We start from the raw sequence: 55873 nt of genomic DNA on the forward strand, positions 1-55873 counted from the left end.
ACGGCCCTCGGTGTTGACCCAGGTCGCGTCCTTCTCGGTGTAGGCGGCGCCTGGCAGGATCACATCGGCGCGGCCGGCCGCGGCCTCGCCATGGTGGCCCTGGTAGATGACAAAGGCGCCGTCCGGAATGCGCTTCGGCTCGGCGCCGAGCAGCCACAACACGTCCAGCCCCTCGGCGCTGCCGCCGGTGAAGCCGAGGTCGAGCGCCGCCACCTCGCCGCCGAACAAATGCAGCAGGTTGAAGCCGTGCCAATCCGCCTGCAGCATGTTGTTCTCGGCGGCGATCTTCCACGCCGCCGCCAGCACGGCCTGGCCATCCGCCCGCGCCAGCGCGCCGCGGCCGAGGATCAGCATCGGCTTCTTCGCCGCGCGCAGCACCTCGTTGAAGCGGTGGTTGCCTTCGGCCAGGCTGCGCAGGGTGATCCCGCCCTCGCCCAGCCAGTCATGGCCATAGGTCAGGTCAAGGCCGCGCGGGCCGACGAGGCCGATCGGGAAGTGTCCCGCCACCACGCGCTTGCGGATCCGTGCATTCAGCACCGGCGCCTCGGTCCGCGGGTTGCTGCCAATGATCAGCAGCGCATCCGCCTCCTCGATGCCGGCGATGCCGGTATTGAAGGTGTAGAAATCGCGGCGCGAGGCATCGATCGCCGCGCCATCGGTGCGGCATTCGAGGTTGCGGCTGCCGAGCGCACCCATCAGGTCACGCAGTGCGACGATCGCCTCGGCGTCCGCCAGCGGACCGGCGACGGCGCCGATCCGCTCGCCCGGCACGCCCTTCATGCGCGCGGCGACGGCAGCGAAGGCCTCGCCCCAGCTTACCGGCTGCAGCCTGCCGTCCTTGCGCAGCCAGGGGCGGTCAAGGCGCCGGCGCTTCAGCCCGTCGAAGGAAAAACGGCCGCGGTCGGCCATCCATTCCTCGTTCACGTCGTCATTGGTGCGCGGCAACATGCGCAGCACCTCGCCGGCGCGGGCGTCGATGCGGATGTTGGTCCCTACCGCATCCACTACATCGATGCTGTCGGTCTTGCGCAGCTCCCAGGGCCGCGAGACGAAGGCGTAGGGGCGCGAGGTGAGCGCGCCAACCGGGCAGATGTCGATCAGGTTGCCGGACAGCTCGGTGGTCAGCGCCTTCTCGACATAGGTGGTGATCTCCATGTTCTCGCCGCGGTTGGTCGCGCCGAGTTCCGGCACACCCGCCACTTCGGTGGCGAAGCGGACGCAGCGGGTGCACTGGATGCACCGCGTCATGATCGGCTTCACCAACGGGCCAAGGTACTTGTCCTTCACAGCCCGCTTCTCTTCCTTGTAGCGGCTGTGGTCCAGGCCGTAGGCCATGGCTTGGTCCTGCAGGTCGCACTCGCCGCCCTGATCGCAGATCGGGCAATCCAGTGGGTGATTGATCAGCAGGAATTCCATCACGCCACGGCGGCCGTTGCGGACCATCGGGCTATCGGTGAAGACCTTCATGCCATCGGCAACCGGATAGGCGCAGGAGGCGATGGGCTTCGGCGCCTTCTCGACCTCAACCAAGCACATGCGGCAATTGCCGGCGACACTGAGGCGTTCGTGGTAGCAGAAGCGCGGGATCTCCTTGCCCGCGGCTTCGCATGCCTGCAGGACGGAGACGCCGTTCGGCACCTCCACCTCGATGCCGTCAACCGTGACCTTCGCCATTGCGGCTTACTCCGCCGCCATCGGCAGCGTGGGCTCAGGCGAGCCCTTCGCGGCCTTGTAGGCAGCAATGCGTTCTTCCATCATCGGCCGGAAATGCCGGATCAGCCCCTGCACCGGCCAGACGCCACCATCGGCCAGGGCGCAGATGGTATGGCCCTCGATCTGCCGCGTCACCTGCTCCAGCACGTCGATCTCCGCCACCTCGGCGCGACCTTCGACCATCCGGTCCATCATCCGCTTCACCCAGCCCATCCCCTCGCGGCAGGGGGTGCACTGGCCGCAGCTCTCATGCTTGTAGAAGGTCGAGAGCCGGGCAATGGCCTTGATAAGGTCGGTCGACTTGTCCATCACGATCACACCGGCCGTGCCGAGGCCGGTCTTGTGCTCACGCAGCGCGTCGAAATCCATCAGCACGTCATCGCAGATGGATTTCGGGATCATCGGCGTCGAGGAGCCACCCGGGATCACCGCCAGAAGGTTGTCCCAGCCGCCGCGCACTCCGCCGGCGTGCTTCTCAATGAGCTCGCGCAGTGGAATGCTCATCTCCTCCTCGACATTGCAGGGCTTGTTCACATGGCCCTGAATGCAGAAGATCTTGGTGCCGCTGTTCTTCGGCCGACCGAAGCCGGCGAACCATCCTGCGCCGCGACGCAGGATGGTCGGCACAACCGCGATGGTCTCGACATTATTCACCGTCGAGGGGCAGCCGTAGAGGCCGACCGCCGCCGGAAAGGGCGGCTTCAGCCGCGGCATGCCCTTCTTGCCCTCGAGACTTTCGATCAGCGCCGTCTCTTCGCCGCAGATATAAGCGCCGGCGCCGCGGTGGACGTAGAGGTCGAAGTCCCAGCCACTGCCGCAGGCATTCGGGCCAAGCAGCCCCGCCGCATAGGCCTCGTCGATCGCCGCCTGCAGCACCAGGTGCTCGTTGTAATACTCGCCGCGAACATAGATGTAGCCGGCATGCGCACCCATCGCGACGCCGGCGATCAGGCAGCCCTCGACCAGCGTGTGCGGGTCATGCCGCAGGATGTCGCGGTCCTTGCAGGTGCCCGGCTCCGACTCATCGGCGTTGACCACCAGGTAGTGCGGCCGGTCGCTCGCCTGCTTCGGCATGAAGGACCACTTCAGGCCAGTCGGGAAGCCTGCACCGCCGCGGCCGCGCAGGCCGGAGTTCTTGACCTCCTCGATGATCCAGTCGCGTCCCTTGGCGATCAGCGCACCGGTGCCGTCCCAATGGCCGCGCCGGCGCGCCGCGGGCAGCCGCCAGTCGTGCAGCCCGTAAAGGTTGGTGAAGATGCGGTCCTTGTCGGTCAGCGCCATCTCACTCTCCCGGCACGTCTGTCAGCGCGAGGGGGCCGCCCACCGGAGCGCTGGCCTGACGCCCGATGACCGACCCCGGCGCCGGCCGCTCGCCGCGCTTCAGCGCCTCGATCAGCTTCACCGTGCTCTCGTAGTCCATGTCCTCGTAGTAGTCGTCATCCACCTGCAGGATCGGCGCATTCACGCAGCCGCCGAGGCACTCCACCTCGGTCATGGTGAACAGCCCATCGGCGCTGGTCTGGCCAAAGCCCGGTACATGCCCGGCGTCCTTGCAGGCGCGCGTCACATCATCCGAGCCGCGCAGCCAGCAGGGCGTGGTGCCGCAGACCTGGAGGTGGAACTTGCCGATCGGCTTCATGTTGAACATGAAGTAGAAGGTCGCCACCTCATAGACCCGGATCGGCGGCATTCCCAGCCGCTCGGCCACCGCATCCATGCCCTTGTTCGGCACCCAGGCGCTGCCGGTCTGCCGCTTCATCTGCCGCTGCACGACATAGAGCAGCGGGATCACCGCGCTGGCCTGCTTGCCCGGCGGGTATCGCTTCACGATGGTCTCGATCGCCGCCTGGCTGTCGGCGTCGAAGGCGAAGCTCTCGGGCTGCTCGAAGCCCTCAGGGGTCGCAGGCACGCTCACCGGTCGATCTCCCCGAAGACGATGTCGAGCGAACCGATGATCGCCACGGCATCGGCCAGCATATGGCCCTTGGACAGCACTTCCATGGCTTGCAGATGCGCGAAGCCCGGCGCGCGGATCTTGCAACGGTAGGGCCGGTTGGTCCCGTCGGCCACCATATAGACGCCGAACTCGCCCTTCGGCGCCTCGGTCACCGTGTAGGTCGCGCCTTCGGGCACATGATAACCCTCGGTGAAGAGCTTGAAGTGATGGATCAGCGCCTCCATCGAGCGCTTCATCTCGCCCCGCTTCGGCGGCGCGATCTTGTTGTCCTGGATCTTGACCGGCCCCGGCTTCAGCCGCGCCAGGCACTGCTCGACGATGCGAAGCGACTGCCGCATCTCCTGCATCCGCACCAGGTAGCGGTCGTAGCAGTCGCCGTGCCGGCCGACCGGGATGTCGAAGTCGAGATCGCCATAGATCTCATAGGGCTGGGACCTGCGCAGGTCCCAGGGCACGCCGCTGGCGCGGAGGCAGGGACCGGAGAAACCCCATTCCATTGCCTGCTCGGCGGTCATCACGCCGATGTCCACGGTGCGCTGCTTGAAGATGCGGTTCTCGGTCAGCAGCCCCTCAAGATCCTCGAGGAACTTCGGGAACTGCCGGCACCAGCCGGCGATCCGCTCCGGCAGCGCGGCCGGCAGGTCCTTCGCCACGCCGCCAGCGCGGAAGTAATTCACGTGGTAGTGGCTGCCGCCTGCTGCCTCGTAGAATTCCAGCAGGTGCTCGCGCTGCTCGAAACCCCAGAGTGCCGGGGTGATGGCACCGCAGTCGAGCGCATAGGTGGTGACGTTCAACAGGTGGTTCAGGATGCGGGTCAGTTCCGCGAACATGGTGCGGATCACCCGCGCCCGCTCCGGCACCTGGTCCTCGATCCGCAGCAGCCGCTCCACCGCGAGCACGAAGGTGTGCTCCATGCACATCGGGCTGACGTAATCCAGGCGATCCATATAGGGCATCGCCTGGAGATAGGTCTTGTATTCGATCAGCTTCTCGGTGCCGCGGTGCAGCAGGCCGATATGCGGATCGGCGCGCTCCACAACCTCGCCCTTCATCTCCAGGATGAGGCGCAGCACGCCATGCGCCGCCGGGTGCTGCGGACCGAAGTTGATGGTGTGGCTGTCCACCTCGACAGTGCGCGTCGCCTGCTCCGCGCCGGTCGCCGAGGCCACCGCTTTCGGGTCGGCAGCAGCCGCAAGCGGCCCCGCCTCGGACGCCATGGCCGAACTGCCGCTCATGGCTTCGCCTCCTCCGGCTTCGGCGCCTCGATGCGGTTAAGGTGCACCTTCTCGTCGCCCGGCAGAGTGGTCAGCCCCTCCCAAGGGCTCAGGAAGTCGAAGTTGCGGAAGTCCTGGGTGAGCTTCACCGGCTCGTAAACCACCTGCTTGCGCTCCTCGTCGTAGCGCACCTCGACATAGCCGGTCAGCGGGAAGTCCTTGCGCAGCGGGTGCCCTTCGAAGCCGTAGTCGGTCAGCAGCCGGCGCAGGTCGGTCAGGCCCTCGAAGACAATGCCGTACATGTCCCAAGCCTCGCGCTCATACCAGGTGGCGCAGGGCCAGATGCTTGCGACGCTCGGCACCGGAGTCGCCGCATCGGTCGCCACGATCACCCGGATGCGCTGGTTCAGCGCCAGGCTGAGCAGGTTGTAGACCACCTCGAAGCGCAGCGGCTTCTCCGGCCAGTCGGTGCCGCAGATGTCCATGCATTGCTCGAAGGCGAAGCGCGGGTCGTCACGCAGCAGCAGCATCGCATCCAGCAGCGATTCGCGCGGCAGGCGCAGCACCAGCTCGGCGCCGCGCTCGATCTCGGCCTTGCCCTGCGGCAGCGCCGCAGTGACAGCCCCCATGAGGGATTGGATATCAGCCACGCAGGATGGTCCCCGTCCGGCGGATCTTCTTCTGCAACTGCATGATGCCGTAGACCAGCCCCTCGGCGGTCGGCGGGCAGCCGGGCACATAGACATCCACCGGCACGATGCGGTCGCAGCCCCGCACCACGCTGTAGGAGTAGTGATAATAGCCGCCGCCATTGGCGCAGCTGCCCATGCTGATGACCCAGCGCGGCTCCGACATCTGGTCGTAGACTTTGCGCAGCGCGGGGGCCATCTTGTTGGTCAGCGTGCCGGCGACGATCATCACATCCGACTGCCGCGGCGAGCCACGCGGGATGATGCCGAGCCGGTCGAGGTCGTAGCGCGCCATATAGGCGTGGATCATCGGCACCGCGCAGCAGGCCAGGCCGAAGGTCATCGGCCAGAGGCTGCCGGTGCGGGCCCAGTTCACCACCTTGTCGATGTTGGCGACGACGAAGCCCTTGTCCTCGACCTCGCCGGTGATGCCCTTGATCACCGCATCCTGCGCCGGACCCGGCGGCAGATGCTCGCGGTTCCAGAGGATTGTATCCGTGTTTCCGCTCATGGGTATCTCCGGTCGGACGGCCGCGCCGTCACTCCCAGTCCAGGGCGCCCTTGCGCCACTCATAGATGAAGCCGACGGTCAGCACGCCCAGGAAGGCGATCATCGAGAGGAAGCCAAACCAGCCGATCCCGCCCAGCGCCACCGCCCAAGGAAACAGGAAGGCCACTTCCAGGTCGAAGATGATGAACAGGATCGCCACCAGGTAGAACCGCACGTCGAAGCGCCGGCGGGTGTCGTCGAACGGCTCAAAGCCACATTCATAGGCCGAGAGCTTCTCCGCATAAGGCTTCTGCCGGGCCACCAGCAGGCTGCCTCCCACCATGGCAATGGCGATGCCGCCGGCGATGCCGAGGAAGACCAGGATCGGGAAATATTCGGCCAGCAGCGGCTGGGTCATTGGTGCTCCGCCCTTGGTGGCGCCTTGGAGCCTTGGGGTTCCGCGGCGGGTGCTCCACGGTCCATGCCGCAGCGCAGCGCGGGCGGACATTAGCCGCGCTCCGCGCACTCCGCCATAGGGGGAAGAGCGCCTTTCTCAAGGCTCGGACGGCGATTTCGTACTGGAGCGACACAGGCTCAGGGGATCGGCCAAGAGGCCCTTCCCCTCAAGCGGGGATTGCATCCTCCGTTCTGAACTGCCGCGTGGCGCGAGTGACGGGGCTCGAACCCGCGACCTCCGGCGTGACAGGCCGGCGCTCTAACCAACTGAGCTACACCCGCCCGCGGCAGGAGGCGGGAAATACGGCTCGGAGGCGGCGGTGTCAACCGCGTTCCAGCAAGGATTTCGATGGTGGCGGGGCATGGGCGCTGAGGGATTCGAACCCCCGGCATCTTCGGTGTAAACGAAGCGCTCTACCGCTGAGCTAAGCGCCCATGGGGCCGCCAGAATGCCTCAATGGCGGCACAAAAGAAAAGGCCAGCGTCACCGCCAGCCCCTTCGTCACTTCCCTTGCGGGATCCTCCGGGGCCGGCGCGGGCCGACGCCCGCGCCGTGCATCAGTTCACGGCGTCCTTCAGGCCCTTGCCCGCCTTGAAGCGCACAGTGGTTGTCGCCGGGATCTTGATCTCCTCACCGGTGCGCGGATTGCGGCCCTTGCCGGCCTTGCGCTTGCTGGTGCTGAAGGTGCCGAAGCCGACGAGGCGCACGTCCTGTTTCTTCTTGAGGGATTTGGTGATCGCCTCGAACACCGCGTCCAGCACCTCGCCAGCCTTGGCTTTGGGCAGATCACCCGTTTCGGCGATGATCGCCACCAGATCCTGCTTGTTCGCCATGCAAGTTCCCCCTTCCCTGAGGACGCCAAATCACCCGCCCGGACGATTCCAGGCCAGAAACCGGCGGGGACTGTAGGGGGTGGGATTCTTTCGCGTCAATCACGCGATACCCGATTCGCGGCCGTTATCCGCGGTTTTCTGCGGGTTCTGGCGGTGTGGACACGCTCACGGACGGGGTTTGCGCCCCGTCCGTGAGAGTTGTCAGTGCGGCAGCGCCGGCTTGGTGGCGTCGCCGTCGGTGGCACGCGCCGGAGCCTCGGGCGGCTCCTGCCACTCGATCGCCTCGGGCTTGCGGACCAGGGCGCTGGCGATGACCTCGTCCACATGGGAGACGGGGATGATGGTCAACCCCTTCTTCACATTGGCAGGGATCTCGGCCAGGTCCTTCTCATTGTCCTTCGGGATGAAGACCGTGGTGGTGCCGCTGCGCAGCGCCGCCAGCAGCTTCTCCTTCAACCCGCCGATCGGCAGCACGCGACCGCGCAGCGTGATCTCGCCCGTCATCGCCACATCCTTGCGCACCGGAATTCCGGTGAGCACGGAGACGATGCTGGTCGCCATGGCGATACCCGCGCTCGGCCCATCCTTCGGCGTTGCACCTTCCGGCACATGCACATGGATGTCGCGCCGTTCGAACAGCGTTGGCTTGAGGCCGAAGCTGGTTGCCCGCGACCGCACATAGGACATCGCCGCAGAGACGCTTTCCTGCATGACGTCGCCAAGCTTGCCGGTGGTCTGCACCTTGCCCTTGCCGGGCACCGTCACGCTTTCGATCGTCAGGATCTCGCCGCCGACCTCGGTCCAGGCGAGGCCGGTGACCACGCCCACCATGTCCTCCGCCTCGGCCTCGCCGTAACGGAACTTCCGCACGCCGGCGAATTTGTCGAGGTTCTTGGCAGTAATCGCGACCTTCTTCGCCTTCTTCGAGACGATTTCGCGCACCGCCTTGCGGGCGAGGCCGCCGATCTCGCGCTCCAGGCTGCGGACGCCGGCTTCGCGCGTGTAGTAGCGCACCAGGTCGCGCAGCGCCTCCTCGGAGACCGACCACTCGCCTTCCTTCAGTCCATTGGCTTCGGATTGCTTGGCGATCAGGTGGCGGCGGGCGATCTCGACCTTCTCATCCTCGGTGTAGCCGGGGATGCGGATGATCTCCATGCGGTCCATCAGCGGCTGCGGCATGCGCAGGCTGTTGGCGGTCGTCACGAACATCACATCCGACAGGTCGTAGTCGACCTCCAGGTAGTGGTCGGCGAAGGTCCCGTTCTGCTCCGGGTCCAGCACCTCCAGCAGCGCCGAGGAGGGATCGCCGCGCCAGTCGGCGCCGAGCTTGTCGATCTCGTCCAGCAGGAACAGAGGATTGCTGGTCTTCGCCTTCTTCATCCCCTGGATGACCTTGCCGGGCATGGAGCCGATATAGGTCCGCCGGTGGCCGCGCACTTCCGCCTCGTCCCGCACGCCGCCAAGCGACATGCGCACGAAGTTACGGCCGGTGGCCTTGGCGATCGACTTGCCGAGCGAGGTCTTGCCGACGCCGGGCGGGCCGACGAGGCAGAGGATCGGCCCCTTGATCTTCGGCGAGCGCGACTGCACCGCCAGATACTCGATGATCCGCTCCTTGACCTTCTCCAGGCCGAAGTGGTCGGCATCGAGCACCTTCTCGGCCTCGACGATGTCGTTGCGGACCTTGCTGCGCTTCTTCCACGGGATGGAGAGCATCCAGTCGAGGTAGTTGCGCACCACCGTCGATTCGGCGCTCATCGGCGACATGCTGCGGAGCTTCTTCAGCTCGGCCATCGCCTTCTCGCGGGCTTCCTTCGAGAGCTTGGTCGCCTTGATGCGGGCCTCAAGCTCGGCGGCCTCGTCCTTGCCGTCCTCGCCCTCGCCCAGCTCCTTCTGGATCGCCTTCAGCTGCTCATTCAGGTAGTACTCGCGCTGCGTCTTCTCCATCTGCCGCTTGACGCGGCTGCGGATACGCTTCTCCACCTGCAGGACGCCGATCTCGGATTCCATATGGGCGAACACGCGCTCAAGCCGGGCGGAGGTGCCGGGGGTCTCCAGCAGCTCCTGCTTCTCCGGAATCTTCAGCGAGAGATGCGCGGCAACGGTATCGGCCAGCTTGGTCGGATCGTCGATCTGGTTGATCGAGACCAGCACCTCCGGCGCGATCTTCTTGTTGAGCTTGATGTACTGCTCGAACTGGCCGACCACGGTGCGTGCCAGCGCCTCGGTCTCCGGGGCCTCGGCCGCCGGCTCCTCGATGTCGGTGGCATAGGCCTCGAAATGCGTCTGCACTTCCTTGAAGCCGACGATACTGGCACGGCGGCCGCCCTCGACCAGCACCTTCACGGTGCCATCCGGCAGCTTCAGCAATTGCAACACGGTGGAGACGGTGCCGACCTGGTACAGGTCGTCGGCGCCGGGGTCGTCCTGCGCGGCGTTCTTCTGCGCCACCAGCAGGATCTGCTTGTCCTCGCGCATCACCGCTTCCAGCGCGCGAACGGATTTCTCACGCCCGACGAAAAGCGGCACGATCATGTGCGGGAAGACAACAATATCGCGAAGCGGCAGGACGGGGAACAATTCGCCGCGGAGAGTTTCGGGCTTATCCGCCATTGTGGACCTCACTGAGGGACAGTCGACGTGGAGAACGCCCTAACGCGGCACGTTCCCGCGCGTCACGGGAATGCAGTTCAGATGGGCCGCGCGACGATCTCCAACAAGCCCTTGAAAGCCGGGCGACACGCCAGGGTGCCGCCCGGTGGCCAAGGGCCGGACGGGTATCAGGCCGAACTCTGCTCGGCCGCTCGCTCGCCGTAGATGAACAGCGGCGTGGCGCGGCCCTCGGCCACCTCACGATTCACCACCACCTCATCCACGTCGTCGAGACCCGGCAGGTCGAACATGGTGGAGAGCAGGATCGCCTCCATGATCGAGCGCAGCCCGCGCGCGCCGGTTTTGCGCTGAATGGCGCGGGTGGCGACGGAGCGCATGGCGTCCTCGGTGAAGGTGAGCTTGGTCCCCTCCATCTCGAACAGCCGCTGGTACTGCTTGACCAGTGCGTTCTTCGGCTTGGTCAGGATCTCGACCAGCGCCTTCTCGTCCAGGTCCTCGAGAGTCGCGACCACCGGCAGGCGGCCGATGAACTCTGGGATCAGACCGAATTTCAGCAGATCCTCAGGCTCCACCTCGCGCAGGATGGCCCCGGCGCGGCGGTCGTCCGGCGACCGCACCTCCGCGCCGAAGCCGATGCCACTGCCCTTGCCACGGGCACCGATGATCCGCTCCAGGCCCGCGAAGGCGCCGCCGCAGATGAACAGGATGTTCGAGGTGTCGACCTGGAGGAACTCCTGCTGCGGATGCTTCCGTCCGCCCTGCGGCGGAACGGAGGCGACCGTGCCCTCCATGATCTTCAGCAGCGCCTGCTGGACGCCCTCGCCGCTCACGTCGCGGGTGATGGAGGGGTTGTCCGACTTGCGGCTGATCTTGTCGACCTCGTCGATGTAGACGATGCCGCGCTGCGCCCGTTCCACATTGTAGTCGGCCGCCTGCAGCAGCTTGAGGATGATATTCTCGACATCCTCGCCGACATAGCCGGCCTCGGTCAGCGTGGTCGCATCGGCCATGGTGAAGGGCACGTCGAGGATGCGTGCAAGCGTCTGCGCCAGCAGCGTCTTGCCGCTGCCGGTCGGGCCGAGCAGCAGGATGTTCGACTTGGCGATCTCGACGTCGTTGTTCTTGGCACCATGCGCCAGCCGCTTGTAGTGGTTGTGCACGGCGACCGAGAGAACCTTCTTCGCATGGTCCTGGCCGATGACGTAATCATCGAGGACCTTGCAGATCTCCTTCGGCGTCGGCACCCCGTCGCGCGACTTCACGAGGTGCGTCTTGTGCTCCTCGCGGATGATGTCCATGCACAGCTCGACGCATTCGTCGCAGATGAACACGGTGGGTCCGGCGATGAGCTTGCGGACCTCGTGCTGCGACTTACCGCAGAACGAGCAGTAGAGGGTGTTCTTGGAATCGCCGGACTTGCTCATGGGCACTCCGCCTGAATGGGGTGGCCGGACCCGCCCGCGATGCATGCGGGCGCAACCTTGGCCCCCGCCCCCCGCAGCCAAGGGGGGACGCTCGGATCAACTGTAGCCCCCCTGTCATCAGGGGGAAAGCATTGCGCGATAGCGGACGCGGACTGAAACAATCCAGCCCTGCCGGGCGCGGGGAACCGGGCCGCCGTCGCGACGTGGTGAGACGGCCGGATCAGCTGCGTGCCGCCTCGGCCCCCGGAGCCACCGGCCGCTGCTCGACCACCTGGTCGACCAGGCCGAAGTCGCGGGCCTCCTCGGCAGACATATAGCTGTCGCGCTCCAGCTTCGCCTCAATGGCGGCAAGCGGCTGGCCGGTGTGCTTCACATAGATCTCGTTCAGCCGCTGCCGCAGCTTCAGGATCTCGCGCGCCTGGATCTCGATGTCCGTCGCCTGGCCCTGGGCGCCACCCGAGGGCTGGTGGACCATGATCCGGCTGTTCGGCAGGGCGAAGCGCTTGTCCTTGGCCCCGGCGGTCAACAGCAGGGAGCCCATGGAGGCCGCCTGGCCAATGCAGACCGTGCTGACCGGCGAACGAATATACTGCATGGTATCGTACATCGCCAGACCGGCAGAGACGACGCCGCCCGGGCTGTTGATGTAGAAGGCGATGTCCTTGTTCGGGTTCTCGCTTTCCAGGAACAGCAACTGGGCGCAGATCAGCGACGACACCTGGTCGAAGACCGGGCCGGTCAGGAAGATGATCCGTTCCTTGAGCAGGCGCGAATAGATGTCGAAGGCCCGCTCGCCGCGGGCCGTCTGCTCGACGACCATCGGGACCAGGGTGTTGTTGTAGACTTCGACCGGATCACGGTCCCGCATGGTAGTGCCTTTCACTCCTGGGAACCGGCCGCTTGCCGGCCCCGATGGCCTTCCCCGGACATCCAGGCCGCCGACGGCAGCCCGATCTGCCCCACAGCATGTCCTGAACTTGTCCCAGGAGTCTTAATGTGGGGCCCCGGCAGCACCACCGGAAGCCCCCCCGATCGGCGGAGGCGGTGGCGCTGGCCCGGCCGGTCTCAGGCCGCCGTGGCGGCCGTCAGCTCCTCCGGGGTGACCACACGCTCGGTCACCTGGGCGAGCTCCAGCATGAAATCCACCACCTTCTCCTCGAAGATCGGCGAACGCAGATTCTCGGCCGATTGTGGATTCTTGCGGAAGAACTCCATCACCTGCTGCTCCTGGCCCGGGTAGCGCGCGGCTTCCTGGCGCATGGCGCGGGCCAGTTCATCGGCGGAGACGGTAATGTTGTTGGTCCGGCCGATTTCCGAGAGCATCAGGCCGAGCCGGATGCGGCGCTCGGCGATGCCGCGGTACTCGGCCTTCAGCGCCGTCTCATCCTTGCCCTTGTCGTCCTCGTCCAGCCGGCCGGCCTTGAGATCGGCCTCGATCCGTTGCCATATCTGGCTGAATTCGGCCTCGACCATGCCCTCAGGCACCGGGAAGCTGGCCTGGGCGGCCAGCCCATCCAGCAGAGCCCGCTTCACCTTCAGCCGGGACAGGTTGTCGTATTCGCCCTGCAGCTGACCACGCACCGCTTCCTTCAGCTTCTCCAGATTCTCGAAGCCGAGGGTGGCGGCGAAGGCATCGTCGATCGCCGGCAGCACCGAGCGCTTCAGCGCCTTGGCGGTTACCTCGAAGGTCGCTGCCTTGCCCGCCAGCGCCTTGGAGCCGTATTCGGCCGGGAAGGTCACCGAAATGGTTCGGGCCTCGCCCGGCGCCATGCCCTCGAGCTGCTCGGTGAAGCCGGGGATGAAGCCGGTGCCGTTGACCTCGATCGGCGCATCCGTGGCGGTGCCGCCGGGGAAGGGCTCGCCCGGACCCGCCTCCGCGCCGGCTTCGGTCAGGCTCGCATCGGCAATTCGCAAGGTGAAGTCGAAGGGGCCGCTGGTGGCGAAGACCAGCCCACCCGTGACGACGGCCGTCTCCTCGCTGGCGAGCACACCTTCCGCCGCGGCAGCAACCGGCTCGGCACCCGCCCCGCGCAGGGCTGCCACCTGGTTGGGCCCGGCAAAGATGTTGAGCGACGCGCCACCTTCGCTGCCACCACGCAGCCGCAGGGCCAACTGGCCGACTGCATCCAGGGCGCCGCCCACCAGCGCAAGCTTCGCCGACACCGCCCAGGACGAGCCGGGCTTTGCGGCGACTACCTTTGTTCCATCGAAATTCAGCGCCTGATTGGCCAGGGCGGCATCGCCATGGAAGCGGATGTCGACGTGGGATTCACCACGGCCCACCACCTCGGTGGCGGCCTTCATCTGCGGGGTCCAGTGCTCCGGAAGAGCGCTCTCGCCCGCCCCCTGGGCAGCGGCGCCGGCCGGGTTGCGCAGCTGGTTGGCCGGGCCGCCGGCCAGCCGGCCCACGAAGTCGCAGATCAGCACGTCGCCGGTGACAGCCGGCCGCACCTCGGCCACATCCTCCAGGCTGCGGTTGCGGCTGGCGATCTGCTCCAGCGTCTTGGCAACCTGCTCCTCGGTCGGCTCGGCCTTCAGCCGTTCCACCGCGATGGCGCTGAAGTCCGGCAGCGGGATCTCCGGCAGCACCTCGACATCGATCTTGAATTCCAGATCGGCGTCGGGGGCGAAATTCACCAGCTCGATCTTCGGCTGCAGCGCCGGGCGCAGGCCGCGGTCGGTCACCACCTGGTCGGTCGCCTTGTTGACCGACTGCTCCAGCACTTCGCCCAGTACCGCCTGGCCGTAGCGCTGCTGCACCACCTTGGCCGGCACCTTGCCGGGGCGGAAGCCGGGCAGGCGAAGGTCGCGGCCGAGCTGGGCCAGCCGCTTGTCGCGTTCCGCAGCGATGTCGCCCGCGGGCACAACCACCGTATAGCCCCGCTTGAGACCCTCGTTCGCGACCTCGGTCACCTGCATCGTCGTTCCACCCAATCAGAAATAGGGACTGAGGCCGCGGTGGTGCGGGCGGAGGGATTTGAACCCCCACGGCTTGCGCCACTGGAACCTAAATCCAGCGTGTCTGCCAGTTCCACCACGCCCGCCCAGCCAGTCCACGGCAAGCAAGAGGGGCCGTGTAGCCTAGCGGCGCGCGGTTTGAAAGCGGCGGCCTGCCGAACCGGAATTGCCGGACGACCCGCCCCCTGCCGGGCGCCTACCCCAGCAGCGCCTGGGCGCAGGCGTCCAGGATCGCGTCCACATCCAGCCCATACTCCCGGTAGAGATCGGGAATATCCCCCGCCTGGCCGAAATGATCGACCCCGAGCGGCACCACCCGCTGCCCGCGCACCGCGCCGAGCCAGGCATGTGCCGCCGGATGGCCGTCCAGCACCGTTACCAGCGCCGCGCCGGGCGCCAGCGGGGCGAGCAGGGTCTCGATATGGCTTGGCGCACGGAAGCCCTGTCTGTCTCCTTGGCGGGCCTTCCGCCGCGCGGCCAGCCATTCGGCGTGCAGCCGGTCGGCCGAGGTGATGGCCAGCAGCCCGGCGCCGGGCTCCTCCGCCCGGAGTTCCTCGAAGGCGGCCATGGCCTCGGGTGCCACCGGCCCCTGGTAGGCGATGGCGATGCGCGCCCCGGGCGCCGGCGGCACCAGCCAATGCCCGCCGGCGATCACCGCCGCCGGGTCCAGCCGGCGCTCCGGCTGCTCCAGCCCGCGGGTCGAGAGGCGCAGCCAGACCGCGCTGCCCTCCGGCTTCTGCATGTGCTCGAAGCCCCAGCGCATCAGGATCGACAACTCGTCGGCGAAGGCCGGCTCGAAGCTCGCCAGCCGGTCCTGGGCGATGCCGATCAGCGGGGTGTTGACCGACTGGTGCTGCCCGCCCTCCGGCGCCAGGGTCAGGCCGGAGGGGGTGCTGACCAGCATGAAGCGCGCATCCTGGTAGCAGGCATAGATCAGCGCATCGAGGCCGCGGTTGACGAAGGGGTCGTAGACCGTGCCCACCGGAAGCAGCCGCGCGCCATAAAGATCATGCGCCAGGCCGAGCGCCGAGAGCAGCAGGAACAGGTTCTGCTCGGCGATGCCGAGCTCGATGTGCTGGCCCTCCGGCGACATGCCCCAGCGCTGGGCCGAGGCCAGCTTGGCGTCGCGGAACACGTCGTTCTTCAGGTGCCGGTCGAAGACGCCGCGGCGGTTCACCCAGGGGCCGAGATTGGTCGAGACGGCGACGTCCGGGCTGGTGGTGACGATGCGCCGGGCGATCGCCGCCGCCTCCCCCTGCCCCCGGCCCAGCTCCGCCAGCACCTCGCCGAAGGCCGCCTGGGTGGAGAGCTTACGCCCGGCCGGCACCCGCGGCTGCGGGAAGCCTGCCGGCACCGGCACCATCGGGGCATTCAGCCGCCGCCCTTCCGGCGCCAGCGTCCGCGCGAAGGGAACGCTGTCGAGAAAGCCCTGCAGCGCCGCCTCCGGCGAGTCCAGCCCTTCGAAGCGGTCCCATTCATGTCCGTCGCGGATGCCCATCTCCTGCTTGAAGATGGCCATCTGCTCCTTGCTCATCAGCCCGGAGTGGTTGTCCTTGTGACCGGCGAAGGGCAGGCCCATGCCCTTGATGGTATAGGCGATGAAGCAGGTCGGCTGGTCGCCGGCGGCGTCCTGGGCGCGGAAGGCCTCCAGCAGGGTCGCCACGTCATGGCCGCCGAGGTTGGTCATCAGCGCCCCCAGCTCCTCATCGGAGAGCGGATCGATAATGGCGCGGATCCCCTCCACCCGGCCGAGGTCGGTCAGCAGCGCCGCCCGCCAGGCCGCGCCGCCCTGGAAGGTCAGGGCGGAATAGAGGCTGTTCGGGCAGTCGTCGATCCAGCGGCGGAGTTCCTCGCCGCCCTCGCGGGCGAAGGCGGCCTGCAGCCGGCGGCCGTATTTCAGGGTGACGACGTTCCACCCCATGTCGCGGAACAGGCCTTCGATCCGGCCGAACAGGCGGTCCTGCACCACGCTGTCCAGGCTCTGGCGGTTGTAGTCGACCACCCACCAGACGTTGCGGATGTCGTGCTTCCAGCCCTCCAGCAGGGCCTCGTAGATATTGCCCTCGTCCAGCTCGGCGTCGCCGACGATGGCGATGTGCCGGCCGGCGGGAATCGCCTCACGTCCCAGCCCGTGCAGCCGGACGTAATCCTGCACCAGGCTGCCGAAGCTGGTCAGGGCGACGCCAAGACCGACCGAGCCGGTGGAGAAATCCACCTCCGCCCCATCCTTCACCCGGCTTGGATAGGGCTGGATGCCGCCGAACTGACGCAGCGTCTCCAGCTTCTCCCGGCTCTGCCGGCCGAACAGCCAGTTCACCGCATGGAACACCGGCCCGGCATGGGGCTTCACCGCCAACCGGTCCTCCGGTTTCAGGATTTCGAAGTAGAGTGCCGCCATGATCGAGATGACCGAGGCGCAGGAGGCCTGATGCCCGCCGACCTTCAATCCGTCACGGTTCGGCCGCACATGATTGGCGTGGTGGATCATCCATGCCGAGAGCCAGAGCAGCTTGCGCTCCAGCGCACGCAGCAGGCGCAGCCGCTCTGGCTCCGACTCGCGCTCGGCCTGCACCACATTGGACACGCCGGACGTCAGGACGTTCAATTCGGCCCCTCCCGCAACTTTGAGCTTGAGCATCTGGCCCCGGCACCAGCCCCGCGGCAAGGGCCACGGCGGTAAAGCGTGCCGGCTCCTGGCTGACTCGTACCACCGTGGGTTGCGACGGCAGGGCTCGCCCGGTACAGGCAAGGGATGCGCTGCCGCTTGCTTCGGCCGACAACAGATGATTGATCGCAACCGCATATTGCCGGTGCGGCACCGCGCCAGCGACAGGCTTGTCTCATTTCGGTCATGGAGCGCGGAATGAGTGAGTCACCCGCTCCAGCCCGCGGGGTCTGGCGATGCCGATAGACAAGGCGCTGTTCAGCCGCCTGACCCTGCTGCTGATCGGCATCGGCTTCGCCGCCCTGCTGGCCGCTGGCGCCGGACTGGTCTGGCAGGTCGAAACCACCCGCAACTACGCCAGCGCCGTCTCCTCCGCCCAGGAAGTCCGCGTCACCACCTTGCGCGCGCTGTCCCTGCTGCAGGATGCGGAGATCGGTCAGCGCGGCTTCCTCCTCACCGGGGAGGAAAGCTACCTGGCACCGTACCACGCCGCGGTCGAGGCGCTGCCGCAGGCCATGGCCCGGCTTGCCAAGCTGGTCCTGGAGGATGGCGGCCGGCCCGGGCCGATCGCCGAGTTGCGCGAGCTGGCCACGGCGAAGCTCGCCGAACTGGCCAGGACCATCGCATTGCAGCGGGCGGGGGAGCGCGACCAGGCGCTCGCCATCACGCGCTCGGCCGATGGCAGGTCCAGCATGGACACGCTGCGGGAGATGGTCGCCGGCGTGGAGGCCCGCAGCGCCATGCGGCTTGCGGCCCGCTCCGCCGGACTTGAGGCGAATGGCCGCGCCCTGCTGATCGGGGCCGCGCTGGCCTTCGTGCTGATGCTGGCCGTCACCGTCGGCTCCGCCATCCTGGCGGTGCGCTACACGCGTGAGCTGGAGCAGGCCCAGGCGGAGGTCACCGCGGCCAATGCCGGGCTGGAGGCACGGGTTGCCGAGCGCACCGCGGCGCTGGCCGCGGTGAACGAGGAGGTGCAGCGCTTCGCCTACATCGTCTCGCACGACCTGCGGGCGCCGCTGGTCAACGTCATGGGCTTCACCGCCGAGCTGGAGGCCGCGGTCGCCCCACTCAGCGCACTGCTCGCCGCCGCCGAGGCCGAGGCGCCCGGACTGGTGACGGCGGAAGCCCGGGCGGCGGTGGCCGAGGACCTGCCCGAGGCGATCGGCTTCATCCGCTCCTCCACCGAGCGCATGGACCGGCTGATCAACGCCATCCTGCGGCTGTCGCGCGAGGGCCGCCGCGCGCTGCGGCCGGAGCCGGTGGCGCTCGACCGGCTGTTCGAGGGCATCGCCGCCTCGCTGCGTCACCAGCTCGACGCCGCCGGCGCCAGCCTTGAGATCGCGCCGGGCCTGCCGACGATCCGCAGCGATCGGCTGGCACTGGAACAGCTGTTCGGCAATTTGATCGACAATGCGGTGAAATACCTCGATCCGGCACGCCCCGGCCGGATCACAATCCTGGCCCGGCGCCTGGCTGGCCGGGTGCGGATCGAGGTGGCGGACAATGGCCGCGGCATCGACCCGCGCGACCATGCCCGGGTGTTCGAGCTGTTCCGACGCTCCGGCCGGCAGGACCAGCCGGGCGAGGGCATCGGCCTCGCCCATGTCCGCGCCCTGGCCCGCAGGCTGGGCGGCGAGGTCACGCTGGAGTCGGCGCCGGGTGCCGGCTCCCGCTTCCAGGTAATCCTGCCGCTGGAGCCGCCCCCCATGCCAACCCCCTCCCCCGAGGAGTCCCCCCGATGAACGCCGCCGCCCATGCCGTGACCATCGTCATGATCGAGGATGACGAGGGCCATGCCAGGCTGATCGAGAAGAACCTGCAACGTGCCGGCGTCTACAACGAGGTCCGCCACTTCACCGACGGCACCTCGGCGCTCGAATACCTCATCGGCAAAAACCGGCCGGAACATCGGCCGACGCTGGTGCTGCTCGACCTCAACCTGCCGGACATGAGCGGATTTGACATATTGGTGAAGCTGAAGGCGGACCCGCAGCTGCGTCCCGCTCCGGTCATCGTGCTGACCACGACGGATGACGAGCGCGAAGTGCGGCGCTGCTACGAGCTGGGATGCAATGTCTACATCACCAAGCCGGTGAACTACGACACCTTCGCCCAGGCGGTGCGCCAGCTCGGCCTGTTCCTGGCCGTGATCCAGGTGCCGCCGCCGCCATGATTTCGGCACCATGCCTCTGGCATGATCGCGCTGGCATGATGCGCTTTGTGCCCCCCTTGGCAATTCAGCCCTGGCAGATGACCTTGATATCATGACTACGACACGGTGATGCCGGCACCATGACCGCGCGCCGCATTCTCTATATCGACGACGAGCCCGGTCTGTGCCGGCTGGTGCAGCGCGACCTGGAACGCCATGGCTATGTGGTGGAGACTGCGCCGGACGGCACCACCGGGCTGGCGATGGCCGCCGCTGGCGGCTTTGCCGCGATCTGCCTCGACCACTACATGCCCGGCCAGGACGGGTTGGAGACGCTGGCCGGGCTGCGCGCCCTGCCCTGCCCGCCGCCGGTCATCTACGTCACCGGCTCCGACGAGGGCCGCATCGCCGTGGCGGCGCTGCGGGCCGGCGCCGCCGACTACGTCATCAAGGAGGTTGGCGAGGAATTCCTGCTGCTGCTGCGCTCGGCGATCGAGGTGGCGATCGAGCGAGCCGCGCTGGTCGAGGCCCGCTCGCAGGCCGAGGCGGCGGTGCGCGACGCCCGCGACCGGGCGGAGGAACTGGCGAGCCAGCGGGCGGTGCTGCTGCGGGAGGTCAACCACCGGGTCGCCAACAGCCTGCAGCTCATCGGCTCCCTTGCCCGGCTGCAGGAAGGCGCGGTTTCCGATCCGGCCGCACGTAACGCGCTGGCCGCGATGCGCAACCGCATCGCCGCGGTCGCCCAGGTGCACCGCCGGCTCTACACCTCGGATGACGTGCACAGCGTCGCGCTGCACGAGTACCTGGCCGGGCTGCTGGACGAGATCGGCCGCTCGGTCGGCGGCCGCACGATTGCGCTGGACGCGGAGCCGCTGGAGGTGCCGACGGACCGCGCCGTCTCGCTCGGCGTCATTGTCTCGGAGCTGGTGACCAATGCGCTGAAATACGCCTATCCCGATGCGACAGAGGGCCCGATCCGGGTCCGCCTGCGGGCCGAGGCAGGCGGCGGGGTGCTGGCGGTGCAGGATGAGGGGATCGGCTCCGCCGCGGGGGAGCCAGGCGGCACCGGACTTGGCCGCCGCATTGTCGAGGCGCTATCGGCGAGCGTCGGCGGCGAGGTCGAGCATCAGGCCGGACCGGGCGGCACCAGCGTCAGCATCCGCTTCGCGCTGGGCTGAACGGGGCCTTCGCGGCGTGGCGCGTAGCCAAGGGTTGTGGAGCAAGCCGCCCGGTGATCGAGGGGGCCATTGATCGGTTACGGCCAACGGTCGTCGATATCGGAGTGCCTGCCCACACCGCTACGCGTCCTGGCGTCCTTCCGCGGCAAAGCCGCGGAAGGCGTGCCGAAGCGCCGATTGGGAGGGATCATGGCCTCCCGCAACACTGCGAAGCGGTGCTGCGGAGAGTTCTCAGGCCCGCGCCAGCTTGCGGATCGCGCTGGCCGCCGCGCGCTTGCCCTCGCCGACATAGGCTTCGTGGTATTCCTCGATCCGTGCCGGGTCATACAGGTAGTTCACCATCAGCCCGGCGCTCTCGCGCAACCCCTTCTCCGAGACATCGCCGCGCCAGTTGATCCGCTCGACCCGGGCGCCATTCGAGAGGTGGAAATGCGCCACCGGGTCGCGCGCCCGCTTCGGGTCGCGCGGCGAAGCTTCATTCACCAGGTAGTTGGCACAGAGCCGCACCAGCACCGGCTCCAGCGCCTTGGCGACGGCTTCCTCACGCGGCCAGGACCGCCGGGCGAGCACCCGCGCCAGGGTCTGCGCCGGCGCTTCGGCCAATGCCGGGGCGGTGGCCGCGCCGCCCTCAGCCGGGGCCGCCAAGGGGGCCGGCAAGGCGGTGAGCGGCGGCGCCACCTCGCGCAGCGCCTTGGCCTCCTCCTCGGTCAGTGCCGGCGGCGCCGTATCCCCTGCCGCCAGCCGGGCGGAGAGCCAGCGGCTGAAGCCAGGGATGGGCGAGAGGGTGGCGAATTGCTTGATGCCGCGCAGCTCCGCCCCGAGCAGCGACACCACCCGCTTGATGAGGAAATTGCCGAAGCTGATGCCGTCCAGCCCGCGCTGGCAGTTGTTGATGGAGTAGAAGATGGCGGTATCGGCCTGGGTGGGGTCGAGCACCGGCGCCTTCTCGTCCAGCAGCCGCTGCACGCTCTCGGCCAGTCCCTTCACCAGCGCGACCTCGACGAAGATGAGCGGCTCGGCCGGCATCCGGGGATGGAAGAAGGCATAGCAGCGACGATCGCTGTCGAGCCGGTTCTTCAGGTCGCGCCAGGTGCGGATGCGGTGCACCACCTCGTAGCTGACCAGCTTCTCCAGCAGCGCGGCGGGAGAGTTCCAGTCGATCCGACGAAGCTCGAGGAAGCCGACGTCGAACCAGCTCGCCAGCAGCGACTTGAGATCGTTTTCCAGCGCCTGCAGCATGGCGTCCTGGTCCATCACCCGCAGCAATTCCTCGCGCAGGTCGACCAGGAATTTCATGCCGTCCGGGATGGTGGTGAACTGGGTCAGCAGCCGGACCCGCGGCGGCTCCAGCGCGCGGCGCAGCCGGGCCTTGGCGGTGGCCCGCGCAACTGGGTCAGCGCTCGCCTGCACCCGCTCGATCGCCTGGGCCAGCGCCGCCTCATCGGAGTCGAAACCGGCAAGCGTGCGGAGGAAATCGACGCGGCCTTCGGCGCCGAGGGTCAGGTAGGTCTGCGCCAGCCTCGCGGCGCGGCTACGGGCGGAGACCTCACCGCCGCGGCCGGCAAGGCAGGCGCGCATCTGCGCCTCGATCCCGTCATCCTCGGCGCCGACCACCCGCTCGGCCATGTCGCGCCACAGGCTGGTGACGCGGCGGAGGGCCCGGTCGAACAAGCCAGCCTGTTCAAGCACCTCGGACATTCAGCAATACTCCTGGCCGGTCCGCATCCATTCGAACGCGCGAAACATTGAGAAATCTAGCGCGATTTTGGGAGCGGCGTCACGCCTCGCCTGCTGCGCGCAATGCGGCTGGCAACAGAGTGATCAGATCGGCGGCGACCAGCCCGGGGCCATGACGGAAAGCCGCCTCGCCATGCAGCCAGGTGGCGGCGCAGGCGGCCTCGAAGGGAGCCATGCCCTGTCCGAGCAGCGCCGCGATGATGCCTGCCAGCACGTCGCCGGTGCCGCCGGTGGCCAGCCAGGGCGGTGCATGGGCGTTGATGGCCAGCCTGCCGTCGGGTGCGGCGATGGTGGTGTCGGCGCCCTTCAGCAGCACCACCGCGCCGGTGCGGGCGGCGGCGGCGCGGACGGCGGCGGGGCGGTCGGGGCCGGGCTCGCCGAACACCTTGGCGAATTCGCCGGCATGTGGGGTGAGCACGGCTGCGCCGGCCAGCGCGGCTGGCACGCCGGCGCAGGCGACCAGAGCACCGGCATCGGCCACCACCTGCCGCCCGGCGTCGATCACCAGGCGCAGCGCGGCGCGAGTGGCAGGCTCGGGCGGCAGGCCGGGGCCGAGCAGCCAGATCCGGCGCCGCGCATCCTCCAGCAACGCCGCGAGGCTTGCCTCGGAGACGATGGTCCCAGGGTCGCCGGCCCGGTAGAGCGCGGCGCTGGCCGCATCCGGCGCAGCGATGGTGACCAGCCCCGCCCCGGCCCGATGCGCGGCACCCGCCGCAAGCCGCGCGGCGCCGGTCATCGCCGCGCCGCCGAGGATGGTAACATGGCCCCGGCTGTACTTATGCGCCGCGGCACCGGGTGCCGGCAGCTGCCACAGCCCCGGCGCGTTGCGCCAGGCCCGGGCCCGGGTGCCGGGCAGCACGGCGGCGGGCAGGCCGATGTCGGCCAGCCGCGTCTCGCCACAGAGCGTTCGGCCGGGCAGCAGCAGGTGGCCGGGCTTAAGGCGGAAGAAGGTGACGGTCAGCGCCGCCTGTGGGGCGAAGCCACGCATCTGGCCGGTGGCGCCATCGAGGCCGGAGGGCACATCCACCGCCAGCAGCGGCGCGCGCACCGCGGCCAGGGTCTCGGCAGCGGGGCCATCGAGATCGCGCGTCAGCCCGGCGCCGAACACCGCATCCACCACCAGCGCGGCGCGGGCCGCCTCGGCCGGGGTGAAGGGCGCCATCGGGCCGCGCCAGGCGGCGGCGGCCAGCGCCGCATCGCTGCCCGGACGCGGTGGCGCCAAGGCGGCGACCGCCACCGGCCAGCCGGCCTGCTCCAGCAGCCGGGCGGCGACATAGCCATCCCCGCCGTTGTTGCCCGGACCCGCCAGGACCAAGGTGCGGCCCGGCGGAAAGCGGTGCTGCGCGGCCCGCGCCACCGCCCGCCCGGCGGCCAGCATCAGCCGTGGGCCGGGGATGCCGCCGGCGATCGCCAGCGCATCGGCGCGGGTCATCTCCGCCGGGGTGAGCAATTCGCAGGGGGCCGGACTCGGCATCCGGCGAGGCTACCCTGAATCGCCGCGACGCTGAACGCCGTCCGCGCCACAACCTGTTGTTGCAAAATCCGATCAGATCCTGCGGCGACTCGCTCCGGCAAGCTGGCTCGGTGAACCCGAGCGGGTACCATGCGCTAGGCATGATGGACCTGAGAGGGATCCGGTCATGTCGCGCATAACCCTCCCCGCCGTCATCCCGGTAGTGCTGGTGGTGGGGATGTTCGGCCTGTTCATGTATCGCTGGACATCCGAGCCGTCGCCGCAGCCCCCACCCCCCACTACCGCCGCCTGGCGCGCCGCCATGCACCCGGACAGCGCCATCGGCGCTCCGGCCGAGCCGCCCGCTGCCAGCTCCCTCCCGCCGCCGGGCGCAGCCACCCCACCCGGTGGCCCGGAGCCGCCGCAGTGACGCAGCCGGTCGCGGTTGCAGGGTAACCGCCGCGGCAAAAGCCTGTAGCCTGCGCGGCACGCAGTGGAGTCGCGCAGATGGCCTTTGTCGTGACGGTCGCGCAGCAGAAGGGCGGCGCCGGGAAATCCACCCTGGCGGCGAATCTCGCCGTGGCGCTGGCCGGCGCCGGCCATAAGGTGGCGTTGCTCGACACCGATCCGCAGGCATCACTCGGCCATTGGTACAATGTGCGGCAGAAGCTGGGCGACAAGGTGGCGCCGCTGACCTTCGATTCGCCCGCCGGCTGGCGCACCCCGGCGGCGCTCGACCGGCTGCGGCGCGCCGAGGATTTCATCATTGTCGATACCCCCCCGCATGCCGAGACCGATACCCGGCTCTCGATCCGCGCCGCCGATCTGGTGCTGCTGCCGCTGCAGCCCTCGCCGGCGGATTTCTGGGCCAGCGACGCGACTTTGAAGCTGGCCGCCGCCGAGGGGCGCTACGTCGCCGCGGTGCTCAACCGGGTGCCGCCGCAGGGCCGGCTGAAGGAGAGCATCGCCGCGGCGCTGGTCGAGAAGGGGGTGACGCTGCTGGGCCAGGCGCTCGGCAACCGGGTGCATTTCGCCACCGCCTTCCTCGATGGGCTCGGGGTGACGGAGGCCGCGCCAAAGAGCCCCGCGGCGGCGGAGATCCGGGCGCTGGCGGCGGAGATCGCGGCGCTCGGCCGGGGTGGCGGCTGAATTGGTGGTTTTCAACGCCGGCAGGCTACACCGGACCGGAATGGCCGGCACTGGGCCGCCAGAGCGGCTCCACGCAGGCTGGAAACGGCCTGCGTCGGAAAATCACTCCGAAATCAAAGGCCTTTAGAGCACGACCTTCAGCCGGGGAATGACGATGCTTGGGAATCTGTTCTACGCGCTGCATGTGCTGGGCGCGGTGCTCTGGGTTGGCGGCATGGGCTTCGCCATCCTCGCCCTTCGTCCGGCGCTGGCGGTGCTGGAGCCGCCGCAGCGGCTGGCGCTGCATGAGGCGGTGCTGGGGCGGTTCTTCCGCCTTGTCTGGCACGCCATGCCGGCGGTGCTGCTGACCGGCTGGGCGCTGCTGTTCGGCTGGTACGGCGGCTTCCGTGGCGCCGGCTGGCACATCCACCTGATGCATGGCGGCGCGCTGGTCATGGCCGCGGTCTTCGTCGCGCTGGTCACCGGCCCGTGGCGGGAGTTCCGCGCGGCGCTGGCGGCGTCCAACCGGCCGGCGGCGGCCACGGCGGCGAACCGCATCCGCCAGCTGGTGACGCTGAACCTCGGCGTCGGGCTGTTGACCGTGGCGGTCGCCGCCTGGGGCCGTTTCGGCGGATGAGCCCCGCCGCGTCAGCGGCGCTGAGCCCTTGGACCGCCGCCGACGTTCATAAGACCGCAACCCTCCCGCTGTCCAAGCTCCGCTGATGCGCGGCGCGGTCCACGACTACCGGTGACAGAGCATGAATCCCAGCGACATCGACATCAGCGAGGACGAATACCCGGAGCTGGAGGCGGTGGCCGCCATCCAGCGCGGCCTGCACGCCTATAACCAGGAGATGGGTGGCCCCTACGACCGCGACCCGGTGACGGTGCTGGCACGCGATGCCGAGGGCACGGTCCGCGGCGGGCTGCTCGGGCTGACCTACTGGAACTGGCTGTTCATCGACTGGCTTTGGCTGGCGCCGGAGATGCGCGGCAAGGGACTCGGCGGCCAGTTGCTCGGCCGGGCCGAGGCGATCGCCCGGCGGCGCGGCTGCACCGATGCCTATACCGACACCTTCGACTTTCAGGCGCCCGGCTTCTGGCTGCGCAATGGCTATGTCGAATTCGGCCGGCTCGATGGGATGCCGCAGGGGCATGCGCGGATCTGGTTCCGCAAGGTGCTGGGGGCCGTGGCGGAGGGCTGACCGCCGCACCCTGGGCAGCGGCGGGGGGCTGGCTCGCCACGCGGTTCTGCGGCCAAATGCCCCGCGAGATTAGGGGAGATGCCCAATGAAGGCCGCCGTCGTTACCGAATCCGGGCTCCGGGTGCAGCAGGTGCCCGAGCCGACCCCGAAGCCGAACGAGGTGCTGGTGCGGGTCCGCGCCGCCGGGCTGAACCGCGCCGATGTCGGCGTCGCCGCCGGCCATGCGCATGGCCGGGTCGGTGGGCCGGGCACCATCCCCGGGCTGGAGTTCGCCGGCGAGGTGGTTGCGGTCGGCGCCGAGGTGCCGGGCGGCATCAGCCCCGGCCAGCGGGTGATGTGCAGCGGCGGCGGCGGCTATGCCGAATATGCGGTGGCCGATTGGGGCCGGGTCTCGGCGCTGCCGGACCGCAACATGGGCTGGGAGCAGGCGGCGACCCTGCCCGTGGCGCTGCAGACCATGCACGACGCCGTGGTGACGAACGGCGGACTGCAGCGGGGCGAAAGCATTCTGATCCAGGGCGCCAGCTCCGGCGTCGGGCTGATGGGGATGCAGATCGCTAAGCATATGGGGGCGAAGCTGGTGATCGGCAGTTCGACCAACACGGCGCGGCGGGCGCGGCTCGCGGAGTTCGGTTGCGACCTGGCGATCGACACCTCCGACCCTGCCTGGCCCGAGCAGGTGCTGGAGGCGACCGGCGGGCGCGGGGCGGAGGTGATCGTTGATCAGGTCTCCGGCAGCCTCGCCAACGGCAATCTGCGCGCTTGCGCCATCCTCGGCCGCATCGTCAATGTCGGGCGGTTGGGCGGCAGCCGCGGGGATTTCGACTTCGACCTGCATGCGCTGCGCCGCATCCGCTACATCGGTGTCACCTTCCGCACCCGCAGCGTGGAGGAGGTGCGGGAGATCAACCGGCGGATGCGGGCCGATCTCTGGGCAGCGGTGGAGGCGGGGACGCTTGGCCTGCCGATCGACCGGGTCTTCCCGCTGGATGAGGCGGCGGAGGCGCTGGCGCATATGAAGGCCAACGCGCATTTCGGGAAGATCGTGCTGGCGTGTTGAGGCCAGGCCGGTCAGGGTCTCATTCTGAAGCGCCTCGCAGTGCGGTTGGGGCCGTGACCCACTGGTCTGGTGTCTTCAACTCAGCTCAGGGCCCTTCCCCACCAGCACTTCTGATGTTCGGTCAGGATGGCGATGCAGTTTGTTAGAGTGCCCGACGAGATCACGCCAGTGTAGGGCAGGTCAGAACTTCTCGGTAAGGTAGCGAGAGGGGCCAATCCCAATCTCGTTCATTAGTGCCTTGTATCCGCTTGCGAGTGTCGACCTGTTATCCTCGAAAACGGCCGCGTCCATTCTGATGCTGGCAAAGATTTCCCGAACCGAGGACGCCGACGTCACCTGGTTGGAGCGGATGCTGGGCACCTGCAGCACGGAACACAATTCGCGCGTGCGGGTATCATGAGTAATACAGATTGTCGGTAGGTAGGAAGACAGGCTGAGGATCGCGCCATGGATCCGCGTGCCTAGCGAATGGGAGTGGGATTGCAGGGTGAAGATCCAGGAATCCACCGAATAAGGGATCATGCCGGTCTGTCGCAGCACCTGCATGAATTTCTGCATGGACAGGTCCGGTGCCAGGAATTGCCGCACCCTCTCGACATAGGCCTGCTCGGCTTCCGCGAGTTCCAGCCCGCGTACCAGCTTCATCAGTTCGACAGGGCGCTGCAGGACGAAGGCGGAGCCTGGGACGGTCCGAAGCAGGCCGAACAGGTACCGCTCCGCCGCCATGACATGGGATTTGATGGACGCCGCATGGACGGCGATCTTGTCGACCTCCTGGTCCCAGGCTGCGGCAATGCGCTCGGCCATCGTGCGGTCGCCGTTGGTGAAGATCGAGGGGCATCCCAGGACCTTGACATTGGTGACGCCGTAATGGGCGCAAACCTTTTCGGTGAAAGGTCCACGCACTGCCAGGAACGGCGTGCGTCGGGCGGCCTCCTGCAGGAACCGGATGGTGCCTTCCTTGAGGACGGGAATCTGGTCTTCCTTCTCCGACTGCGCGCCCAGGCCAACGACCACGCATGGCCTGTCGATTTTGACGATCAGGTTCGCCAGCCAGCCAAGGTCCGATGTGGTGTTCAGGAAATTGGCCGCTGGAATGACGAAGAAGTCGATGTCGCGCGGCAGGTGCTTCTCGGTGGCACCGAAAGGTATGCAGGTCATGTCGGCATCGAACAGCTTCCGGGCGCCGTTCCAGAACGCGAAATTGCCGATATTATGCCCAGAATAGTGCATTATTCTTGATATGGGGATTCCAGGATCGTGATAGCTGCCAAAGCTCTCGGCAAGATAGACAACCTTAGTCATTGCCCTGTCCCTCAATAGAAGTACCGATCGCTAGGTAGCCGCTCCCGCATCGCGTGAGAACCCGAGCAACGCCGGTTCCTGTCGGCTTCCGCATCAATGGCGAAGGTTCATCCGCACGCGGCCGCAGGACAAACACAGCACCACAGCCTGCATGAACTATCCGACCATGCCCCGGATCAGAAATGCGCCGAAAAGCTTTCCGGAATCTCAATCAGGTTCCGTCCGACAACCGGTGGCTTATGGTTGTATATTCCGCGCGCATCCGGGGTCATTCTCGACAGGAAGTCCTGACACAACTGCTCCAACTGTTGGTCGGCCGCCTCGGTCGTCAGCAGCGCTCCCTTTTTCATAGTATTGTATCTGTTGAGCGAATTGATCCATTGCTCATCCTCGACCCGCTGATGGCTGCCGGCCTTTGGGCTCCACCACTCCATCGCACGCGTCCGCGCGAGCCGGGCGAGGCCGCACTTTAGGTCGAAATAGCGCAGGTGGAACATGTACAGATGCTGGAATGCCGGCGGCACCGTGCAACCGTGGAACCCGTCTCCGAACGTCACAGGCTTGGAAACGACGCTGGGCTTGCACATGGGCGACACGAATTGAGCCCACTTGCGCTGCGCAAGCACCGGATGCGCGCTGTCGTAATCCGCTTCGCTCGCCGTCAAATGGACGACATTCAGCCCAATTGACGTCACCACGCTTTCAGTCCGGTTCTCGCAAAAATCTGCAAGATCCTTGTAGTGGCGAGGATCGGGTATCAGCATCTCATCGACATCAACAGTTATGACGGTTTTATAGTAATTCAGAAGGCCGGCAACAATATGCCGAATCAGAGCAGATCGCTGTTTATTATTCTTAGGAGTACGCGGGATACGGATGATGTTGACTTTGCCGACATGATCCAGTGAACCATCATCGGTACCATGATCAATTATATATAGCTGCTCCTGAGGAAATATTGATCCGTAATACTTAACCCATATAGGAACAAATTCTGGCTCATTGTAAACCATGGTCAGTACTGCAACTGTCATTCCGCCTATGCTCCCGATCTACCGATGATTGCAAACCGCAGCGCGCACCTACCGCTACGCTATTAGCCCGATTGTTGCACAATCCACAAGACGATTGTCTTGCAACGGCTCCGGCTAAGGCTGCACCCGCCATTCGGCGTCCGCCTGCCAAATGAAAGTACCGGAGACTGCGAGTAATCGAGGCCTACCGCTTCAGCCCCAGCGTCACCTCGCGATACCAGATATACAGCCCGCTCGCCACCAGCACAGCGATACCGGCCGCATCCCAGCCATCCGGCAACTCACCCCAGACCACCACGCCGAGGCCGGTGGTCCAGAGGATGGCGGAGTATTCGAAGGGCGCCAGCAGGGTCGCCTCGCCGCGCCGATAGGCCTCCGTCATCATCACCTGCGCCAGTGCCGAGACCACCCCGGTCCCCACCAGCATCAGCCATTGCACCGGCGTCGGCGCCACCCACACTGGCAGGCTGGCCAGGCCCGAGACCAGGGTCGCGCCAAGCGCGAACCACAGCACGATCGTCGCATTGCTTTCCCCGGCATCGCCCATGCGACGGATGGTGATCATCGACAATGCCCAGGCGACGGCGCCAAGCAGCACCATCAGCACCCCGGCCAGATGCGCCTCGCCGCCGCCGCCAGGCATGGCCATCAGTAGCACCCCGCCGAAGCCGGCCAGCACCGCCGCGCCGCGCCGCGCGCCCACCCGCTCCCCCAGCAGCGGCACGGAAAGCAGCGTCAGGAACAGCGGCATGGTGAAGCCGAGCGCGGTCACCATGGCGAAGGGCAGCACCGCATAGCCGTAGAAGGCGCCGACCATGCCGGTGAGCCCGGTCACCATGCGGAAGACATGCAGCCACGGCCGCCGGGCCCGCAGCGCACCGAGGCCGCCGGCCTGCCAGAGCAGCGGCAGCAGCGCCGGGATCGCGAACAGGTTGCGGCACAGCACCACCTGCGCCAGCGGCAGTTCGCCGCCCAGCCCCTTCACCAGCGCCCCGGCGATGGAGAAGACGGCGGCGGCGCCGAGGATCATCAGCACCGCCCGGCGGCGGGACGCGGCCCGGGTGCGGCGCTCGGCCGCCGTGGCGGCATCGGCATCCACGGCGGGCTGCCCGGCCGGCCTGGCGGTCAGGGAATCGAGGGGGGCGTTGATGGCGGGTCCATGGACGGCGTTGCCGCTCAAGGGTAGGGTCCGTGGCGCATGAACGCCAGACCATCCAAGGCGCCGCCGCTCCCGGCGCATCCCGGGCTTGAGGTGCGGTCGGATGAGGTCGTCTGGGACGGCCGCTTCCCGCTGCAACGCATCCGCTTCACCTATGAACGCTTCGACGGCGCCCGCTCCGCCGAACTCACCTGGGAGCTGTGGCGCCGCGGCCGCGGCGTTGCCGTCCTGCCCTACGACCCGGCCACCGACCGGCTGGCGCTGATCGAGCAATTCCGGCTGCCGGCGCTCTCGGCCGGGCTGCCGGCGGTGATGACCGAGTGCCCGGCGGGGCTGCTGGAGCCTGGCGAGGATCCGGAAATCGCCGGCCGGCGCGAGCTGACCGAGGAGACCGGGCTGGCGGCCGACCGCTTCGAGCGCATCGGCCGCTACATGCTGATGCAGGGCGGCTGCGACGAGGTCATGCATTTCTACACCGCCCAGGTGGCCCTGCCGCCGGCCGCGACCCGCACCCATGGCTTGGCGCAGGAGGGCGAGGATATCCGGCTGCGCATCCTCGCCGCCGAGGACGCTTTCGCGCTGTTGGACGCCAACCGTATCGAAAACGTTTCGGCCGCGGTGTGCCTGTGGTGGCTGCGCCATCACAGGCACCGGCTACGACAGGAATGGATCTGATGCCGACCGAATTGCTCTACCGCGCCGACGCTTACATCCGTGACGGCGCCGCCACTGTGCTGGCGGCGGGGCCGGACGGGATTCTGCTCGACCGCACCCCCTTCTACGCCCAGGCCGGTGGCCAGCCCGGCGATGCCGGGGTGCTGCGCTGGGCGGGAGGCGAGACCACCATCACCAAGGCGGTGAAGGGGCCAGAGGATGGCGTGCTGCACCTGGCCGCCGCGGACGCCGTGCTGCCGCCAGTCGGCGCCAGCGTGACCGCCGCGCTGGACTGGGCGCCGCGGCACCGCCACATGCGCATGCACACCGCGCTGCACCTGCTCTGCAGCCTGATCCCCGGCGCCGGCGTCACCGGCGGGCAGATCGGCGCCGACCGCTCGCGGCTCGATTTCGACCTGTCCGATCCGCCGGCCAAGGAGTGGCTGACCGAGCGGCTGAACGCGCTTGTCGCCGCCGACCATCCGGTGGACGAGCGCTGGATCACCGAGGCGGAGCTGGAGACCAACCCCGGTCTCGTCCGCACCCTCTCGGTCCAGCCGCCGCGTGGTGGCGGGCGGATCCGGCTGGTGCGGATCGGGCCGGGGGATGCGCCCATCGACCTGCAGCCCTGCGGCGGCACCCATGTGCGCAGCACGGCGGAGATCGGGCGGGTGGAAGTGACCAAGCTCGAGAACAAGGGCAGGCAGAACCGCCGGGTATATCTGGTGCTGGGGGAGTGAGCGCGATGGACAATCTGGTTTCGACCGAATGGCTGGCGGCGGAGCTGGGCAAGCCCGGCCTGCTGGTCTTCGACTGCTCGACCTACCTGCCGGGCGAGCCCGGCAACAAGCACGACGTCTTCCGCGCCGCGCATATTCCAGGCGCCCGGCTGTTCGACATCGACCAGATCGCCGACCCCGACACCGACCTGCCGCATATGGTCCCGACGCCGGCACGCTTTGCCAAGCTCGTCGGCGCGCTTGGCCTCTCGAATGCCTCGCGGGTGGTGTTCTACGACCAGCACGGGCTGCGCTCCTCTGCGCGCGGCTGGTGGATGCTGCGGCTGTTCGGGCATGAGCAGGCGGCGGTGCTGGATGGCGGGATGCCGAAATGGCAGCGCGAGGGAAGGCCGGTCGAGACCGGCGACGCCCCGCCCGCCGCCCCGGCCGAGTTCATCCCGGATTTCCAGGCGGAACGGCTGCGTGGCATCGGCGACGTCAAGAAGCTCGTCCGCCAGGGCGGCGGCGGCGCGTTGATCCTCGATGCCCGCGCCCGCGGCCGCTTCACCGGCGCGGCGCCGGAGCCGCGCAAGGAACTCCCCTCCGGCCACATGCCCGGCGCCGCCAACCTGCCGTCGAGCGAGCTGCTGAACGCCGATCTGACCATGAAGGACCCGGCCACATTGCGCGCCCTGTTCGAGGCCGAGGGGGTGACCCAGGAACGTCCGGTCGTCACCTCCTGCGGCAGCGGCGTCACCGCCTGCGCCCTGGCGCTCGGCCTGGTCCGTGCCGGCTTTCCCGAACCCGCCGTCTATGACGGTTCCTGGACCGAATGGGCCAGCCGGCCCGAAACCCCGAAAGCGACCCGCTGATGCCCGATGACGCCGCGTCCAAGGCCAAGAATTACGGTTTCGCTACCCGCCTGAGCCATGCCGGCCGCCCCGGCACGCATGTGCATGGCTTCGTCAACCCGGCGGTGCACCGCGGCTCCACCGTGCTGTTCCCCGACTGCCAGGCCCGCAAGGACGGCGCGAAGCATCGCTTCGAGCAGTACATGACCTACGGCACCCAGGGCGGCCCCACCCATTACGCCTTCGAGAACGTGATCGCCGAGATTGAGGGCGGCACCCGCAGCCTGATCGTCGGCACCGGCCTTGCCGCCGTCGCCGTGCCGCTGCTGGCCTATCTGAAAGCCGGCGACCACTGCCTGATGCCGGACAGCGCCTATGGCCCGGCGCGCAACCTCTGCGAGGGGCTGCTGAAGGGCTGGGGCATCACCACCACCTTCTACGACCCTTGCATCAACGAGGCCGGCATCGCCGCGCTGATCCGGCCCAACACCAAGGTGGTCTATACCGAGAGCCCGGGCAGCCACACCTTCGAGGTGCAGGACGTGCCCGCCATCGCCCGCGCCGCCCATGCCAGGGGCGCCAAGGTGCTGATGGACAACACCTGGGGCATCCACCACTTCAGGCCTTTCGAGAAGGGCGTCGATGTCTCGATCCAGGCGCTGACCAAATATGTCGGTGGCCATTCCGACGTGCTGCTCGGCAGCGTCACGGTGAACAACGATGCCGATTGGCAGGTGGTGCGCGGCGCCGCCTCGCAGCTCGGGCAGTATGCGTCGCCGGACGATGTCTGGCTCGGGCTGCGCGGCGTTCGCACCATGCTGGTGCGGCTGAAGCGGCAGGAGGCCAGCGGGCTTGAGGTGGCGCGCTGGCTGGAGACACGGTCGGAGGTGAAGCAGGTGCTGCACCCGGCGCTGCCCAGCCATCCGCAGCATGCGCTGTTCCGGCGCGACTTCACCGGCGCCTGCTCGCTGTTCGGCGTGGTGTTCCAGCCGCGTTATACGGTGGAGGATGTTGCCCGCTTCGTCGACAGCCTGGCGCTGTTCGGCATCGGCGCCAGCTGGGGCGGCTATGAGAGCCTCGCCATCCTCACCACCGGCAATGTCACCCGCACCGCCGGCACCGGCGAATTCGGTGGGCCGATGGCACGAATCCATGTCGGGTTGGAGGAGCCGGCGGACCTGATCGCCGATCTGGGGCAGGCTCTGGCCCGCCTCGGCTGAGCCCGGCCGGTGGCGTCAGCCGAGGCTGAGTTCCAGCCGCCGCTCCGTCACCGGCCGGCCCCATTGCTGGCCGGTCAGTTCCTCCACCATCCGGAAGCCGGCCTCGGCATAGAGCCGCTCCGCCGCCGGCAGCCCCTTCAGGGTCCAAAGGTAGACCCGGGCGAAGCCCGCCGCCCGAGCCTTGGCCAGCGCCTCGGCCAGCAGCCGCCGCCCCAGCCCTTCCCCGCGCAGCGCCGCGTCCAGGATGAACCAGCGCAGATGCGCCGCATCCGGCGGCATCCCTGCCTCACTGCCGTCCAGGGCGATGGAACCAAGCACCCGCTCCTCCGCCACCACGGCGCGGAACAGATCCCGCGCCGGGTCCAGCCGGGTGAGGAATTCACCCATCTCACGCGCCACCTTCGCCTCGAACACCGCGCCGAAGCCATGGCTCGCGGCGTAGTGGCGGGCGTGCAGCGCGGCGATGTCGCCGATCGCCCCGGGCTCCCAGCCCTCGGCGATCCGCCAAGCCGGCGCGGTGCTCACGCGGCGCCCCGCGCGCAGGCGGCGCAGAGCCCCTCCACCTCCACGGTCGCCCGGGCCGGGGTGAAGCCGGCGGCCCGGACGGCGCGGGAGAGGGCGAGCGCCACCCCGGGGTCGCTGATCTCCATGGCGGTACCGCAACGGCGGCAGATCAGGAACTGGTGCGGGTGGTCATGCGCCTCGCCGCAATCGCAATCGTCGGGGTGGTCGAGCGCGTCGATGCAGCCGATGAAGGCGTTCAGCCGCTCCACCTTGTGGATAAGCCCCTGCTCCACCAGGAAATCCAGCGCCCGGTAGACCGTCGGCGGCGCCGCCCCGGCCCGGCTCTCCCGCAGCCGGTCGAGCAGCGCATAGGCACCGACCGGCTGGTCCGAGCCGATCACCAGCCCCAGCACCTGCCGGCGCAGCGCGGTCAACTGGGCGCCGCGCCGGGCGCAGAGCGCGGCGGCACGGTCCAGGCTGGCCTCGGTCATCGCGGCGGTTGCAGACATGGACTCCTCCTTTCCGGCTCCACCGTGCAATATAGGGGCATGTCCACCACCGCCACGACCTTCCCTGTCACCAATCCGCAGGCCCGGGCCCGGCTGCTCGACACCATCCGCTTCGACATGCGCGGCCTGGTGCCCGTGGTTTCGCAGCAGCACGACACCCGGGAGGTGCTGATGCTGGCCTGGATGAACCGCGAGGCGGTGGAGGAAACCTTGAAGACCGGCAAGGTCTGTTACTATTCCCGCTCCCGCAGGGAGCTGTGGCGGAAGGGCGCGACCTCCGGCCAGGTGCAGACGCTGGTCGATTTGCGGCTGGATTGCGATGGCGATGCGTTGCTGGCGCTGGTCGACCAGACCGGCGTCGCCTGCCACACCGGGCGGCGGAACTGCTTCTTCTTCGGCCTGCGCGAAGGCAGGCTGGTGAAGCTGACCCGGCCGGAAGTGGCGCCCGAGGAACTCTATGGCCAATGAGCACGCCCGACCCCGCCCCGCCGGTTCCGGTCACCGTGCTGACCGGCTTCCTCGGCAGCGGCAAGACCACCCTGCTGAACCGCCTGCTGCGCCATCCCGCCCTCGCCGACACTGCGGTGCTGATCAACGAATTCGGTGAGATCGGCCTCGACCACCTGCTGGTGGAGAAGCTGGACGGCGACACCGTCCTGCTGAACGCCGGATGCCTCTGCTGCACCGTGCGCGGCGACCTGGTGAAGGCGCTGCGCGACCTGGCGGTGCGGATCGAGCAGGGCCACGCCATCCGCCGGGTGGTGGTGGAGACGACCGGCCTGGCCGACCCGGCGCCGATCCTGCAGACCCTGATGAGCGACCCGCTGGTGCTGTTCCGCTACCGGCTGGACGGGGTGGTGACGCTGGTGGATGCCGCGACCGGCATGGCCACCCTGGATGCCCAGCCGGAAGCGGTGAAGCAGGCCGCCGTCGCCGACCGGCTGGTGCTGACCAAGACCGATCTGGCGACGCCGGAGCAGGTTCCGGCGCTCTGGGCACGGCTGCGGGCGCTGAACCCGGGCGCGCCGCTGCTGAACGCGCTGCATGGCGACATCACGCCAGGAGAGTTGCTCGACTGCGGGCTGTACGACGCGACGCGGAAGCACCCCGATGTGCGGCGCTGGCTGGATGCCGAGGCTTTCGCCGCGCATGATGCCCATGCGCACGGGCATCATCATCACCACCATCACGACGTCAGCCGGCATGATTCCCGGATCCACAGCTTCTGCCTGAGCTTCGACCAGCCGCTGCCTTGGGACGGGCTCGCCACCTGGCTGGAGGTGCTGACCATGACCCGCGGCGAGAATGTCCTGCGGGTCAAGGGCATTCTGAACCTTGAGGGGCAGGACGGGCCGATCGCCATCCATGGCGTGCAGCACCTGTTCCACCCGCCGGTGAAGCTGGCGGCCTGGCCGGAAGGGGATGACCGACGGTCGCGCATTGTTTTCATCCTGCGCGACCTGGACCGGGCAACGGTGGAGAAGGGGCTGACCGCCTTCGCCGAGAGCGCGCGGCGCGAGGCGGCGATCGGCGCGGGCGCGGCAGGGTAGTCCCGGCCGGCGCCGCTGCGCCCGGCGCTGCAGCATTTCCGGCTCATATGCGTTCACCGAAAATGCTACGGGTCTCTGTTTGCAGGGCAGATCCGCGCCTTCGAGCGAGGCTGTCCCACGGCGATCTGCCCTAGCCGTCGATCTTCAGCCCCGCCACCTGGATCACCTCGCGCCAGAAGCGGATCTGCCGGTCGATGTAGTCCTGCGCCTCGGCCACGCTCCAGGGCGGCGGGACGATGGTGCCGGTGCCGGCCAGCCGCTGGCGGAACTCGCCATCGCCCAGCCCGGCCCAGAGGTCGGCGTTGATCTTCCGCAGGATCGGCGCCGGTGTTCCCGCCGGGGCGAACAGCCCGGTCCAGCCATTCACGTCATAGCCCGGCGCCACCGTATCGCCGATGCTGGGCACCCCCGGCAGCATCGGCACGCCATGGCCTCCGGTCACCGCCAGCGCCCGCAGCCGTCCAGCTTGCACATGGGGGATGGCGCTGCTCAGGCTATCCACCATGGCGGGCACGACGCCGGCGATGGTGTCGGTCACCGCAGGCCCGCTGCCGCGATAGGCGACATGGTTCATCTTCAGCCCGAGCCGGTGGCGCAGCAGTTCCCCCGCCATGTGCTGCACCGTGCCCGGCCCGCCGGAGGCGTAATCGATGGCATTCGCCCGCGTATAGTCGACGAATTCCTGGATGCTGCGCACCGGCATCGCCGGGTTCACCACCAGCAGCACGGGGCTAACCGAGAGAAGCGCGATGGCGCGGAAGTCCCGCGCCGGGTCATAGGGCACGGTCGGCACCATCACCGGCAGCACGTTCATCGGCCCGATCGAGGTGTAGGACAGGGTGTAGCCATCCGCCGGGCTGCGAGCGACCGCCTCCATGCCGATCGCGCCGGCGCCGCCCGGGCGGTTCTCCACGATCGGGCGGTGCGGCCAGCGCTGCGCCAGCGCCTCGGCGGCGATCCGCGCATGGGTGTCGCCGGCCTGGCCGGGGGGGAAGGGTGAAATGAAGCGAACCGGGCGGTTCGGGTATCCCTCCTGCGCCACGGCAGGCGCCGCGGCGGCAGCCAGGGACAACGCCAGCAGCTCGCGGCGGCTGATCGGCATAAGGACGCTCCCGGATGATTTGGTGCCAGCCTGCCATGATTGCCGTGGCATGCAAGGCTCCGTTGCGCGGCGCCGGGCGCACCCCTATGGCTGAGGCCATGACCCCCCCTCCCCTCCGGCTCGAGACGCTGTCGGGCGATGCGCTGCCTCCTGTGCTGCCGGCGCTGGCCGGGCTGCGCTGCACGGTCTTCGCCGAATACCCCTATCTCTACGCCGGCGACCCCGCCTCCGAGGCGGAGTATCTGGCGACCTATGCCGCCAGCCCCGGCGCCGCGGCGGTGGTGGCATTCGACGGTGAAACCCCGGTCGGCATGGCCACCTGCCAGCCCATGGCGGAGGCACATGCGCCGGTGCGGGACGCCTTCGCCCGCCGCGGGATGGCGACCGAGGGCCTCTGCTATTTCGGCGAGAGCGTGCTGTTGCCGGCGTATCGCGGCCGCGGCGCGGGCGTCGGCTTCTTCGCGGCGCGGGAGGCGCATGCCCGCAGCCTCGGCCTGACCGCCGCCGCCTTCTGCGCCGTGGTGCGCAACGCCAACGACCCGCGCAAGCCGCCCGGCTACCGGCCGCTCGACCAATTCTGGCGGAACCGCGGCTACGTCCCGCGTCCCGATCTCTCCTGCATCTTCCATTGGCAGGAGGTCGGCGACGACCGGGAGACGCCGCACAGCCTCGGCTTCTGGCTGAAGGAGCGGATTTGACCGTGCTCCGCCTCGGCCTGCTCGCCTGGCCGGTCGAGCCCACCCCGGGTCTTGATGCCTACGCCGCCAAGCTCGATCGCTGGCTCGCCGAGGCGGCACCGCATGCCGACCTGCTGGTGATGCCGGAATACGCCTGCGTCGAGCTGGGCACCGCGCTGTCCGGCGCCACCTCCGCCGATGCGGCGGCGGAGCTGCGCGCCATGGTCGAGGCCGCCCCGGCGGTGCTGGCGGTGATGCGCGCGGCCGCCAGGCGGCATGGACGCTGGCTGCTACCCGGCAGCCTGCCGATGCTGGCCGACGGGCAGGTCGTGAACCGCGCTCCGCTGATCGCCCCGGATGGCCGCCTCGCCTTCCAGGACAAGCGCGCCATGACCCGCTTCGAGTCGGAGCACTGGGGCATCGCCGGCGGCGACAGTCCGGCGGTGTTCGACACGCCCTGGGGCAGGCTCGGTGTCTCGATCTGCTACGACGCGGAATTCCCGAAGCACGTCCGCGCCCAGGTGGAGGCCGGCGCCTGGCTGGTGCTGGTCCCCGCCTGCACCGACACCATGCGCGGCTTCAACCGGGTGCGCTTCGCCGCCCAGGCCCGGGCGTTGGAGAACCAATGCTTCGTCGCCGTGGCGCCGACCGTGGGCGAGGCTCCCTGGTCGGCGGCACTGGACGAGAACCGCGGCTTCGCCGCCGTCTTCGGCCCGGTCGACCGTGGCTTCCCGGAGGATGGGGTGCTGGCACGCGGCGCCCTGGACGTGCCCGGCTGGGTCTACGCCAGCCTCGACCCGGCGCGGATCGAAGCAGTTCGGCGGGATGGGGCGGTGCTGAACCATCGCGACTGGCCCCGCGCCCCGGTCAACCCGCCGCAACCGGCCGCCTTCACATGAGCACTCCGCCACCGCGGGTCGCCGGATGACCCTGGTCTATCTGGTAGCGGGGGAAGCCTCGGGCGACATCCTCGGCGCCCGGCTGATGGCGGCGCTGCGGCGCCACCGGCCGGGGCTGGAATTCGCCGGCGTCGGCGGCGAGCGTATGGCGGAGCAAGGCTTGGAAAGCCTGTTCCCGATGCGCGAGCTCTCGCTGATGGGGCTGGTCGAGGTGCTGCCCAGGTTGCGCCGCCTGGCCGGCCGGATGGATCAGGCCGAAGCCGATATCCTCGCCCGTCGCCCGGCGGTGCTGGTGACCATCGACGCGCCGAGCTTCACCCTGCGCCTCGCCGGGCGGATCCGGCCGCGCGGCATCCGCGTGGTGCATTACGTCGCGCCGCAGGTGTGGGCCTGGCGACCCGGCCGCGTTCGGAAAATTGCCGCGCGGGTGGACCGCCTCCTGGCGCTGCTGCCCTTCGAGGCGCCTTTCTTCGAGGCTGCCGGCATCCCGGTACGCTTCGTCGGCCACCCGGTGCTGGAAAGCGGCGCCGATGCCGGCGATGCGGCCCGCTTCCGCGCCACGCACGGCTTGGCGCCGGGGGAGCGCCCGCTACTGGTCATGCCGGGCAGCCGGCGCAGTGAGGTCGCCCGGCTGCTGCCGGTCTTCGCCGAGGCCGTCCGCCGCACCGCCGCCGCGGTGCCGGGGCTGCGCCCGGTGATCGCCCTGGCCGGGCCGGTGGAGGCGGTGGTCCGCGCCGGCACCGAGGATTGGCCGCTGCCGCCGATCATGGTCCGTGCCCTGGCGGAGAAGCATGACGCCTTCGCCGCCGCCGCGGCGGGGCTGATCAAGTCGGGCACCTCCAGCCTGGAGATGGCGGTTGCCGGAGTGCCGCATGTGATCGGCTACCGGGTGAATCCGCTGACCGCGGCGATTGTCCGCCGGCTGATCCAGGTGCGGCACGTCTCGCTGGTGAATCTGTTGACGGAGCGCGCAGTGGCGCCGGAAAGGCTGCAGGAGGAGTGCACCCCGGCGGCGCTGGCCGAAAGCCTGGTGCCCCTGCTCGACAACCCGGCCGCGGTGGCGCGGCAGCGGGCGGGCTTCGCCGAGGTGCGGGCTTTGCTCCACCCGCCGGAGGGCCTGCCGAGCGAGGCGGCGGCCACGGCGGTGCTGGAGGTGATCGAAGGTGTCAGCCCCGCTGGATCGCCGCCTCCACCCTGAGCGCCGCATCCAGCGCGGCGACGCCGACCGCGCCGCTGGCCTCCACCGGCGCGCCGGTCTCGATGCTGGCGAGGAAGGCGGCTTGTTCCGCCTCCAGGCTGTCGTGCTCGGTCCAGGTCGCCCGGTCGATGCCCCAGCCGGGCATGGTTTCGACCGGCTCGGCGCCGCCACGGCGGATGCGCTCCAGGCTGCGGGCGAGGAAATCCACCCGCGTCTCACCCTCCGGCCCAAGCACCCGCAGCCGGCGTTCCAGCCCAACGCTGATCCGGCTGGCGGTGACAGTCGCCGCCGCGCCGCTCTCGAAGCGCAGTTGCGCCACTGCGAAATCCGGGTGGCCGGACATCACCTTCGCCCCCACTGCCCGCACCTCGGCCAGCGGCGAGGCCGCCAGGCTCAGCACCAGGTCGAGGTCGTGGATCATCAGGTCCAGCACGACGGAGACATCCAGGCTGCGCCGCCGGAAGGGGGCGACGCGGGTCGCCTCGAAGCCCATCGCCCCGGTGCCGGCGCCGCTTGCTCGCAGGGTACGGATGGCGGCGGAATAGCGTTCGATATGGCCCACCTGCAGCACCACGCCGCGGGCCGCGGCGGCGGCGACAAGGTCCTTGGCCTGGATCAGGTTGGCGGCGATCGGCTTCTCTATGAAGACATGCCGGCCGGCGGCAATCGCTGCGATGGCGTGCTCGTAATGAAAGGCGGTGGGCACCGCGACCACCACGGCATCGGCGGCGTCGATCAGCGCGATCGGGTCGCGGACGGTGGTGCCGAGTTCATCGGCGATCTGCGCCGCCCGTGCCGCATCCTCGTCGTGCAGGCCGGCGAGCAGGCCGCGCGCCGCCAGCTTCTGCGCATGGAAGCGCCCGAAATACCCCACCCCGATGACGCCGACCCGCACTGCCATGGCCACGCACCCCATGCTGCCGGGATGCGCTCTACCCCAGCCGCGGCGCAGCGCCCAGCGGAGCGGATGGCAGCCCCGAGAATCGCCCCGCCGCGCCCGCCAGTTACCAACCGGGAAGGAGTAGACGGCAGCCTGCCTCCTCAACCATCGAGGCTGCCGCTCCGTGACCGTTCCGATCGCCAACGACTTCGCCGCCATCCGTGCCCGAATGCAGGAGATCCGGGCCGCCGAGCAGCCATGCGCCACCCAACCCGCGGAGCGGCCTGCCACGCCGGCACCCCTGCCGGACAACCGGCCGCACTATGCCGATTTCTATGGCTGGTTGATGGGCGGCGGCCTCTGGACGCCCGGCTGAGCTTCGGCGCACCGCCCCCACACTTGCATCGGCCGTCCCCCGTCGTCACATTCCGGCCGAATTTCCAGGGGGTATCGCCCCCGAAGGGTGACCCGATTCCATGACCCGCCGCCCCCTTGAGGCCATCGCGCCATGATGTTCTTCGCGCGCTGGAAGACCACCGCCATCCTCGCGGTCTGCCTGCTGGGCATCCTGCTCTGCCTCCCCAACCTCTTCCCGAAAGCCGAGTTGCCGGGCTGGGCGCGGCAATTCTCCCTCGGCCTCGACCTGCGTGGCGGCTCCTACCTGCTGCTCGAAGTCGACATGAACGCGGTGGTGCGGGAACGGTTGGAGAGCCTGGCCGATGCCGCCCGCACCCGGCTGCGCCAGCAGAACATCGGTTATGTGAACCTGGCCGCCGATGCGCCCGGCCGGCGGGTCACCTTCCGGGTGCGCGACCCTGGCCAGGCCGCCGCCGCCGCCGCGGTGATGCGCGAGCAGGCCAACCAGATCCCGACCGGCGTCGGCACCACCACACCGGATATCGAGGTTGCGGCCGCTCCGGACGGCACCATCAGCGCGACCCTGACCGAGGTCGGGCTGCGCGCCAAGGCGACCGGCGCGGTGGAGCAATCCATCGAAATCGTCCGCCGCCGCATCGACGAGACCGGCGTGGCCGAGGCGCTGATCGCCCGCCAGGGCCAGAACCGCATCCTGGTGCAGCTCCCTGGCGTCGAGGACCCGGCGCGGATCAAGGATCTGCTGGGCAAGACCGCCCGCATGACCTTCCACCTGCTGGACGAGACGGCCAATCCCTTCGCGGCGACGCCGCCCCCCGGGGTGATGTTCCTGGCCGCCGAGCAGCCGACGACGGGCCAGCCGGAACGCTATGCGGTACGCCGGCGGGTGGAGGTGGATGGCGCCAACCTCACCGATGCCCGTGCCGGGCAGGACAGCCGCACCGGCGAATGGGTGGTGAATTTCACCTTCGATTCCATCGGCACCCGCCGCTTCGCCGAGGTGACACGCCAGAATGTCGGCCGGCCCTTCGCCATCGTGCTGGATGAGAAGGTCATCACCGCGCCGAACATCCGCGAGCCGATCACCGGTGGGCGTGGCCAGATCAGCGGCAGCTTCACCGCCCGCACCGCCAACGAGCTGTCGGTGCTGCTGCGCGCCGGCGCCCTGCCGGCACCGCTGACGGTGGTGGAGGAGCGCACCGTCGGGCCGGAGCTGGGGGCGGATGCGATCCGCGCCGGCGTGCTCGCGCTGGCGGCCGGGGTGGTCTTCGTCTTCCTCTACATGGGCCTGGCCTATGGCCTGTTCGGCTGGTTCGCGAACATCGCCCTGCTGGTGAACATCATCCTGCTGCTGGCGGCGCTGTCGGTGATGGAGGCGACGCTGACCCTGCCGGGCATCGCCGGCATCGTGCTGACCCTCGGCACCGCGCTCGACGCCAACATCCTGATCAACGAGCGCATCCGCGAGGAGGTGAAGAACGGCCGCCCGCCGCTGAGCGCGCTGGAAGCCGGGTTCACCAAGGCCTCCGGCACCATCATGGACAGCAACCTGACGAACCTCATCGCCATGGCCTGCCTCTATGGCTTCGGCAGCGGGCCGGTGAAGGGCTTCGCCGTCACCGTGGCGATCGGCACGGTGGCGCAGATGTGGACGGCGACCACCCTGGTCCGGTTGATGGTGTCCTGGTGGTACCGGGCGAAGCGGCCGAAGGAGCTGCCGGTGCTCGGCCGCGGCCGAGGGCTGTTCGGCTGGCTGTCCCGGCCATTGTTCCGGCTGGTCCCCGACGTGACGACCGTCCCCTTCATGAAGGGGGCACGGGTCGGGCTGATGGTCTCGGCGCTGCTCTCGACCGCCTCGCTGATCGGCGCCTTCTATCCAGGGCTTGAGAACGGCGTCGACTTCAAGGGCGGCATCGTCATGGAGGTGCGGACGCCGGGGCCAGCCAACCTGGCGCAGATCCGCGCAAGCATTGCCGGCCTCAACCTGGGCGATGTCGGGGTGCAGGAATTCGGCTCGCCCGACACGGTGCTCGTCCGGCTGCCGGTGCAGGGCGACGAGGCCGGCACCCAGCGTGCGGTCAACGCCGTGCGCGGCGGGCTGGAGCAGGTGGCGCCCGGCACCCGCATCCTGCGGGTGGAGGCGGTGGGCAACCGCGTCTCCGACGAGCTCTTCCTCGGCGGCATGATCGCCCTCGGCATTAGCCTGCTGGCGATGCTGATCTACATCTGGTTCCGGTTCGAATGGCAGTTCGCCATCGCCGCGATCATCACCCTGATCCTCGACACCACCAAGACGGTCGGCTTCATGGTGCTGTTCGGGGTGGAGTTTAACCTGACCACCGTCGCGGCGATCCTGACCGTCATCGGCTTCTCCGCCAACGACAAGGTGGTGGTGTTCGACCGGATGCGGGAGAATCTGCGCAAATACAAGCAGATGCCGCTGCGCCAGCTGGTCGATCAGTCGATCAACGAGACGCTGAACCGCTCGCTCGGCACCTCGATGACCTTGCTGCTCGCGGCCGTGCCGCTGGCGATCTTCGGCGGCGACACCCTCTCGGGTTTCGCCTGGGTGATGCTGTTCGGCATCGTGGTCAGCGCCTCCTCCTCGGTCTTCATCGCCGCGCCGATCGTGCTCTACAGCGGCGAGGGCAAGCTGCGGCGGGGAGAGGTGGCGAAGCCGGCCAGTGCGCCGGGCAAGGCGGGCGCCCCGGCCGGAGTCTGAGGCCATGCGCCTCGCCAGGCGCGGGTTGCTGGGCGCGGCCGTGCTGGCCGCGCCGGGCCTCGCCCGCGGCGAGGACGTCTCGCTGACCCTGCTGGTCGGCGCCGCCCCTGGCAGCGCGGCGGATACCTGGACCCGCGGCTTCGCCCCCTTCCTCGAGCGGCACTGGCCAGGCAGCCGCGTCGCAGTGGCCAATCGCCCCGGCCAGGGTGGCTTGGCGGCGGCCCATGCCATCGCCGAGGCGCCGCCCGGGGAATGGCTGATCGGCAGCGTCGCCACCCCACAACTGCTGGCCCGCGCCATCACGGCGGCCGCGCCGGGGTTGCCGGACCGGCTGGCCTTCATCGGCGCAGTGGTTGAGGAGCCGCTGGTACTGGTAGCCGCTGCCGGCGGCCCGGCCGATCTGGCGGCGCTGCAGCGGCTGGGCCGGCCGGCGGTGCTGGGCATGCCGCCGCATGGCAGCGCGGCGCAGCTCGCCGGAATGGTGCTCGCCGCCGCCTTGGCGCTGGAGCCGCTGGTCTTCGCCCATGCCGCCGCCGCGCGGCAGGCGGTGCTGACCGGCGCCATCGCCGGTGCCATGCTGGCCGCGCCGGAGGCGATCCTGGCACTGCGCGACGGCAGGCTCCGGGGCATCGGCTTTGCCCGGCCGCAGCGCAGCCCGCTGCTGCCCGAGGTACCAACATTGGCGGAGCAGGGCCTGCCGCTGCAGCTTACGGCCCGGCGCGGCTTCATCCTGCCGACCGCCGCCACTCCCGCGTGGCGAGGCCGGCTGCAGGGCACCTTCCAGGCCGCGGTCGCGGACCCCGAATTCGTGGATCAGGGCCAGTCGCAGGGCAGAGTACCGGATTTCCAGCCGCAGCCCGCCTGGGAGGAGGAGATTCGGCGCGGCTTGGCGGTGCTGGCCGCACGCTGGGCGGCACGGCCCTGGATGACACGGCGCGATTGATTCGTTGCGGATACTGGATTCTCACAAAAAGAGGACTATCCCTCCAAACAAGACATGACGCACCCGAATGTCGGGCGTATCGTCGGTCCAGAGGAATGGGGAGTTGCCTTGAACCGCCCGGATCGCCTTGCCGCCCCGCGCGATCGGCTGGTTGTCCTTGCCCGTGACCCTGCGGTGATCGCGGCCGCCAATGCCGCTTCCCACCGGCTTGGCCGCCCGCCCGCCACCGTCCTGCAATCAGGACGGGAAGCCTTGGCCCGGGTCGCCGCGCCGGGCGAGGCGCCCCACCATTTGGTCTGCGACCCGCCCGCCGCCGGTCCCAGTTGGCCGCATCTGCTGGATGTGCTGCGCGACCCCAGCGCGCGAACCAGATTGCTCGTCGTTTCCTCCGCCCCTTGGGCGATGCCGGCCGATGTCGTCGCCCTGCCGGCCGACCCGCTGCAGCTGGCCGCCGCCCTGCTCGCGCCCCGTACCCATGCGCCGGTCCTGCCGGCCGCCGCCGCCGCGGCGCTGGAAGCCGGCATGGCCCGCGGCGAGATCGCCGTGCGGTTCCAGCCGGTGGTGCGCATCGCCGACCGCCAGCCGGTGATGGTGGAGGCTCTGGCCCGCTGGCACCCGCCGCATTCCCCCATTGGCCCCGATGTCTTCGTGCCACTGGCCGAGCGCGCCGGGCTGGCACGGGCCCTGTCGATCGCCGTCGCCTCCCGCGCCGGGGCGGAGCTGGCGCCGCTGCGGCGAAGCCTGGGCCTCGGCCTTTCGCTGAACCTGCCGCTGGCGCTGCTGGTGCAGCCCGACCTCGCCGCCTGGCTTGGCCGGGCACTGGCCCGTACCGGCCTCGGCGCCAGCAGCCTGACGCTGGAGCTGACCGAGACCACCGCGGTACGTGACGTCGCCGTGCTGCACCGCGCCCTGCTGCGGCTGAACGCTGCCGGCTATCGCGTGCTCCTCGATGATCTGGTTCTGGATGATGGAAGGGAACGGCTGCTGTCCCTGCCCTTTGCCGGTTTCAAGCTGGATCGCAGCCTGGTGCAGCGGCTGCCGGACGATGCCCATGCCCGGCATGCGGTGCGCCGGCTGATTCGGCTGGCCGAGCGGCGGCGGCAGTCGGTGGTCGCCGAGGGCGTCTCCGCTCGCGGCCATTGGTCCCTGCTGCGCGGCCTCGGCGTGCATCATGCCCAGGGCTTTGCCATTGGCCGGCCGCTGCCGGCGGCGGCGCTGACCGCCTGGTCAGCGGGCTGGCGCGGCTACCCGCCGGGCTGACCGCCCCCGCATTGCCGGCGCCCGGCGCATCGGCAAGGATGCCCACCAGGGCGGGGGGAACCAGCATCATGGATCACGGCATCACGCTGTTCGGCAGCTTCACCTCCAGTTCCAGCTACAAGCCGATGCTCTACCTCGCGCTCGCGCGGGTGCCGTTCAGCTTCCGCACGGTGAACCTGAAGAACGGTGTGCAGAAGCTGCCCGACTACCTGGAGGTCAACCGCTATGGCCAGGTGCCGGCGCTCAGGCATCGCGGGCTGACCGTGGTGCAGTCGAATGTCATCCTCGATTATCTCGCCCGCACCACCGGGCATTTCGAGCCACGCGCCGAGCAGGACCGTTGGCGGGCGCGGGAATGGCTGTCCTGGGAGGCGGATGCCATCACCAACGTCGCCAAGGTGCGCCACTACCGCCGCTTCCGCACCGTCGACCCGGCGGTGATGGCGTATTTCCACCCGGCCGCCGAGGCGGCGCTGGGCTTCGTCGACCGGGCGCTGGAAGGCCGCGACTGGCTGGTGGGGGATGCGCCGAGCATCGCCGATATCGGCTGCTGGGGCCGCATGGTGTTCATGGCCGAAGGCGGCTTCGAGATCGGCAACTGGCCGAACCTCGAAGCCTGGTCACGCCGGCTGAAGGCGATGCCGGGCTTTGCCCTGCCCTACGACCTTATCCCGAAGAAGGACACCGAGGTGCTGCCCGCCTGAAGCACCGCGACCCGCACCTAGGCATAGACCCGCCGGTACAGCGCGACGATCTCCGCCGCATCCGGCACTCGCGGATTGTTGGCCGGGCTGCCTGAGGCCAGCGCCTGCTGCGCCATCAACGGCAGCAGCCCTTCCCATTTCGCCGCGCCGATGCCGTAATCCGCCGGCGTCGGCACGCCGAGCTCCTGGTTGAGCTCGCGCAACTCCTCCAGCAGCTTGCTGCCGGCGACCTGGTCGGCGTCCTCCTTGGTGGCGACGCCGATGGCGCGCGCCGCCTCGGCGTAGCGCGGCAGCGCGTCGTTCAGCCCGTATTCGGTGACGGCGGGCAACAGCATGGCGTTGGACAGCCCATGCGGCACGTGGAAATGCGCGCCGATCGGACGGCTCATGCCATGCACCAGCGCAACCGAGCTGTTGGAGAAGGCGAGCCCCGCCTGCATCGCCCCCAGCATCATCGCCTCCCGCGCCGCGGCATTGTTGGGCTGGCGGAAGGCGATGCGCAGATGCCGGCCGATCAGCCGCATCGCCGAGAGCGCTAGGCTGTCCGCATGCGGGTTGGCGCGCTTGGAGACATAGGCCTCCAGCGCATGGGTCAGGCTGTCGATGCCGGTGTCCGCCGTGGTGCGGGGCGGCACGCTGTAGGTCAGCTCGTAGTCGACGATCGCCGCCAGCGGCAGCGCGCCGAGGCCGGCGATCAGCATCTTCTCTTCGGTTTCGGTATCGGTGATGACGGTGAAGCGCGTCGCTTCCGATCCCGTACCGGCGGTGGTCGGGATGCAGATCACCGGCACCGCCGCGCGATCCGCCTGCGCCGGCACCTTGAAGGCGCGCATCTTCGCCCCCGGCTCCGCCGCGGCAAGAATCCCCATGGCCTTGGCGGTATCCATCGGGCTGCCGCCACCGAAGCCGATCAGGCAATCATAGTTGCCGGCACGAAAGGCGGCGACGCCGGCCTCGACGACGGTATCGGTCGGATCAGGCACTGTTTCGGAGAAGACGGCGGCAACGATATCCGCCCGCACCAGCGGGTCGAGCAGCCGGCTGACCGTGCCGGAGGACACCATCCAGGGATCGGTCACCACCAGTGGGCGGGACAGGCCGAACAACCCCAGCACCTCGGCGATCTGGTCGACGCTGCCGCCACCGATGCGCATCAGCCGTGGCGAGACGATGGTGGCTGTCATTGGCGCTCCTCCTCACCGGATCTGCCGGCGAGGATAGGCGCGGTGCCATGCCTCCGCCAGGGGCACCGGGTCAGACCGACAGCTCCAGCGCCTGGCCCGCGGCCCCCGGCTGGCGTGGCCGATGCATGCCCTGGCCCTGCGCAGCGGCGCTCATTGCTTGTAGTCGGGCTGCTCGCGGTCCAGCTTCCGCTTCAGCGCCTGCCAGGGCAGCCAGCCCTTGGTCGGGCCGCTGCCGAACTGCGCCCGGGTCCGCTCGACGGTGGTGCGGGAGGGCAGCGGAAGCGGGATGCCGGGCTGCTGCGCGGCAAGCTGGATGCGGCAGGCCTGTTCCAGGTACCACATCCAGTAGAAGGCCTCGGCCACCGTCTGGCCGACCGTCAGCAGCCCGTGGTGGCGCAGCACCATGCAGGGCATGTCGCCGAGGTCGCGCACCAGCCGCTCGCGCTCCGAGAGGTTATCGTCGGCGGCGACACCTTCGTAGTCATGATAGGCGACCCGGCCATCGAACTCCATCGAGATCTGGTTGAGCGGCAGGATGCCTTGGCCCTGCGCCGCCACCGCAATGCCGGCCAAGGTATGGGTATGCATGACGCATTGCGCGCTGGCGCGGCCGAGGTGAATGGCGGAATGGATGACGAAGCCCGCCGGATTGACCGGCCAGGCGGTCTCCTGCGCCGGCTCGCCCTCGGCATCGACCAGCACCAGGGAGCTGGCGGTGATCTCCTCGAACAGCAGCCCATAGGGATTCACCAGGAACCGATGGCCCGCCCCCGGCACCCGCGCGGAAAGATGGGTGAAGACCAGATCGGTCATGCCGTAGAGCGCGATCAGCCGGTAGGCGGCGGCGAGATCCTCGCGCAGCTCCCGCTCATCCGGGACATGGCCAGGGTCGGGGCGACGCGGCGGCGAAGGAAGCGGCATCTCAGTAACCTCGCGCATGGTCGTAGAGATTGGGCAGCGTCTCGCCCCGCTCATGCGCGGCGATGGCCGCGGCGATGAAGGTGGCGCGCTCCGCCCGCGTCGGCAAACTGGCGACATGGGGCGTGACGATCGCCTTCGGATGCGCCCAGAGCGGATGGTCCGCGGGCAGCGGCTCCGGCTCGAAGACATCGAGCACCACACCGGACAGATGGCCGCTGTCGAGCGCCGCGACGATATCCTCCAGCGTCTGCTGCATCCCGCGGCCGAGGCCGATGTAGCCGGCGCCTTGCGGCAGCTTTGCCAGGGTTTCGGCGCGGATGATGTGCCTGGTCTCCGGCGTCGCCGGCAGCAGGCAGACCAGGATGTCGCTGTGCGCCAGGAAGGCGTCCAGCGCTGCGGCCCCGGCGTAGCTCTCCACCCCCGGCACCACCTTCGGCGTGCGCGACCAGCCGATCACCGGGAAGCCAATGGCCCGCAGCATCTCGGCGCTGCGGAGGCCCATGTTGCCGAGGCCGAGGATGCCGACGGTACGTTGCTGGGCCCGGGCCTCGGGCTCGAAATAGTCCCAGCGCCGCGCCGCCTGGGCCAGCGCCATCCGCCTGGCGTCCTTCAGCAGCGACAGCGCTGCCCAGCAGCAGAACTCGCCCATCCGCTGGGTGGCTTCCGGGATGCTGGCGCGGACCAGGGGAATATGGCGCGGCAGTTCGGGATCGGCGGTGATGCCATCGACCCCGGCGCCGGAACCGAAAATCACCTGCAGCCGCGGCATCCGCGCCAGCATGCCAGGGTCGGGGTCCCAGAGCAGGGCGTAGTCGATCGCCTCAGGCGCCAGCAGCGCCTCATCCCAGTAGCGCAGCTCCAGCCCGGGATCGAGAGTGGCGAAGCAGTCCCGCCATTCCGCGAAACCGGCCCGCCCCCCCGACTTCACCACCATCACCCTGCGTGCGGTCATCGGCCCCCCATGCTGCGATGCAATGATCCGGCGTCACCATCGGACCCAGCAGGAATCGGGCCAGGACCTGTCCACCGTGCATTCGCCGTGCTGGCACCTCGTCCCGATTATCCGGTCACGGCGTCCAGATACTCCTGGTTGGCGTTCTGGTAATTCTCGTCCCGACGGGCCCCATCGATCATCATCTGCCGCTTCTCAATCTCCGGATCGGTCGGGCTGAACCGGCGCAGTTCGGCCGGCACCACGACCGCAGCCTGCGGGATGGCCGGCCCATTGCCAAGCAGGCCGATGAGGCGGCCGAAGCCCTCATTCGCCAGCCCGCCCCAGGTGACCTTCACCAGCCAGTGCACTGACCCGGCCGAAAGGTACAGGCGGCAACGGGCTATGGCCCGACAATCCGGCAGTGCTGGAACCGAAGCTTGCATTCTCTGTCTGTGTCGCTGCACTAGCGCTCGGTCTGGGCCGCGGCCTCCCGGCCCGCGCCGATCACGCCAAGGGCGGCCAGCCCGGGAAGCCGTTTGCGGCGGCCGACCTCGCCACGGCGGAAGCGGTGCAATGCCAGGTCCACATAGTCCTGCTGGACTGTCTGCATGATCGGATGTCCCTACTTGCGGCATCGGGCCGTCGGCGTGAACCTCCCTGCCGACAATGAGAGCGCATTGCGCGCCATCCGGGGAGCCCCCGTCCGCATGTCCCATCCGCTCTTCGCCCCCGGCTTCAAGACCACGCCCTGGTGGTGGGAAGCCGCCGAGCCGCCGCAGCGCGACAACGCCCTGCCTGACCAGGCCCCGGTGGTCATCATCGGCGGCGGCTATGCCGGGCTCTCCGCCGCGCTGACCCTGCGGCGGCTGGGGCAGCCGGCACTGGTGCTGGATGCCGAGCGGATCGGCTGGGGCGCCTCCTCCCGCAACGGCGGCATGGTCTCGGGCGGGCTGAAGGTGGCGGGCAGCGGGCTGGAGGCGCGCTTCGGCCCGGAGGCGGCGAAGCAGATCACTCGCGCCGCCGCGGCCAGCTTCCCCTTCATCGAGGAGACCATTGCCCGCGAGGGGATCGACTGCGACTACATTCGCTGCGGCCGCTTCACCGCCGCCTGGTCGCGCGGCCACTACGATGCGCTGGCCCGCCACGCCGACCTCATCGCCGAGGTCACCGGCCTGCCCACAAGCATGCTGCCGAGGGAACGCCAGCGGGAGGCGCTGGGCAGCGACCACTACCATGGCGGGATGCTGGCCGCCGCCACCGGCAGCCTCCACCCCGGAAAATACGCGCGCGGCCTGGCCGCCGCCGCCGAGCGCGCCGGGGCGCGGCTGGTGGATGGCGTACGGGTCCAGAAGATCCGCGCGGAGGGCAGCGGCTTCCACATCGCCACCGACCGCGGCGCGCTGCGCGCCGATGCGGTGCTGGTCACCACCAACGGCTATTCACTCGACAGGCGCGGCACCGCCCTGCCCTGGTTCGCCCGCCGCCTGGTGCCGCTCAACAGCTATATCATCGCGACGGAGGAGCTCGGCGAGGCGAAGATCGAGCAGCTCTTTCCCGGAAGGCGGATGATCTCCGACACCAAGCGCGTGCTGAATTATTTCCGGCCGAGCCCGGACGGCAAGCGCATCCTCTGGGGCGGCCGCGCCAGCTTCCGCGCGGCGACCGCGGAGCAGACCGCGGTGGCGCTGCACGGCTACCTGACCGCCTGTTTCCCCGAGCTGGCGAAGACCAGGCTCACCCATGCCTGGACCGGCTACGTCGCCTTCACCTTCGACCATATCCCGCATATCGGGGTGGAGGGCGGCATCCACTACGCCGGCGGCTGCCAGGGCAGCGGCGTCGCCATGGCCACCTGGCTCGGCCACAACGCGGCACTGAAGCTGGCCGGGGCGGCGAATGAGCGCTTCGCGCTGGATGGCCTGCCCTTCCCGACCCGGCCCTTCTACGCCGGTGATCCTTCCTGGGTGCTGCCCTTTATCGGCGGCTGGTACCGCCTGCGCGACCGGATCGACCGCATCGCCGCCTGATGCTGGCCGCACCGTGAGCAAGGCTTCGGGAGGATCGCATCGGTTCAAGCGGATGGCGGGGAGGTGTTCACGCCCCTTCGCGGTCCGCTCTACGGCGTCAGCAGCGCCGCCAGCGCCCCCCGCACCGCCGTCACCTCCAGTGCCGCAAGGTCGGCATGGCGCAACACTGCCACCGCCCGCCCCCGCGGGGCGCAGAGCGCCGGGTCGCTCTCCGGCCCGAACAGCGCCAGGGTTGGGCAGCCGGTGGCGGCGATGAGATGCGTGGGCCCCGTGTCGTTGCCGACCGCATAGGCCGCCTGCCGCGCCACCGCGCCGATGGCGGCGAAGCTCGTGCGCCCGGTCAGGTCGATGGCCTGCGGCGCCACGCGGCGGATCGCCGCCGCCAGCGGCCTCTCCGCCGCCGCGCCGAGGATCACCGCCGGCAGGTCGAGCCCTGCCGCCAGGGCGCCGAAGCGCTCCGCCGGCCAGCGCTTGCCCGGCCGTGTGGCGGAGGCGCCCGGCACCAGCAGGGCGAAGCGCGGCGGCAGGCCAAGACCGCTGACGTCCTCATCCAGCCAGCCGATCGCCGGTGGCGGGAATTCGGTGATGCCGGCCATCTCCAGCTGTTCCCGCTGGCGTTCCGCGGTGTGCATGAAATCGCGCAGCGGGTTGGCATGCGGATGGCTGGCGCCGCGGGCGATGCCGGACCATTCGGCCCCCGACCCGACCAGCCGGCGGTAGCGCGAGGAGCGGCTGGAGGTCTGCAGGTCGTAGACCCGGGCGAAGCCGGCGCCACGCAACCGTCGGGCCAGGCGCCAGAGCGCCGGCAATTCGTGCCAGGCCGGGCGGCCATCCGCCCAGATCCGGTCGAACCACGGGCTGCGGGCCAGCAGCGCGGCATAGGGCGGCGTGGTCAGCAGGGTGATCTCGGCCGCCGGGTGATGGGCGCGGATGGCGGCGAAGGGGCCGAAGGCCTGCACCACATCACCGAGGGCGGCGAGCTTGATAACGAGGATGCGCTGGGTCACGGCGCGACGATTGCCCCGGGTGCCGGCCCCGCAGCCGCGGCCCCGAAGGGTTCGGACAGACTGCCCGCCGGGAGCAGTTCCCGGTACACCGCAAGCGTCGAGGCCTGCATCGCCGCCGTGGTGTACCGCGCCAGCACCGCGGCGCGGGCGCGGGCGCCGATGGTGGCGCGGGCTTCGGGTGGCAGCGCCAGCACCGTGGCGAGCCTCGCCGCCAGCGCCGCGGGATCGCCGGGCGGTACCCGCCAGCCGGTTTCGCCCTCCGCCACGGTATCGCGCGGCGCGCCGAGGTCGGCGGCGATCACCGGCCGGGCCATGGCCTGGGCCTCGATGACGGTGCGGCCGAAGGCCTCGGCGTCGGTCGAGGCATGCACCACCACATCGGCCAGCAGCAGCACTGCCGGCATGTCCTCGGCGTGGCCCGGCAGCAGCACCCGCCCTTCCAGCCCGAGGGCGGCGATGCGGGCGGCGAGTTCGGCACGGTAGCCGCCCTCCCCCACCAGCAGCGCCACCACATCGCCTCCCAGGCGCGCCATGGCCTCGACCAGCACGCCTTGGCCCTTCCAACGGGTCAGCCGTCCGGGCAGCACCACCACAGGCCGGTCCGCCGGCACGCCCCAGGCGGTGCGCAGCGCGGCCAGCCGCGCCGGCGTCACCGCCGCCGGGTCGAAGCTCCGGGGGTCGACACCGCGCGGGATGATCCGCAGCCGCGCCGCCGGCGTGGCGTGGCGCGCCCGGATGTGCTCGGCGATGAAATCGCTGATGGCGATGACCCGCTCGCCCCGCGCCATGACCGAGTTGTACAGCCGCTTGCCGGGGAAGCCTTCGTTGTAGGTGCCGTGGTAGGTGGTGACGAAATGCGCCCCGCTGCGCCGTGCCGCCAGCAATGCCGACCAGGCCGGGGCGCGCGAGCGGGCATGGATGATCCCGACCCGCTCCTCCCGCGCCAGCGCCGTCAGCGCCCGGGCATTGGCCAGCATGCGCGCCGGGTTCTTGCTGGCCAGCGGCAGGGTGACATGCCGCGCGCCGAGCCGTTCCAGCGGCCCCACCAGCGGCCCGCCGGCCGAGGCGACCAGCGCCCGGCCGCCCGCACCGATGACGGCCTCGGCGATCTCCAGGGTGCCGCGCTCCACCCCGCCGGCGACGAGGGCGGGCAGCACCTGCAGGACCACCAGGGTCAAAGCGCTTGCGGCGCGGCGGGGCTCGCCGTCGCCGCCCGCGCCGCCAGCACTGGCGGGATGACGGGGTGGAGCGGGACGCCCGGCGCCAGCGCCTTCGTCCGGCGGGCCCAGGCGCGCTCGCCCGGCAGTCCCGCCGCTATGCCGCCGAGCGGCAGTAGCGTCCCGGCCGGGTCGGTGGCGAAGGCGTTAGGGTTGTCGGTCATGCAGTATCCTTGGCCGTGGGCGCCCGGTGACCTGCGGGCTGCCCGGGCTGTTCCAGGCAAACCCGTTCCTCCGCCGGGCGCTCCGCCCAGTCAATCCACCCTGTCGCGCGTCAGAGCCGGGTCAGGCACAGCCCCGGCAGTGCGGGCACCGCGACGGGCGTGCCGCCTTCTGCCTGGGCGGCGCGGAGGAGGCGGCGCGGGTCGGTGGTGGCGAAGACCCAGATGCGGCCGGAAGGATCGGCGGCAGCCAGGGTCGTATCGCCAGCCACGGCGAGGCGCAGCGCGGCCTCGGGCGGCGCCGTCTCCGGCAGGGTCAGCGCCGCCAGCACCGGCCCGCGCGCCGGCAACGCGGCGCCGAGCCCGGCCAGCAGCACCACCGCGGCAAAGCCCTCCGGCCGCACTCGCGGCCCGGCCTTCAGCCACAGCACGCCGAGGGCGATCGCCACCACGCCAAGGCCGAAGAACACCAGATCCCAGACCAGCGGCTGCAGCGAATCCTGGCGGATGCGGTGCAGCCCGAGCGCCCAATGGTTCACCACCGCATCCAGCACGTGCCAGGCGCCGAAGCCGAGCGCGAACCAGCCGCCGAACACCCGGCCCAGGCCGGGCCGCGGCCAGAGCAGCGCCAGGCCGAGGCCGAGCAGCAGGTAATGCGCGGCGTGATAGGCGCCGTCCCAGAGGATGTGCTGCCGCAGCAGCCCGACCGTGCCATCCGGCCGCCAGCCACTCAGCAGATGGTGCCACTGCAGGAGCTGGTGCAGCAGGATGCCGTCGAAGAAGCCCCCGAAGGCGAAGCCCATCAGCGCCCCGGACCAGCCGATGCGAAGCCTGTTCGTCTCCATGCCCGCGCCCTCCTGCCAGGGGCAACGGGCACGGCGGGCGCCGGTTCAGGCGCCCTTGACGCCGCCCGCCGTAAGCCCCGCGACGATCTGCCGCTGCGCCAGCAGGGTCAACAGCAGCACCGGGAGGGTGACCAGCAGCGCCGCGGCGGAGAGCGGGCCCCAGCTGATCTGCTCGAAGGTCAGCATGTTGTTCACCGCGACCGGCAGTGTCCGCGTCTCCCGCCCTGCCAGCACCATGGCGAAGACGAAGTTGTTCCAGGAGAAGATGAAGGCGAGGATGGTGGCGACGGTGATGCCCGGTCGCGCCAACGGCATCGCCACATGACGGAAGGCCTGCCAGATGGTCGCGCCATCGACCAGCGCGGCCTCCTCCAGCTCCGGCGGCA

Annotated in this window: 54 protein-coding genes, 3 tRNA genes and 2 pseudogenes (2 of these 59 only partly in view); 23 read left to right on the top strand and 36 right to left on the bottom strand. The window is 69.4% G+C overall.

Features of this window, described 5'->3' with window-relative positions; all coding sequences use genetic code 11:
• From nuoG to H7965_RS14610, 17 genes and pseudogenes are all read right to left on the bottom strand, one after another.
• Window positions 1–1674, bottom strand: partial view of an NADH-quinone oxidoreductase subunit NuoG gene (gene nuoG, locus H7965_RS14530; protein WP_186771307.1) — the 5' portion only. It extends 351 nt beyond the left edge of the window; only the first 1674 of its 2025 coding nucleotides appear in the window; it begins with the start codon at window positions 1672–1674; its stop codon lies off the left edge, out of view.
• A 6-nt stretch (window positions 1675–1680) separates the two neighbouring features.
• Complete coding sequence (nuoF, locus tag H7965_RS14535; protein ID WP_186771308.1) at window positions 1681–2994, bottom strand: NADH-quinone oxidoreductase subunit NuoF; 1314 nt, start codon at window positions 2992–2994, stop codon at window positions 1681–1683.
• 1 nt (window position 2995) lies between these two features.
• Entirely contained in the window at window positions 2996–3628 is a 633-nt protein-coding gene (locus tag H7965_RS14540) for a complex I 24 kDa subunit family protein (protein WP_186771309.1), read from the bottom strand.
• On the bottom strand, window positions 3625–4905 hold the full coding sequence (locus H7965_RS14545; RefSeq protein ID WP_229682620.1) for an NADH-quinone oxidoreductase subunit D: 1281 nt from the start codon (window positions 4903–4905) through the stop codon (window positions 3625–3627). The genes H7965_RS14540 and H7965_RS14545 overlap by 4 nt, the downstream gene beginning before the upstream one ends.
• The gene (locus H7965_RS14550; RefSeq protein ID WP_186771310.1) at window positions 4902–5513 is read right to left on the bottom strand and encodes an NADH-quinone oxidoreductase subunit C; all 612 of its coding nucleotides are present in this window, start codon (window positions 5511–5513) and stop codon (window positions 4902–4904) included. The genes H7965_RS14545 and H7965_RS14550 overlap by 4 nt, the downstream gene beginning before the upstream one ends.
• Window positions 5514–5526: 13 nt before the next feature.
• Window positions 5527–6084 carry a NuoB/complex I 20 kDa subunit family protein gene (locus tag H7965_RS14555; protein ID WP_186771311.1) on the bottom strand — a complete coding sequence of 186 codons (558 nt, stop codon included), beginning with the start codon at window positions 6082–6084 and terminating at the stop codon, window positions 5527–5529.
• Window positions 6085–6112: 28 nt separating this feature from the next.
• The gene (locus H7965_RS14560; protein WP_186771312.1) at window positions 6113–6481 is read right to left on the bottom strand and encodes an NADH-quinone oxidoreductase subunit A; all 369 of its coding nucleotides are present in this window, start codon (window positions 6479–6481) and stop codon (window positions 6113–6115) included.
• Between the two features lie 243 nt (window positions 6482–6724).
• Window positions 6725–6801 (bottom strand) — tRNA-Asp (locus tag H7965_RS14565).
• A gap of 81 nt (window positions 6802–6882) precedes the next feature.
• Window positions 6883–6954 (bottom strand) — tRNA-Val (locus tag H7965_RS14570).
• A 123-nt stretch (window positions 6955–7077) separates the two neighbouring features.
• Window positions 7078–7353, bottom strand: coding sequence for an HU family DNA-binding protein (locus tag H7965_RS14575; protein ID WP_149537351.1), 276 nt, complete (start codon window positions 7351–7353; stop codon window positions 7078–7080).
• Between the two features lie 201 nt (window positions 7354–7554).
• Window positions 7555–9966, bottom strand: coding sequence for an endopeptidase La (gene lon, locus H7965_RS14580; protein WP_186771313.1), 2412 nt, complete (start codon window positions 9964–9966; stop codon window positions 7555–7557).
• A gap of 167 nt (window positions 9967–10133) precedes the next feature.
• Window positions 10134–11390 (bottom strand): ATP-dependent Clp protease ATP-binding subunit ClpX, encoded by a 1257-nt coding sequence (gene clpX / locus H7965_RS14585; protein WP_186771314.1) that lies wholly within the window; start codon window positions 11388–11390, stop codon window positions 10134–10136.
• A gap of 220 nt (window positions 11391–11610) precedes the next feature.
• Window positions 11611–12258 (bottom strand): ATP-dependent Clp endopeptidase proteolytic subunit ClpP, encoded by a 648-nt coding sequence (gene clpP / locus H7965_RS14590; protein ID WP_186771315.1) that lies wholly within the window; start codon window positions 12256–12258, stop codon window positions 11611–11613.
• 197 nt (window positions 12259–12455) lie between these two features.
• A pseudogene (gene tig / locus H7965_RS30900) lies at window positions 12456–13253 on the bottom strand (trigger factor); the annotation flags it as partial.
• Between the two features lie 636 nt (window positions 13254–13889).
• Window positions 13890–14309: pseudogene (locus tag H7965_RS14600) on the bottom strand (trigger factor); the annotation flags it as partial.
• Between the two features lie 40 nt (window positions 14310–14349).
• Window positions 14350–14434: transfer RNA gene (locus H7965_RS14605), tRNA-Leu, on the bottom strand.
• Between the two features lie 110 nt (window positions 14435–14544).
• Window positions 14545–16953: a 1-deoxy-D-xylulose-5-phosphate synthase N-terminal domain-containing protein gene (locus H7965_RS14610; protein WP_456308163.1), complete on the bottom strand. Its 2409-nt coding sequence runs from the start codon at window positions 16951–16953 to the stop codon at window positions 14545–14547.
• Between the two features lie 296 nt (window positions 16954–17249).
• On the opposite strand from H7965_RS14610, the gene H7965_RS14615 reads away from it, so the two are divergent.
• The 3 genes from H7965_RS14615 to H7965_RS14625 all read left to right on the top strand — a co-directional run bounded on the left by H7965_RS14615 (window position 17250) and on the right by H7965_RS14625 (window position 20343).
• The gene (locus tag H7965_RS14615; RefSeq protein ID WP_186771317.1) at window positions 17250–18755 is read left to right on the top strand and encodes a sensor histidine kinase; all 1506 of its coding nucleotides are present in this window, start codon (window positions 17250–17252) and stop codon (window positions 18753–18755) included.
• Entirely contained in the window at window positions 18752–19186 is a 435-nt protein-coding gene (locus tag H7965_RS14620) for a response regulator (protein WP_186771318.1), read from the top strand. The genes H7965_RS14615 and H7965_RS14620 overlap by 4 nt, the downstream gene beginning before the upstream one ends.
• A gap of 119 nt (window positions 19187–19305) precedes the next feature.
• Entirely contained in the window at window positions 19306–20343 is a 1038-nt protein-coding gene (locus H7965_RS14625; RefSeq protein WP_186771319.1) for a sensor histidine kinase, read from the top strand.
• Window positions 20344–20574: 231 nt separating this feature from the next.
• Here H7965_RS14625 and H7965_RS14630 read toward each other — a convergent pair whose 3' ends face one another.
• Together H7965_RS14630 and H7965_RS14635 are read right to left on the bottom strand one after the other, a co-directional pair.
• Entirely contained in the window at window positions 20575–22041 is a 1467-nt protein-coding gene (locus H7965_RS14630; protein WP_186771320.1) for a malonyl-CoA decarboxylase, read from the bottom strand.
• A gap of 79 nt (window positions 22042–22120) precedes the next feature.
• Entirely contained in the window at window positions 22121–23554 is a 1434-nt protein-coding gene (locus H7965_RS14635; protein WP_186771321.1) for an NAD(P)H-hydrate dehydratase, read from the bottom strand.
• A 166-nt stretch (window positions 23555–23720) separates the two neighbouring features.
• On the opposite strand from H7965_RS14635, the gene H7965_RS14640 reads away from it, so the two are divergent.
• The 5 genes from H7965_RS14640 to H7965_RS14660 all read left to right on the top strand — a co-directional run bounded on the left by H7965_RS14640 (window position 23721) and on the right by H7965_RS14660 (window position 26926).
• Window positions 23721–23963 (top strand): hypothetical protein, encoded by a 243-nt coding sequence (locus H7965_RS14640; protein ID WP_186771322.1) that lies wholly within the window; start codon window positions 23721–23723, stop codon window positions 23961–23963.
• A gap of 77 nt (window positions 23964–24040) precedes the next feature.
• Window positions 24041–24682: a ParA family partition ATPase gene (gene parA / locus H7965_RS14645; RefSeq protein ID WP_186771323.1), complete on the top strand. Its 642-nt coding sequence runs from the start codon at window positions 24041–24043 to the stop codon at window positions 24680–24682.
• A gap of 154 nt (window positions 24683–24836) precedes the next feature.
• Window positions 24837–25298, top strand: a complete 462-nt coding sequence (locus H7965_RS14650; RefSeq protein WP_186771324.1) for a CopD family protein — start codon at window positions 24837–24839, stop codon at window positions 25296–25298.
• Window positions 25299–25419: 121 nt separating this feature from the next.
• Window positions 25420–25866, top strand: a complete 447-nt coding sequence (locus H7965_RS14655) for a GNAT family N-acetyltransferase (protein ID WP_186771325.1) — start codon at window positions 25420–25422, stop codon at window positions 25864–25866.
• An 85-nt stretch (window positions 25867–25951) separates the two neighbouring features.
• A complete protein-coding gene (locus tag H7965_RS14660; protein WP_186771326.1) occupies window positions 25952–26926 on the top strand; it encodes a zinc-binding dehydrogenase in 975 nt (324 codons plus the stop codon).
• 180 nt (window positions 26927–27106) lie between these two features.
• Here H7965_RS14660 and H7965_RS14665 read toward each other — a convergent pair whose 3' ends face one another.
• The 3 genes from H7965_RS14665 to H7965_RS14675 all read right to left on the bottom strand — a co-directional run bounded on the left by H7965_RS14665 (window position 27107) and on the right by H7965_RS14675 (window position 30445).
• On the bottom strand, window positions 27107–28231 hold the full coding sequence (locus H7965_RS14665) for a polysaccharide pyruvyl transferase family protein (protein WP_186771327.1): 1125 nt from the start codon (window positions 28229–28231) through the stop codon (window positions 27107–27109).
• 176 nt (window positions 28232–28407) lie between these two features.
• A complete protein-coding gene (locus H7965_RS14670) occupies window positions 28408–29265 on the bottom strand; it encodes a glycosyltransferase family 2 protein (protein ID WP_186771328.1) in 858 nt (285 codons plus the stop codon).
• Between the two features lie 184 nt (window positions 29266–29449).
• A complete protein-coding gene (locus H7965_RS14675) occupies window positions 29450–30445 on the bottom strand; it encodes a DMT family transporter (protein ID WP_229682621.1) in 996 nt (331 codons plus the stop codon).
• A gap of 18 nt (window positions 30446–30463) precedes the next feature.
• Between H7965_RS14675 and H7965_RS14680 the strand changes: the two genes are divergently transcribed.
• Genes H7965_RS14680 through metC form a run of 4 tightly spaced genes read left to right on the top strand, consistent with a single transcriptional unit; the run spans window position 30464 to window position 33868 of the window.
• The gene (locus H7965_RS14680; protein WP_186771329.1) at window positions 30464–31099 is read left to right on the top strand and encodes an NUDIX domain-containing protein; all 636 of its coding nucleotides are present in this window, start codon (window positions 30464–30466) and stop codon (window positions 31097–31099) included.
• Window positions 31099–31818 (top strand): alanyl-tRNA editing protein, encoded by a 720-nt coding sequence (locus tag H7965_RS14685; RefSeq protein ID WP_229682622.1) that lies wholly within the window; start codon window positions 31099–31101, stop codon window positions 31816–31818. Before H7965_RS14680 ends, H7965_RS14685 begins: the two co-directional genes overlap by 1 nt.
• Before the next feature lie 5 nt (window positions 31819–31823).
• Window positions 31824–32669, top strand: a complete 846-nt coding sequence (locus H7965_RS14690) for a sulfurtransferase (RefSeq protein WP_186771331.1) — start codon at window positions 31824–31826, stop codon at window positions 32667–32669.
• Window positions 32669–33868, top strand: coding sequence for a cystathionine beta-lyase (metC, locus tag H7965_RS14695; protein ID WP_186771332.1), 1200 nt, complete (start codon window positions 32669–32671; stop codon window positions 33866–33868). The genes H7965_RS14690 and metC overlap by 1 nt, the downstream gene beginning before the upstream one ends.
• A gap of 15 nt (window positions 33869–33883) precedes the next feature.
• Here metC and H7965_RS14700 read toward each other — a convergent pair whose 3' ends face one another.
• Window positions 33884–34393, bottom strand: coding sequence for a GNAT family N-acetyltransferase (locus H7965_RS14700; RefSeq protein ID WP_186771333.1), 510 nt, complete (start codon window positions 34391–34393; stop codon window positions 33884–33886).
• On the bottom strand, window positions 34390–34881 hold the full coding sequence (locus tag H7965_RS14705; protein WP_186771334.1) for a Fur family transcriptional regulator: 492 nt from the start codon (window positions 34879–34881) through the stop codon (window positions 34390–34392). The genes H7965_RS14700 and H7965_RS14705 overlap by 4 nt, the downstream gene beginning before the upstream one ends.
• Before the next feature lie 39 nt (window positions 34882–34920).
• Here H7965_RS14705 and hisI point away from each other — a divergent pair, with 39 nt between their 5' ends.
• Both hisI and H7965_RS14715 read left to right on the top strand, forming a co-directional pair.
• Window positions 34921–35349, top strand: coding sequence for a phosphoribosyl-AMP cyclohydrolase (gene hisI, locus H7965_RS14710; RefSeq protein WP_186771335.1), 429 nt, complete (start codon window positions 34921–34923; stop codon window positions 35347–35349).
• Window positions 35346–36431, top strand: a complete 1086-nt coding sequence (locus H7965_RS14715; RefSeq protein ID WP_186771336.1) for a CobW family GTP-binding protein — start codon at window positions 35346–35348, stop codon at window positions 36429–36431. The genes hisI and H7965_RS14715 overlap by 4 nt, the downstream gene beginning before the upstream one ends.
• Before the next feature lie 130 nt (window positions 36432–36561).
• On the opposite strand, the gene H7965_RS14720 is transcribed toward H7965_RS14715, so the two are convergent.
• A complete protein-coding gene (locus H7965_RS14720) occupies window positions 36562–37533 on the bottom strand; it encodes a Bug family tripartite tricarboxylate transporter substrate binding protein (protein ID WP_186771337.1) in 972 nt (323 codons plus the stop codon).
• 98 nt (window positions 37534–37631) lie between these two features.
• On the opposite strand from H7965_RS14720, the gene H7965_RS14725 reads away from it, so the two are divergent.
• Genes H7965_RS14725 through lpxB form a run of 3 tightly spaced genes read left to right on the top strand, consistent with a single transcriptional unit; the run spans window position 37632 to window position 40307 of the window.
• Window positions 37632–38231 (top strand): GNAT family N-acetyltransferase, encoded by a 600-nt coding sequence (locus tag H7965_RS14725; RefSeq protein ID WP_186771338.1) that lies wholly within the window; start codon window positions 37632–37634, stop codon window positions 38229–38231.
• Window positions 38228–39109 (top strand): carbon-nitrogen hydrolase family protein, encoded by an 882-nt coding sequence (locus H7965_RS14730; RefSeq protein ID WP_186771339.1) that lies wholly within the window; start codon window positions 38228–38230, stop codon window positions 39107–39109. Before H7965_RS14725 ends, H7965_RS14730 begins: the two co-directional genes overlap by 4 nt.
• A 25-nt stretch (window positions 39110–39134) precedes the next feature.
• The gene (lpxB, locus tag H7965_RS14735) at window positions 39135–40307 is read left to right on the top strand and encodes a lipid-A-disaccharide synthase (RefSeq protein ID WP_186771340.1); all 1173 of its coding nucleotides are present in this window, start codon (window positions 39135–39137) and stop codon (window positions 40305–40307) included.
• Here the strand turns inward: lpxB and H7965_RS14740 are convergent.
• Window positions 40276–41208: a Gfo/Idh/MocA family protein gene (locus tag H7965_RS14740; protein WP_186771370.1), complete on the bottom strand. Its 933-nt coding sequence runs from the start codon at window positions 41206–41208 to the stop codon at window positions 40276–40278. The two genes, lpxB and H7965_RS14740, sit on opposite strands and share 32 nt — an antisense overlap.
• A 163-nt stretch (window positions 41209–41371) precedes the next feature.
• Between H7965_RS14740 and H7965_RS14745 the strand changes: the two genes are divergently transcribed.
• The 5 genes from H7965_RS14745 (at window position 41372) to H7965_RS14765 (ending at window position 47191) form a co-directional block, all read left to right on the top strand.
• On the top strand, window positions 41372–41563 hold the full coding sequence (locus H7965_RS14745; protein WP_186771341.1) for a hypothetical protein: 192 nt from the start codon (window positions 41372–41374) through the stop codon (window positions 41561–41563).
• Between the two features lie 132 nt (window positions 41564–41695).
• The gene (secD, locus tag H7965_RS14750) at window positions 41696–44284 is read left to right on the top strand and encodes a protein translocase subunit SecD (RefSeq protein ID WP_186771342.1); all 2589 of its coding nucleotides are present in this window, start codon (window positions 41696–41698) and stop codon (window positions 44282–44284) included.
• A 4-nt stretch (window positions 44285–44288) separates the two neighbouring features.
• Complete coding sequence (locus H7965_RS14755; RefSeq protein ID WP_186771343.1) at window positions 44289–45227, top strand: tripartite tricarboxylate transporter substrate-binding protein; 939 nt, start codon at window positions 44289–44291, stop codon at window positions 45225–45227.
• Window positions 45228–45335: 108 nt separating this feature from the next.
• Window positions 45336–46487, top strand: coding sequence for an EAL domain-containing protein (locus tag H7965_RS14760; RefSeq protein ID WP_186771344.1), 1152 nt, complete (start codon window positions 45336–45338; stop codon window positions 46485–46487).
• Window positions 46488–46555: 68 nt separating this feature from the next.
• Entirely contained in the window at window positions 46556–47191 is a 636-nt protein-coding gene (locus H7965_RS14765; RefSeq protein ID WP_186771345.1) for a glutathione S-transferase family protein, read from the top strand.
• A gap of 17 nt (window positions 47192–47208) precedes the next feature.
• Here H7965_RS14765 and H7965_RS14770 read toward each other — a convergent pair whose 3' ends face one another.
• From H7965_RS14770 to H7965_RS14790, 5 genes are all read right to left on the bottom strand, one after another.
• Complete coding sequence (locus tag H7965_RS14770; RefSeq protein WP_186771346.1) at window positions 47209–48375, bottom strand: iron-containing alcohol dehydrogenase; 1167 nt, start codon at window positions 48373–48375, stop codon at window positions 47209–47211.
• 150 nt (window positions 48376–48525) lie between these two features.
• Window positions 48526–49296, bottom strand: a complete 771-nt coding sequence (locus H7965_RS14775; RefSeq protein WP_186771347.1) for a class II aldolase/adducin family protein — start codon at window positions 49294–49296, stop codon at window positions 48526–48528.
• Window position 49297: 1 nt separating this feature from the next.
• On the bottom strand, window positions 49298–50248 hold the full coding sequence (locus H7965_RS14780) for a 2-hydroxyacid dehydrogenase (RefSeq protein ID WP_229682623.1): 951 nt from the start codon (window positions 50246–50248) through the stop codon (window positions 49298–49300).
• Window positions 50249–50355: 107 nt separating this feature from the next.
• Window positions 50356–50598, bottom strand: a complete 243-nt coding sequence (locus tag H7965_RS14785; RefSeq protein ID WP_186771348.1) for a hypothetical protein — start codon at window positions 50596–50598, stop codon at window positions 50356–50358.
• A 95-nt stretch (window positions 50599–50693) separates the two neighbouring features.
• Window positions 50694–50840, bottom strand: a complete 147-nt coding sequence (locus H7965_RS14790) for a hypothetical protein (RefSeq protein ID WP_186771349.1) — start codon at window positions 50838–50840, stop codon at window positions 50694–50696.
• A 97-nt stretch (window positions 50841–50937) separates the two neighbouring features.
• Between H7965_RS14790 and H7965_RS14795 the strand changes: the two genes are divergently transcribed.
• Window positions 50938–52257: an NAD(P)/FAD-dependent oxidoreductase gene (locus H7965_RS14795; RefSeq protein WP_186771350.1), complete on the top strand. Its 1320-nt coding sequence runs from the start codon at window positions 50938–50940 to the stop codon at window positions 52255–52257.
• Window positions 52258–52346: 89 nt separating this feature from the next.
• Here H7965_RS14795 and H7965_RS14800 read toward each other — a convergent pair whose 3' ends face one another.
• The 5 genes from H7965_RS14800 to H7965_RS14820 form a co-directional block, all read right to left on the bottom strand.
• The gene (locus H7965_RS14800) at window positions 52347–53264 is read right to left on the bottom strand and encodes a glycosyltransferase family 9 protein (RefSeq protein ID WP_186771351.1); all 918 of its coding nucleotides are present in this window, start codon (window positions 53262–53264) and stop codon (window positions 52347–52349) included.
• Window positions 53261–54433, bottom strand: a complete 1173-nt coding sequence (locus tag H7965_RS14805; protein WP_315898694.1) for a glycosyltransferase family 4 protein — start codon at window positions 54431–54433, stop codon at window positions 53261–53263. The genes H7965_RS14800 and H7965_RS14805 overlap by 4 nt, the downstream gene beginning before the upstream one ends.
• Window positions 54434–54438: 5 nt before the next feature.
• On the bottom strand, window positions 54439–54645 hold the full coding sequence (locus tag H7965_RS14810) for a hypothetical protein (RefSeq protein WP_186771353.1): 207 nt from the start codon (window positions 54643–54645) through the stop codon (window positions 54439–54441).
• Between the two features lie 110 nt (window positions 54646–54755).
• Window positions 54756–55487, bottom strand: coding sequence for a DUF2243 domain-containing protein (locus H7965_RS30380; protein ID WP_222440620.1), 732 nt, complete (start codon window positions 55485–55487; stop codon window positions 54756–54758).
• A gap of 45 nt (window positions 55488–55532) precedes the next feature.
• Window positions 55533–55873, bottom strand: the final stretch of a protein-coding gene (locus H7965_RS14820) for a carbohydrate ABC transporter permease (protein WP_186771354.1). 499 nt of this gene lie beyond the right edge of the window; 341 of the gene's 840 nt are visible here — the last part of the coding sequence; its start codon lies beyond the right edge, outside the window; the stop codon is at window positions 55533–55535.

The sequence above is a fragment of the Siccirubricoccus deserti genome (genome assembly GCF_014283215.1).
Lineage (GTDB): Bacteria > Pseudomonadota > Alphaproteobacteria > Acetobacterales > Acetobacteraceae > Siccirubricoccus > Siccirubricoccus deserti.

Coding starts and splice junctions, on each gene's coding strand:
- nuoF (WP_186771308.1), bottom strand. CDS start 2,994: ATGGCGCTGACCGACAAGGACCGCATCTTCACCAACCTTTACGGGCTG.
- H7965_RS14545 (WP_229682620.1), bottom strand. CDS start 4,905: ATGAGCGGCAGTTCGGCCATGGCGTCCGAGGCGGGGCCGCTTGCGGCT.
- H7965_RS14550 (WP_186771310.1), bottom strand. CDS start 5,513: ATGGGGGCTGTCACTGCGGCGCTGCCGCAGGGCAAGGCCGAGATCGAG.
- H7965_RS14555 (WP_186771311.1), bottom strand. CDS start 6,084: ATGAGCGGAAACACGGATACAATCCTCTGGAACCGCGAGCATCTGCCG.
- H7965_RS14560 (WP_186771312.1), bottom strand. CDS start 6,481: ATGACCCAGCCGCTGCTGGCCGAATATTTCCCGATCCTGGTCTTCCTC.
- H7965_RS14575 (WP_149537351.1), bottom strand. CDS start 7,353: ATGGCGAACAAGCAGGATCTGGTGGCGATCATCGCCGAAACGGGTGAT.
- lon (WP_186771313.1), bottom strand. CDS start 9,966: ATGGCGGATAAGCCCGAAACTCTCCGCGGCGAATTGTTCCCCGTCCTG.
- clpX (WP_186771314.1), bottom strand. CDS start 11,390: ATGAGCAAGTCCGGCGATTCCAAGAACACCCTCTACTGCTCGTTCTGC.
- clpP (WP_186771315.1), bottom strand. CDS start 12,258: ATGCGGGACCGTGATCCGGTCGAAGTCTACAACAACACCCTGGTCCCG.
- H7965_RS14615 (WP_186771317.1), top strand. CDS start 17,250: ATGCCGATAGACAAGGCGCTGTTCAGCCGCCTGACCCTGCTGCTGATC.
- H7965_RS14620 (WP_186771318.1), top strand. CDS start 18,752: ATGAACGCCGCCGCCCATGCCGTGACCATCGTCATGATCGAGGATGAC.
- H7965_RS14625 (WP_186771319.1), top strand. CDS start 19,306: ATGACCGCGCGCCGCATTCTCTATATCGACGACGAGCCCGGTCTGTGC.
- H7965_RS14630 (WP_186771320.1), bottom strand. CDS start 22,041: ATGTCCGAGGTGCTTGAACAGGCTGGCTTGTTCGACCGGGCCCTCCGC.
- H7965_RS14635 (WP_186771321.1), bottom strand. CDS start 23,554: ATGCCGAGTCCGGCCCCCTGCGAATTGCTCACCCCGGCGGAGATGACC.
- H7965_RS14640 (WP_186771322.1), top strand. CDS start 23,721: ATGTCGCGCATAACCCTCCCCGCCGTCATCCCGGTAGTGCTGGTGGTG.
- parA (WP_186771323.1), top strand. CDS start 24,041: ATGGCCTTTGTCGTGACGGTCGCGCAGCAGAAGGGCGGCGCCGGGAAA.
- H7965_RS14650 (WP_186771324.1), top strand. CDS start 24,837: ATGCTTGGGAATCTGTTCTACGCGCTGCATGTGCTGGGCGCGGTGCTC.
- H7965_RS14655 (WP_186771325.1), top strand. CDS start 25,420: ATGAATCCCAGCGACATCGACATCAGCGAGGACGAATACCCGGAGCTG.
- H7965_RS14660 (WP_186771326.1), top strand. CDS start 25,952: ATGAAGGCCGCCGTCGTTACCGAATCCGGGCTCCGGGTGCAGCAGGTG.
- H7965_RS14665 (WP_186771327.1), bottom strand. CDS start 28,231: ATGACTAAGGTTGTCTATCTTGCCGAGAGCTTTGGCAGCTATCACGAT.
- H7965_RS14670 (WP_186771328.1), bottom strand. CDS start 29,265: ATGACAGTTGCAGTACTGACCATGGTTTACAATGAGCCAGAATTTGTT.
- H7965_RS14680 (WP_186771329.1), top strand. CDS start 30,464: ATGAACGCCAGACCATCCAAGGCGCCGCCGCTCCCGGCGCATCCCGGG.
- H7965_RS14685 (WP_229682622.1), top strand. CDS start 31,099: ATGCCGACCGAATTGCTCTACCGCGCCGACGCTTACATCCGTGACGGC.
- H7965_RS14690 (WP_186771331.1), top strand. CDS start 31,824: ATGGACAATCTGGTTTCGACCGAATGGCTGGCGGCGGAGCTGGGCAAG.
- metC (WP_186771332.1), top strand. CDS start 32,669: ATGCCCGATGACGCCGCGTCCAAGGCCAAGAATTACGGTTTCGCTACC.
- H7965_RS14705 (WP_186771334.1), bottom strand. CDS start 34,881: ATGTCTGCAACCGCCGCGATGACCGAGGCCAGCCTGGACCGTGCCGCC.
- hisI (WP_186771335.1), top strand. CDS start 34,921: ATGTCCACCACCGCCACGACCTTCCCTGTCACCAATCCGCAGGCCCGG.
- H7965_RS14715 (WP_186771336.1), top strand. CDS start 35,346: ATGAGCACGCCCGACCCCGCCCCGCCGGTTCCGGTCACCGTGCTGACC.
- H7965_RS14720 (WP_186771337.1), bottom strand. CDS start 37,533: ATGCCGATCAGCCGCCGCGAGCTGCTGGCGTTGTCCCTGGCTGCCGCC.
- H7965_RS14725 (WP_186771338.1), top strand. CDS start 37,632: ATGACCCCCCCTCCCCTCCGGCTCGAGACGCTGTCGGGCGATGCGCTG.
- lpxB (WP_186771340.1), top strand. CDS start 39,135: ATGACCCTGGTCTATCTGGTAGCGGGGGAAGCCTCGGGCGACATCCTC.
- H7965_RS14740 (WP_186771370.1), bottom strand. CDS start 41,208: ATGGCAGTGCGGGTCGGCGTCATCGGGGTGGGGTATTTCGGGCGCTTC.
- secD (WP_186771342.1), top strand. CDS start 41,696: ATGATGTTCTTCGCGCGCTGGAAGACCACCGCCATCCTCGCGGTCTGC.
- H7965_RS14755 (WP_186771343.1), top strand. CDS start 44,289: ATGCGCCTCGCCAGGCGCGGGTTGCTGGGCGCGGCCGTGCTGGCCGCG.
- H7965_RS14765 (WP_186771345.1), top strand. CDS start 46,556: ATGGATCACGGCATCACGCTGTTCGGCAGCTTCACCTCCAGTTCCAGC.
- H7965_RS14770 (WP_186771346.1), bottom strand. CDS start 48,375: ATGACAGCCACCATCGTCTCGCCACGGCTGATGCGCATCGGTGGCGGC.
- H7965_RS14775 (WP_186771347.1), bottom strand. CDS start 49,296: ATGCCGCTTCCTTCGCCGCCGCGTCGCCCCGACCCTGGCCATGTCCCG.
- H7965_RS14780 (WP_229682623.1), bottom strand. CDS start 50,248: ATGACCGCACGCAGGGTGATGGTGGTGAAGTCGGGGGGGCGGGCCGGT.
- H7965_RS14790 (WP_186771349.1), bottom strand. CDS start 50,840: ATGCAGACAGTCCAGCAGGACTATGTGGACCTGGCATTGCACCGCTTC.
- H7965_RS14795 (WP_186771350.1), top strand. CDS start 50,938: ATGTCCCATCCGCTCTTCGCCCCCGGCTTCAAGACCACGCCCTGGTGG.
- H7965_RS14810 (WP_186771353.1), bottom strand. CDS start 54,645: ATGACCGACAACCCTAACGCCTTCGCCACCGACCCGGCCGGGACGCTA.
- H7965_RS30380 (WP_222440620.1), bottom strand. CDS start 55,487: ATGGAGACGAACAGGCTTCGCATCGGCTGGTCCGGGGCGCTGATGGGC.